55 protein-coding genes (2 of these 55 cut by a window edge) are annotated in these 55458 nt (G+C 62.8%); 18 read left to right on the top strand and 37 right to left on the bottom strand.

All coding sequences use genetic code 11. The features are described 5' to 3' along the window. From glgA to clpB, 4 genes are all read right to left on the bottom strand, one after another. Positions 1 to 733, bottom strand: partial view of a glycogen synthase GlgA gene (gene glgA, locus D6Z24_RS14365; protein WP_129127287.1) — the 5' end (the start) only. 830 nt of this gene lie to the left of the window's left edge; the window shows 733 of its 1563 coding nt (coding positions 1-733); the start codon lies at positions 731 to 733; its stop codon lies off the left edge, out of view. 88 nt (positions 734 to 821) lie between these two features. Continuing rightward, positions 822 to 2081, bottom strand: coding sequence for a M48 family metallopeptidase (locus tag D6Z24_RS14360; RefSeq protein WP_129127286.1), 1260 nt, complete (start codon positions 2079 to 2081; stop codon positions 822 to 824). Between the two features lie 101 nt (positions 2082 to 2182). Continuing rightward, positions 2183 to 3028 (bottom strand): DNA-binding protein, encoded by an 846-nt coding sequence (locus tag D6Z24_RS14355; protein ID WP_129127285.1) that lies wholly within the window; start codon positions 3026 to 3028, stop codon positions 2183 to 2185. Between the two features lie 117 nt (positions 3029 to 3145). Beyond that, the gene (gene clpB / locus D6Z24_RS14350) at positions 3146 to 5737 is read right to left on the bottom strand and encodes an ATP-dependent chaperone ClpB (protein WP_129127284.1); all 2592 of its coding nucleotides are present in this window, start codon (positions 5735 to 5737) and stop codon (positions 3146 to 3148) included. Between the two features lie 239 nt (positions 5738 to 5976). Here clpB and D6Z24_RS14345 point away from each other — a divergent pair, with 239 nt between their 5' ends. Beyond that, positions 5977 to 6543 carry a hypothetical protein gene (locus D6Z24_RS14345; protein WP_129127283.1) on the top strand — a complete coding sequence of 189 codons (567 nt, stop codon included), beginning with the start codon at positions 5977 to 5979 and terminating at the stop codon, positions 6541 to 6543. Between the two features lie 189 nt (positions 6544 to 6732). Here D6Z24_RS14345 and D6Z24_RS14340 read toward each other — a convergent pair whose 3' ends face one another. Continuing rightward, the gene (locus D6Z24_RS14340; protein ID WP_129127282.1) at positions 6733 to 7806 is read right to left on the bottom strand and encodes a branched-chain amino acid aminotransferase; all 1074 of its coding nucleotides are present in this window, start codon (positions 7804 to 7806) and stop codon (positions 6733 to 6735) included. A gap of 215 nt (positions 7807 to 8021) precedes the next feature. Between D6Z24_RS14340 and rpoH the strand changes: the two genes are divergently transcribed. Beyond that, complete coding sequence (gene rpoH, locus D6Z24_RS14335) at positions 8022 to 8876, top strand: RNA polymerase sigma factor RpoH (RefSeq protein WP_129127281.1); 855 nt, start codon at positions 8022 to 8024, stop codon at positions 8874 to 8876. Positions 8877 to 8927: 51 nt separating this feature from the next. Here the strand turns inward: rpoH and D6Z24_RS14330 are convergent, their stop codons facing one another. From D6Z24_RS14330 to D6Z24_RS14310, 5 genes are all read right to left on the bottom strand, one after another. After that, positions 8928 to 9947 (bottom strand): peptidylprolyl isomerase, encoded by a 1020-nt coding sequence (locus D6Z24_RS14330; RefSeq protein WP_129127280.1) that lies wholly within the window; start codon positions 9945 to 9947, stop codon positions 8928 to 8930. A 236-nt stretch (positions 9948 to 10183) separates the two neighbouring features. Continuing rightward, positions 10184 to 10801 carry a glycerol-3-phosphate 1-O-acyltransferase PlsY gene (plsY, locus tag D6Z24_RS14325; RefSeq protein ID WP_198419559.1) on the bottom strand — a complete coding sequence of 206 codons (618 nt, stop codon included), beginning with the start codon at positions 10799 to 10801 and terminating at the stop codon, positions 10184 to 10186. Between the two features lie 55 nt (positions 10802 to 10856). Next, positions 10857 to 11285 (bottom strand): MauE/DoxX family redox-associated membrane protein, encoded by a 429-nt coding sequence (locus D6Z24_RS14320; protein ID WP_129127278.1) that lies wholly within the window; start codon positions 11283 to 11285, stop codon positions 10857 to 10859. Continuing rightward, positions 11282 to 11785, bottom strand: a complete 504-nt coding sequence (locus tag D6Z24_RS14315; RefSeq protein ID WP_246014676.1) for a rhodanese-like domain-containing protein — start codon at positions 11783 to 11785, stop codon at positions 11282 to 11284. Before D6Z24_RS14315 ends, D6Z24_RS14320 begins: the two co-directional genes overlap by 4 nt. Before the next feature lie 75 nt (positions 11786 to 11860). Beyond that, positions 11861 to 12295 carry a UPF0158 family protein gene (locus D6Z24_RS14310; RefSeq protein WP_129127277.1) on the bottom strand — a complete coding sequence of 145 codons (435 nt, stop codon included), beginning with the start codon at positions 12293 to 12295 and terminating at the stop codon, positions 11861 to 11863. Between the two features lie 48 nt (positions 12296 to 12343). Between D6Z24_RS14310 and D6Z24_RS14305 the strand changes: the two genes are divergently transcribed. Then, positions 12344 to 13057, top strand: a complete 714-nt coding sequence (locus D6Z24_RS14305) for a UDP-2,3-diacylglucosamine diphosphatase (protein ID WP_129127276.1) — start codon at positions 12344 to 12346, stop codon at positions 13055 to 13057. On the opposite strand, the gene D6Z24_RS14300 is transcribed toward D6Z24_RS14305, so the two are convergent. The 20 genes from D6Z24_RS14300 to D6Z24_RS14205 all read right to left on the bottom strand — a co-directional run bounded on the left by D6Z24_RS14300 (position 13054) and on the right by D6Z24_RS14205 (position 31402). Then, the gene (locus D6Z24_RS14300; RefSeq protein WP_129127275.1) at positions 13054 to 13290 is read right to left on the bottom strand and encodes a YkgJ family cysteine cluster protein; all 237 of its coding nucleotides are present in this window, start codon (positions 13288 to 13290) and stop codon (positions 13054 to 13056) included. The two genes, D6Z24_RS14305 and D6Z24_RS14300, sit on opposite strands and share 4 nt — an antisense overlap. Positions 13291 to 13298: 8 nt before the next feature. Next, positions 13299 to 14630 carry a penicillin-binding transpeptidase domain-containing protein gene (locus D6Z24_RS14295; RefSeq protein WP_129127274.1) on the bottom strand — a complete coding sequence of 444 codons (1332 nt, stop codon included), beginning with the start codon at positions 14628 to 14630 and terminating at the stop codon, positions 13299 to 13301. A 33-nt stretch (positions 14631 to 14663) separates the two neighbouring features. Then, positions 14664 to 16001 (bottom strand): YhjD/YihY/BrkB family envelope integrity protein, encoded by a 1338-nt coding sequence (locus tag D6Z24_RS14290; RefSeq protein ID WP_129127273.1) that lies wholly within the window; start codon positions 15999 to 16001, stop codon positions 14664 to 14666. Between the two features lie 89 nt (positions 16002 to 16090). Next, the gene (locus D6Z24_RS14285) at positions 16091 to 16408 is read right to left on the bottom strand and encodes a YtxH domain-containing protein (protein WP_129127272.1); all 318 of its coding nucleotides are present in this window, start codon (positions 16406 to 16408) and stop codon (positions 16091 to 16093) included. A gap of 4 nt (positions 16409 to 16412) precedes the next feature. Next, complete coding sequence (locus tag D6Z24_RS14280) at positions 16413 to 16808, bottom strand: DUF948 domain-containing protein (protein WP_129127271.1); 396 nt, start codon at positions 16806 to 16808, stop codon at positions 16413 to 16415. Positions 16809 to 16919: 111 nt separating this feature from the next. After that, the gene (locus D6Z24_RS14275) at positions 16920 to 17795 is read right to left on the bottom strand and encodes a cytochrome C (protein ID WP_129127270.1); all 876 of its coding nucleotides are present in this window, start codon (positions 17793 to 17795) and stop codon (positions 16920 to 16922) included. A gap of 439 nt (positions 17796 to 18234) precedes the next feature. Continuing rightward, a complete protein-coding gene (locus tag D6Z24_RS14270; RefSeq protein WP_129127269.1) occupies positions 18235 to 19050 on the bottom strand; it encodes an ABC transporter substrate-binding protein in 816 nt (271 codons plus the stop codon). 244 nt (positions 19051 to 19294) lie between these two features. Further along, positions 19295 to 20029 carry an amino acid ABC transporter ATP-binding protein gene (locus D6Z24_RS14265; protein WP_129127268.1) on the bottom strand — a complete coding sequence of 245 codons (735 nt, stop codon included), beginning with the start codon at positions 20027 to 20029 and terminating at the stop codon, positions 19295 to 19297. Positions 20030 to 20138: 109 nt separating this feature from the next. Then, positions 20139 to 20975: a type II secretion system protein GspN gene (gspN, locus tag D6Z24_RS14260; RefSeq protein ID WP_129127267.1), complete on the bottom strand. Its 837-nt coding sequence runs from the start codon at positions 20973 to 20975 to the stop codon at positions 20139 to 20141. Next, complete coding sequence (locus tag D6Z24_RS14255) at positions 20976 to 21518, bottom strand: general secretion pathway protein GspM (RefSeq protein WP_129127266.1); 543 nt, start codon at positions 21516 to 21518, stop codon at positions 20976 to 20978. It lies immediately after the preceding gene. Continuing rightward, positions 21515 to 22804, bottom strand: a complete 1290-nt coding sequence (gene gspL, locus D6Z24_RS14250) for a type II secretion system protein GspL (protein ID WP_129127265.1) — start codon at positions 22802 to 22804, stop codon at positions 21515 to 21517. Before gspL ends, D6Z24_RS14255 begins: the two co-directional genes overlap by 4 nt. Then, positions 22804 to 23736, bottom strand: coding sequence for a type II secretion system minor pseudopilin GspK (gene gspK / locus D6Z24_RS14245; RefSeq protein ID WP_129127264.1), 933 nt, complete (start codon positions 23734 to 23736; stop codon positions 22804 to 22806). The genes gspL and gspK overlap by 1 nt, the downstream gene beginning before the upstream one ends. Then, entirely contained in the window at positions 23733 to 24365 is a 633-nt protein-coding gene (locus tag D6Z24_RS14240) for a type II secretion system protein GspJ (RefSeq protein WP_129127263.1), read from the bottom strand. The genes gspK and D6Z24_RS14240 overlap by 4 nt, the downstream gene beginning before the upstream one ends. Continuing rightward, a complete protein-coding gene (locus D6Z24_RS14235) occupies positions 24355 to 24699 on the bottom strand; it encodes a type IV pilus modification PilV family protein (RefSeq protein ID WP_129127262.1) in 345 nt (114 codons plus the stop codon). The genes D6Z24_RS14240 and D6Z24_RS14235 overlap by 11 nt, the downstream gene beginning before the upstream one ends. Continuing rightward, on the bottom strand, positions 24696 to 25226 hold the full coding sequence (locus tag D6Z24_RS14230) for a pilus assembly FimT family protein (RefSeq protein ID WP_246014675.1): 531 nt from the start codon (positions 25224 to 25226) through the stop codon (positions 24696 to 24698). Before D6Z24_RS14230 ends, D6Z24_RS14235 begins: the two co-directional genes overlap by 4 nt. A gap of 83 nt (positions 25227 to 25309) precedes the next feature. Continuing rightward, a complete protein-coding gene (gspG, locus tag D6Z24_RS14225; RefSeq protein WP_129127261.1) occupies positions 25310 to 25753 on the bottom strand; it encodes a type II secretion system major pseudopilin GspG in 444 nt (147 codons plus the stop codon). 37 nt (positions 25754 to 25790) lie between these two features. Next, entirely contained in the window at positions 25791 to 26993 is a 1203-nt protein-coding gene (gspF, locus tag D6Z24_RS14220; RefSeq protein WP_129127260.1) for a type II secretion system inner membrane protein GspF, read from the bottom strand. Next, a complete protein-coding gene (gene gspE / locus D6Z24_RS14215) occupies positions 26974 to 28536 on the bottom strand; it encodes a type II secretion system ATPase GspE (RefSeq protein ID WP_129127259.1) in 1563 nt (520 codons plus the stop codon). Before gspE ends, gspF begins: the two co-directional genes overlap by 20 nt. Before the next feature lie 16 nt (positions 28537 to 28552). Next, positions 28553 to 30454: a type II secretion system secretin GspD gene (gspD, locus tag D6Z24_RS14210; protein WP_129127423.1), complete on the bottom strand. Its 1902-nt coding sequence runs from the start codon at positions 30452 to 30454 to the stop codon at positions 28553 to 28555. 54 nt (positions 30455 to 30508) lie between these two features. Then, positions 30509 to 31402: a type II secretion system protein N gene (locus D6Z24_RS14205; RefSeq protein ID WP_129127258.1), complete on the bottom strand. Its 894-nt coding sequence runs from the start codon at positions 31400 to 31402 to the stop codon at positions 30509 to 30511. Between the two features lie 487 nt (positions 31403 to 31889). Between D6Z24_RS14205 and mqnB the strand changes: the two genes are divergently transcribed. The 4 genes from mqnB to D6Z24_RS14185 all read left to right on the top strand — a co-directional run bounded on the left by mqnB (position 31890) and on the right by D6Z24_RS14185 (position 36533). After that, entirely contained in the window at positions 31890 to 32627 is a 738-nt protein-coding gene (gene mqnB / locus D6Z24_RS14200; RefSeq protein ID WP_129127257.1) for a futalosine hydrolase, read from the top strand. 192 nt (positions 32628 to 32819) lie between these two features. Next, positions 32820 to 33680, top strand: coding sequence for a 1,4-dihydroxy-6-naphthoate synthase (locus D6Z24_RS14195; RefSeq protein WP_129127256.1), 861 nt, complete (start codon positions 32820 to 32822; stop codon positions 33678 to 33680). 76 nt (positions 33681 to 33756) lie between these two features. Continuing rightward, positions 33757 to 35961: a PAS domain S-box protein gene (locus D6Z24_RS14190; RefSeq protein WP_129127255.1), complete on the top strand. Its 2205-nt coding sequence runs from the start codon at positions 33757 to 33759 to the stop codon at positions 35959 to 35961. A 107-nt stretch (positions 35962 to 36068) separates the two neighbouring features. Continuing rightward, positions 36069 to 36533, top strand: coding sequence for a septal ring lytic transglycosylase RlpA family protein (locus D6Z24_RS14185; protein WP_129127254.1), 465 nt, complete (start codon positions 36069 to 36071; stop codon positions 36531 to 36533). Between the two features lie 140 nt (positions 36534 to 36673). Here the strand turns inward: D6Z24_RS14185 and D6Z24_RS14180 are convergent, their stop codons facing one another. After that, a complete protein-coding gene (locus D6Z24_RS14180) occupies positions 36674 to 38605 on the bottom strand; it encodes a tetratricopeptide repeat protein (RefSeq protein ID WP_129127253.1) in 1932 nt (643 codons plus the stop codon). Positions 38606 to 38934: 329 nt separating this feature from the next. Here D6Z24_RS14180 and D6Z24_RS14175 point away from each other — a divergent pair, with 329 nt between their 5' ends. Genes D6Z24_RS14175 through thiL form a run of 3 tightly spaced genes read left to right on the top strand, consistent with a single transcriptional unit; the run spans position 38935 to position 42792 of the window. Beyond that, entirely contained in the window at positions 38935 to 39375 is a 441-nt protein-coding gene (locus tag D6Z24_RS14175; RefSeq protein ID WP_129127252.1) for an Hsp20/alpha crystallin family protein, read from the top strand. Between the two features lie 10 nt (positions 39376 to 39385). Further along, complete coding sequence (gene lon, locus D6Z24_RS14170; RefSeq protein ID WP_129127251.1) at positions 39386 to 41821, top strand: endopeptidase La; 2436 nt, start codon at positions 39386 to 39388, stop codon at positions 41819 to 41821. After that, on the top strand, positions 41818 to 42792 hold the full coding sequence (gene thiL, locus D6Z24_RS14165) for a thiamine-phosphate kinase (protein ID WP_129127250.1): 975 nt from the start codon (positions 41818 to 41820) through the stop codon (positions 42790 to 42792). The genes lon and thiL overlap by 4 nt, the downstream gene beginning before the upstream one ends. Here the strand turns inward: thiL and D6Z24_RS14160 are convergent. Both D6Z24_RS14160 and D6Z24_RS14155 read right to left on the bottom strand, forming a co-directional pair. Next, positions 42789 to 43187, bottom strand: a complete 399-nt coding sequence (locus D6Z24_RS14160) for a secondary thiamine-phosphate synthase enzyme YjbQ (protein WP_129127249.1) — start codon at positions 43185 to 43187, stop codon at positions 42789 to 42791. The two genes, thiL and D6Z24_RS14160, sit on opposite strands and share 4 nt — an antisense overlap. 452 nt (positions 43188 to 43639) lie before the next feature. Beyond that, positions 43640 to 44098: a tetratricopeptide repeat protein gene (locus D6Z24_RS14155; protein ID WP_246014674.1), complete on the bottom strand. Its 459-nt coding sequence runs from the start codon at positions 44096 to 44098 to the stop codon at positions 43640 to 43642. A 150-nt stretch (positions 44099 to 44248) separates the two neighbouring features. On the opposite strand from D6Z24_RS14155, the gene folK reads away from it, so the two are divergent. From folK to fsa, 3 genes are read left to right on the top strand one after another with little or no spacing between them, the layout of a single operon-like run. Next, positions 44249 to 44737 (top strand): 2-amino-4-hydroxy-6-hydroxymethyldihydropteridine diphosphokinase, encoded by a 489-nt coding sequence (folK, locus tag D6Z24_RS14150; protein WP_129127248.1) that lies wholly within the window; start codon positions 44249 to 44251, stop codon positions 44735 to 44737. An 8-nt stretch (positions 44738 to 44745) separates the two neighbouring features. After that, entirely contained in the window at positions 44746 to 44982 is a 237-nt protein-coding gene (locus D6Z24_RS14145; RefSeq protein WP_198419558.1) for a YHS domain-containing protein, read from the top strand. Between the two features lie 19 nt (positions 44983 to 45001). Further along, complete coding sequence (fsa, locus tag D6Z24_RS14140) at positions 45002 to 45646, top strand: fructose-6-phosphate aldolase (protein ID WP_129127247.1); 645 nt, start codon at positions 45002 to 45004, stop codon at positions 45644 to 45646. A gap of 99 nt (positions 45647 to 45745) precedes the next feature. Here the strand turns inward: fsa and D6Z24_RS14135 are convergent, their stop codons facing one another. After that, positions 45746 to 46357: a DedA family protein gene (locus tag D6Z24_RS14135; RefSeq protein ID WP_129127246.1), complete on the bottom strand. Its 612-nt coding sequence runs from the start codon at positions 46355 to 46357 to the stop codon at positions 45746 to 45748. A gap of 120 nt (positions 46358 to 46477) precedes the next feature. Between D6Z24_RS14135 and D6Z24_RS14130 the strand changes: the two genes are divergently transcribed. The 5 genes from D6Z24_RS14130 to D6Z24_RS14110 all read left to right on the top strand — a co-directional run bounded on the left by D6Z24_RS14130 (position 46478) and on the right by D6Z24_RS14110 (position 52958). Then, positions 46478 to 48127 (top strand): putative manganese-dependent inorganic diphosphatase, encoded by a 1650-nt coding sequence (locus D6Z24_RS14130; protein ID WP_129127245.1) that lies wholly within the window; start codon positions 46478 to 46480, stop codon positions 48125 to 48127. After that, a complete protein-coding gene (locus tag D6Z24_RS14125) occupies positions 48124 to 50097 on the top strand; it encodes a bifunctional homocysteine S-methyltransferase/methylenetetrahydrofolate reductase (RefSeq protein ID WP_129127244.1) in 1974 nt (657 codons plus the stop codon). Before D6Z24_RS14130 ends, D6Z24_RS14125 begins: the two co-directional genes overlap by 4 nt. Positions 50098 to 50299: 202 nt before the next feature. After that, positions 50300 to 50968 carry a nitrite/sulfite reductase domain-containing protein gene (locus tag D6Z24_RS14120; protein WP_129127420.1) on the top strand — a complete coding sequence of 223 codons (669 nt, stop codon included), beginning with the start codon at positions 50300 to 50302 and terminating at the stop codon, positions 50966 to 50968. A gap of 50 nt (positions 50969 to 51018) precedes the next feature. Continuing rightward, positions 51019 to 51786 (top strand): tRNA 2-thiocytidine(32) synthetase TtcA, encoded by a 768-nt coding sequence (gene ttcA / locus D6Z24_RS14115; RefSeq protein ID WP_129127243.1) that lies wholly within the window; start codon positions 51019 to 51021, stop codon positions 51784 to 51786. A 179-nt stretch (positions 51787 to 51965) separates the two neighbouring features. Then, positions 51966 to 52958 carry a 4Fe-4S binding protein gene (locus D6Z24_RS14110; RefSeq protein WP_129127242.1) on the top strand — a complete coding sequence of 331 codons (993 nt, stop codon included), beginning with the start codon at positions 51966 to 51968 and terminating at the stop codon, positions 52956 to 52958. Between the two features lie 216 nt (positions 52959 to 53174). On the opposite strand, the gene D6Z24_RS14105 is transcribed toward D6Z24_RS14110, so the two are convergent. From D6Z24_RS14105 to D6Z24_RS14095, 3 genes are all read right to left on the bottom strand, one after another. Next, on the bottom strand, positions 53175 to 53594 hold the full coding sequence (locus D6Z24_RS14105) for a TraR/DksA family transcriptional regulator (protein ID WP_129127241.1): 420 nt from the start codon (positions 53592 to 53594) through the stop codon (positions 53175 to 53177). Between the two features lie 85 nt (positions 53595 to 53679). Further along, a complete protein-coding gene (gene rimO / locus D6Z24_RS14100) occupies positions 53680 to 55026 on the bottom strand; it encodes a 30S ribosomal protein S12 methylthiotransferase RimO (protein ID WP_129127240.1) in 1347 nt (448 codons plus the stop codon). 19 nt (positions 55027 to 55045) lie between these two features. Further along, positions 55046 to 55458, bottom strand: the 3' portion of a protein-coding gene (locus tag D6Z24_RS14095; protein ID WP_129127239.1) for a YajQ family cyclic di-GMP-binding protein. 73 nt of this gene lie beyond the right edge of the window; the window shows 413 of its 486 coding nt (coding positions 74-486); its start codon lies beyond the right edge, outside the window — the gene reads right to left on this strand; the stop codon is at positions 55046 to 55048.

Raw genomic sequence — 55458 nt, 5'->3', positions numbered from 1 at the left:
GTACCACCCCCTCCAGCCCCCAGCCGTACGCCTCGGTCTGGATCTCCCGTGCGTATCCCTCGCTCACCGTGTTAAGCAGCGTCGCGTGGTAAATCCCTCCTTTAAGGAGGTTCACCTGGTTCTCCTTCTCCAGCTCGAGGAAGTTGAAGTGCTCCCAGCCGATGCCGAGGACGTCCATGGCCCCCTCGTAGAAGCTCCCCTGGTGCTGCATGTTGTGGATGGTGAGAAGGGACGCGGCCCGGCCGAGGTGATGGTCGTGGCGGTACCAGGTGTTCATGAGTACCGGGACGGCTGCGGTGTGCCAGTCGTGGGCGTGCACGACATCCGGGGTGAACTGGATCATCTTGCAGATTTCCAGGCCTGCCTTGGAGAGGAAGATGAAGCGGTTGTCGTTGTCCAGGTACCCCTGGTTGTCCGTTTCGTACAAAGAGTCGCGCCCGTAGAAGCTTTCATGCTCCAGGAAGTAGATGGGCACGTCGGAGCCGGGCATCCTCCCCTCGTACACGCCGCAGTACATGTTGCCGATGATCCCCATGGGGACCGTGAGGGTCCCCGGAAGCAGGCGCAGCCCGTAACGCTCCCGGTCCACCTTGTAGTAGCGCGGCATGACCACGCGCACGTCGTGTCCGCGCGCCGCCAGGTAACGGGGGAGGGCGCCGACCACGTCGGCTAAGCCCCCTTCCTTCGCGAAGGGGACGGCTTCTGAGGCGGTGATGAGGATGTTCAGGCGCATGGCATCGGCTCCGGGTGCTGGTATCGTGTCGGCTTGAGCCTTCCAAAAATACCAGAACGCGGAGGCCGGCGCAATGAAGTAGTGTTAATTATTCCGACGCCGTTTCTCGTTCGGCCGCACGCAGTGCCGCCACTCGAGCCGCTGCCGGCGGATGGCTGTAGTAGAACCATGCGTAGAAGGGATGCGGATGCAGGTTGGAGAGGTTTTCCTTGGAGAGCTTGACGAGGGCGGAGGCGAGCGCACCGGGCGTGCCTGAGAGCGCGGCGGCGAAACGGTCCGCCTCCCACTCGTTGCGGCGCGAAAGCCATGCCCCGAGCGGAGTGAGCGGGAAGGAGACGAGTGAGAACAAAAAGCTCACCATGAGGATCTGCGCCATGAAGGACGCCTCCCCCAGCTCGAAGAGCGTGGGAAGCCCGCCCCATGCAAGCAACTGGTGCACCAGGAAAAAGAGCGCGAGCGCCCCCGCCTCCATGAGCACCAGCCGTTTCCAGATGTGTCCCTTTTTCCAGTGTCCGGCCTCGTGCGCGAGGATGGCGAGCACCTCGGGGCGGTCCATCTGCTCGAGAAGCGTGTCGTACAGCACGATCCTTTTCACCCTGCCGATGCCGGTGAAGTAGGCGTTGGAGTGGAGGCTGCGGCGCGAGGCGTCCATCTGCTGTACGTCCTTCACGTGCAGGCCGGCTCTCTCGAGCATCCCCCGGATCTCCCCGGCAAGTTCCTCGTCCTTCAAAGGCTCGAACTTCGAGAAGAGCGGCTCGATGAGGTACGGCGAGATGTAGATCATCGTGATGGAAAAGAGAGCGAAGAAGGCCCAGACCCAGAGCCACCAAAGATCGGGGGAGTGTTCGACGAGAAGAAGGGCCGCCGAGATGACGATGCCGGTAATGACCGAAGAGATCAGGGTAGACTTGAAAAAGTCGGAGAGCCAGATGCGGGCCGTTGTGGTGTTGAAACCGAAGCTTCTCTCCAGCCGGAAGGTGCGGTAAAGCGAGAAGGGGATCTCGAGGACCTCCTGCACCAGGGTGAGCACCAGCATGAAGAGAACACCGCGCAAAAGGAAGGAGCCGGTCAACGACCCGATCCAGGCATCGTATAGCGGCAGCAGCGGGGTGAACATGAAGAGCAGTAAAAATGCGCTGTCGAAGATGGACTCGATGAGCGCGAGCCTGCTCTGCGCGAAGGTGTAGCGGGACGATTTCGCCAGGGCGTCCGCGTCGATCGCACCCTCGAACCCCTCCGGGACCGTGGCGCCGTAGCGCTTCAGGTGGCTCAGGTTCATAAAGCGCAGCAGGCATACGGCGGCGAAGCGGCAGAAGTAGAGTGCTATCAGTAGCGATGTGGTCGACATGGTCTGTATCCCTGTCCCTGGTCCCGGAAAGATTTTGTCCACGATCAAAAAAGGCCCTCCGCGAAACGGAGGGCCTTTGCCGGTGCATGTGGCGAGAGACGTTACTTCATCACGATACCCTTCTCGATGATCGCGTTGTAGCGGTAGCCGCCGCCGAAGTCCTTGTCCTTGGCGAGGGTGCCGGTGACGGTGATGATATCCCCTTCTTCGGCGTTGTCGTTGGTGGTCACCACGAGGTCGTTGGTTTTTTTGCTGTCGCTGCCGGTGCCGTCCTGCAGATGCACCCAGTTCCTGTTCATGATGGAGGCTGCGACCTTGACGACCTGGCCGCGCACCACCACCTGCTTGCCGTCCAGGGCGGCGCGCTTGGAGAAGATCTCCTCGACGGTGTAGGCGTTGGCGCCGTTTGCTTTTTCAACCTTGATCTTGTCGCCGGGGGCGGCCTTCTTCGCCTCCTTCTGGGTGGGCTTGGCTGCGGCTGCGGCAACGTCCGGTGCGCTGCAGAACAGGATGGTGTCGAACTTGCGGTTCAGCGTCTTGCTCTGGAAGTTGGTCATCGGCATGCAGTTGTGGAAAGAGAGGTTCTCGCCCACGCGGGTCTCGAGGACCGGATAGGCAACCCAGGTCTTGGTGCCGTCGGATTCGAGGTTGGCGTAGGTATACCCGCCGGAGTTCATGGTTTCGACGACCTTGCCGGCCGCGTTCGGGTTCGCTTCCGGGGTGCCCGGAGCAGGGGTCCCCGCCATCATCATGCTGTGCCCGCTCTTCTGCACGGACTTGGTGATGGCCTCGACTTTCTGCGCCTTTGCATCGGATGCGGCGGGGGCGGTGGCCGCTTCGACTTTGGTATCCGCCTTTTCAGGCGCCTTGGGTGCGTCTGCACAGGTCCCAGCGACGGGCAGTGCCAGGGTTACGAGGACCGACATAATAGTTGAATAACGCTTCATTGAAAGACTCCCCGATCGAGATGCCGCGCAAGCGGCGCAAAACTGCAGCTTTGCGCCGCGTACCATAGCAGCTTCACCGTAAAATAGCAATTCGTTAGTTTTCGCTTAATGTATTCACTATTGCCTGGTGATCACGAGGCTGTCCCCGCCGGGAGCCAGATCGACCCGGACCACGTCGCCGGGGCCGAATTTTCCTTCCAGCAGCATGAGGGCCAGCGGGTCCTGGATCTTGCGCTGCAGCGCACGCTTCAGCGGACGGGCGCCGTAGGCGGGATCGTACCCTTCGCGCGCCAGGAATTCCTTGGCCTGATCGGTGACGTCGAGAACGATGCTCCTTTCCTCGAGACGCCGGACGAGGGCGTTCAACTGGATCGAGACGATTTCCTTGATCCGCTCGAGCGGCAGGGCGTGGTAGATGACGATCTCGTCCACCCGGTTCAGGAATTCCGGCTTGAATGCCTCCCTGAGCGTCTCCATCACCTCGCTTTGCATCCTCGCATAGTCGGTGGCGCCGTACTGCTGGATCCACTGCGAACCCAGGTTGCTGGTCATGATGATCACCGAGTTTTTGAAATCGACCGTCCTCCCCTGGCCGTCGGTGAGCCGCCCGTCGTCGAGGATCTGCAGGAAGACGTTGAACACCTCCGGGTGGGCCTTCTCGATCTCGTCGAAGAGCACGATGCAGTAGGGGCGACGCCGTACCGCCTCGGTCAGCTGTCCACCCTCTTCGTACCCGACGTATCCCGGCGGAGCGCCGATGAGACGGGCGACGGTGTGCTTCTCCTGGTATTCGCTCATGTCGATGCGCACGATGGCCTGGTCGTCGTCGAACAGAAACGATGCGAGCGCCCGCGCCGTCTCGGTCTTGCCGACGCCGGTGGGACCCAGGAATATGAAGGAGCCGATCGGGCGGTTCGGGTCGGAGAGACCGCTTCGCGCGCGGCGCACCGCGTTGGCTACGAGGGTGAGCGCCTCGTCCTGGCCTACGACCCGGCTTTTCAGGCGCTCTTCCATGCGCACGAGTTTCTCGCTTTCCGTCTCCAGCATGCGGTTCACCGGGATGCCGGTCCACTTGGCGACCACCTCGGCCACCATCTCGGCGTCGACCTCCTCGGGGAGCATCTTCCCTTCCTTCTGGATCGCCTCGAGGGTGAGCCGCTTGTCCTCCATCTCCTTCTCGAGAGCCGGGATCTCGCCGTAGCGGATCTCCGCGGTGCGTGCGAGAAGCCCGTCGCGCTCGGCGCGTTTCGCCTCCTCCACCTTCTCTTCCCTGCGCTCCTTGAGATCGCCCAACTCCTTCAGAATGCTGGTTTCCCGCTGCCAGTGGTCATGCAGTTCGGCGGATTGTTCTTTGAGAGCGGTGAGCTCCTCTTCCAGCTTTTTCAGACGGTCCAGCGCCTTCGCGTCCTTCTCGCGCAGCATGGCCTGGCGCTCGATCTCCAGCTGGATGACGCGCCGGTCGATCTCGTCTATTTCCGTAGGTTTCGAATCGATCTCGATCCTGAGCCGGGACGCCGCCTCGTCGATGAGGTCGATCGCCTTGTCCGGGAGGAAACGGTCCGTGATGTAGCGATCCGAGAGGGTCGCCGCGGCGATGATCGCCGAGTCCTTGATGCGGATCTTGTGGTAGTTCTCGTACTTCTCCTTGAGGCCGCGCAGGATGGAGATGGTTTCCTCGACGCTCGGCTCCCCGGCGTAGACCTGCTGGAAGCGCCGCTCCAGTGCCGCGTCCTTTTCGATGTGCTTTCGGTACTCGTTCAGCGTCGTGGCGCCGATGCAGTGCAGCTCGCCGCGGGCAAGGGCGGGCTTCAGCATGTTGGAGGCGTCCATGGCGCCTTCGGCCGCTCCCGCACCGACTAAAGTGTGCATCTCGTCGATGAATAGTATGATCCTCCCCTCCGAGCGGGCCACCTCCTTGATGACCGCCTTCAGCCGCTCCTCGAACTCGCCGCGGTACTTGGCCCCCGCGATGAGCGCCCCCATGTCCAGCGCCATGATGACCTTGTCCTTCAGCGTCTCGGGGACGTCGCCCGAGACGATGCGCTGGGCGAGCCCTTCGGCGATGGCGGTCTTGCCGACGCCCGGCTCGCCGATCAGGACCGGGTTGTTCTTGGTCCGGCGCGACAGCACCTGGAGCACGCGGCGGATCTCGTCGTCGCGGCCGATCACCGGGTCGAGTTTCCCCTGGCGGGCAAGCTCGGTGAGGTCGCGGCAGTATTTGGCGAGCGCCTGGTATTTCTGTTCCGGGTCCTGCTCGTTGACCGCCTCGCCGCCGCGCAGTTCCTTGAGCGCGGTGAGGATGCCGTCGCGGGTCACCCCGTTCTGGCTCAAGAGCCTTCCGCTCGGGGTGTCCTTGGACGCGACGAGCGCCAGCAAAAGGTGCTCGGTCGAGACGAAGGCGTCGTGCATGCCGTCCGCTTCCTTCTGGGCCTGATCGAGGATGCGGTTCAAAGCCGCGGAGAGCCCGACCTGCGCGCCGCCGGTCACCTTGGGGAGGCGTTTGAGCGCTTCGTCCACGCTTTCACGCAGGCGCGGCAGCGGAGCGCCGATCTTCTTGATGAGGTCGGGGACGAAGCCCCCTTCCTGGTCGATCAGGGCGAGCAGAAGGTGCTCGGCTTCTATGCCGGGAGCGGACATGGCGAGGGCGTTTTCGTGCGCCGTGGCGATCGCTTCCTGGGTCTTTACGGTCATTTTTTCGGGTCTAATCATGGGGTTGCCTCCTAAGTCTTTAAAGAAGATAGGGAGGCGAGTGTAGTGTGTCAAGGCGGGGCGCCGCTTTTAACTGCCGTCGCCGGCGGGCGGGCCGTGTAGTTCTCCCCGCGCCAAGGCTTGTAGTGCGCGGCGAGATATGGCATTATCGCGGCGGCGATTGCAGCGTTTCTGCGGCTCACGGTTGGCGCGAAATGGTTGGCACGACTAACGACGCTGTGGCTTGCAGGGGAGAAACATTGGCAAAGTTCACGAGCAAAGATACGGGCTGTGAGGTCGAGGACGATCCCGAGACCGAGGCGGAGCTGCATGCAGGCGCCGAGGATGATCTCGATGACGACCTGGACTGGGCTGCAGATGAGAATCTGTTTTACGGTGAGGACCCCGACGCATCTTTCGACGAGGAACCGGACGATGCCGAGGAGTTGGTGTGGGATGCGGAGGAATTAGCCAAGCCGGTCGTAGCCACTCCAGGTTGTGCGGTCAGCTTCTTTACGGACAACAAGCGTCACCACGGCATCTGTCTTGCGGTTATCGGTGACGAGGTGCTCCTGGAGCATAAAGACGCGACGCGCTGTTTCCTCTTCATCGCAAGAATAAAGGAGATCGTGCCGCGTATTCGTCGGGGCGTGGTTTCCGCCACCATAACCGTCGACTCGCTCAAACGGTGCCGTTACCGTTCGGTCCCGAAAAAATGGCTTCAGGAAATGCTCCGGACCGGCCAGTCGTGGAAGGGGCTCGAGGGGGCAGGCAAGACCGCGCCGCCTCCCGGCGAGCTGCTGCACGGGCAGATGGACCTCTTTTAACCACTCCCCTCTCCCCTCGGAGAGGGTGCCCAACGGGCGGGTGAGGGGATTGCCACGAAGTGAGGAGGTTGCAGCTGCCGACGCCCTCACCCTGCCCTCTCCCGGAGGGAGAGGGGAAGAGGACTGAATTAAAAAAGGGGACAGGCTCCGGAAGGTGCCTGTCCCCTTTTTATCCATATGAGCTCGGCTCTACTTGACCTTGATCATCCAGCCGAACTTGTCTTCTATCTTGCCGGTCTGGATGCCGGTCAAGGTGTCGTACAGCTTCTGGGTGTGTTTGCCGACGCCGCCGTTGCCGACCTGGACCGTCTCGCCCGCATAGCAAAGGGTCCCTACCGGGGTGACCACGGCGGCGGTGCCGCTGCCGAAGGCCTCGGTGACCTTGCCGCTCTTCAGGTCCTGCATGAGTTCGTTCACGTCGATCTTGCGCTCCTCGACCTTGAGCCCCATGGATTTGGCCAGGGTGATCACGGAGTCGCGGGTGATGCCGCGCAGGATGCTACCCTCGAGCGGCGCGGTGACGATGGTGTCGCCGTAGGCGAAGAACATGTTCATCGAGCCGACTTCCTCGATGTAGCGCTTGTGCACGCCGTCCAGCCAGAGCACCTGGTCGTAACCCTTTTTCTTCGCCTCGAGCCCCGCCTTGAGGGAGCTCGCGTAGTTGCCGCCGGTCTTCGCCTCGCCGGTGCCGCCGGGGGTGGCGCGGACGTATTTGTCCTCGACCATGATCTTGACCGGGTTGAAGCCTGCTGCGTAGTAGGCGCCCACCGGGGAAAGGATGACGTAGAAGTAGTAGTGGTCCGAAGGCTTGATGCCGACGTGAGGTTCGACGGCGATCATGGCGGGACGGATATAGAGCGAAGTACCCTCCGAGCCGGGAACCCAGGCGCTCTCGAGGGCGACCAACTGCTCGATCCCTTTCACGAAGAGCTCTTCCGGGACCTCAGGCATGCAGAGCCTTTCGGCGGAATGGTTGAAGCGGCGTGCGTTCATCTCCGGGCGGAAGAGGGCGATGGTGCCGTCCTCCCACTTGTAGGCCTTGAGCCCCTCGAAGATCTCCTGCGCGTAGTGTAAAACGAGCGCCGCCGGGTCAATCTGGAACGGCTCGTATTTCTTGATGCGCCCGTCGACCCATCCCTGACCCTCTTTCCACTCGACCAACAGCATGTAATCGGTAAAGATCCTGCCGAAGCCGAGCTGCGACTCGTCGGTATACTTGGCCTTCTTCTCCCCCTCGCTAATCGGTACTATCCTGATCTCCATGTGGCAAAACCTCCGGTTTTTCGGCGCCAGGCGTCGCTTATTCGATCTTTTCGTTTACCACATTAGCGGCGGACCGTGCAAGCAATTTAACCCCCCGCAAATCGCCGGGCATCCCCTTGATTTTTTACCTACCCCTTGTTATATTGTTAGCGCTCACGAGTGGAGAGTGCTAACACGACGCACGAAATAAGCAGCTCACAAGGGAGAGATGAACGATGACACACACCATGCCGGTACCTGTAGACAGCCTTACCCTGTACCTCGCGGAGATCAACCGCTTTCCGCTTCTGTCGGCGGACGAGGAGATGGATCTGGCCTGCCGGTTCCGCAACGAAGGCGACCTGGAGGCGGCCCACAGGCTGATCACCGCCAACCTGCGCTTCGTCGTGAAGATAGCCGGGGAGTACCGCTCCTACGGGATGAAGATGCTGGACCTGATCCAGGAAGGGAACATCGGCCTCATGATGGCCGTGCGCAAGTTCGATCCCTCCAAGGGGGTCCGCCTCATCTCCTACGCCGTGTGGTGGATCAGGGCCTATATCCAGAACCACATCATTTCCGCCTGGAGCCTGTTGAAGATCGGGACCACCCAGGCGCAGCGCAAACTATTTTTCAAGCTGAACCAGGCGAAGCAGGCCATCGCCCAGATGACCGGCGAAGGTGACCTGCACGCGGCCGCCCTGTCCCTCGACGTGAAGGATTCCGAGGCGCAGGAGATGGAGCAGCGTTTGAGAGGGGAGCTCTCGCTCGACGTCGAGATGTTCGAAGGGGAGGGGGGAACCTTCCTGGAGAGCCTGCCTGACCAGCGCCAGAACCAGGAAGAGATGCTGGCCGAGCGCCAGGAGGCCACCATGCTGGAGCAGACGGTGGCAAGCGCCCTCGAGCACTTGAACGAGAAGGAGCGTTTCGTGATCGAGCAGCGCGTCGCCGCGGAAACCCCGCTGACCCTCCAGGAGATCGCGGACCACTTCTCCATCTCCAGGGAGCGGGTGCGCCAGATCGAGGAGGGGGCGCTCAAGAAGATGAAGCGTTTCCTGACCCCGCTGGTCGTGGAAGCGCAGGCGGCCTGAGCCGCTGCACACGTCGTTTCGTCGAAGGGCGTCCCGCAAGGGACGCCTTTTTTATTGCCGGTTCACCCGCTCCACCCTCGCCCTGGCGCGCAGTTGCGCAACGTGCTCCGCCGCCAGTTTCATGGTCTTCTCCCGTTTCAACAGCTGGAAGATCTCTTCCCGCGCCTCGTCGTAGGTCTCGAGCCTTGGCGGGCGCTTCTCGGTCAGCTTCAGGATGTGGTAGCCGTACGGCGTCTGGATGATGTTGCTGATCTCCCCGGGTTTGAGGGCGAAGGCCACCTGCTCGATGCGCGGGTTCGCGTCGCCGCGGCTGAAAAAACCGAGATCCCCCCCTCTGACCTTGCTGGCGCAGTCGGACTGCATCTGCGCGATGATCCCGAAGTTCTCACCTTGACGCACCCGCTGCAGCAGCCGTTCCGCCTTCTCCTGCGCCTGTTTCCTGTCGCGTTCGCCGCACGGCTCCTTGACGGCGACGAGGATCTGGCTTGCCCTGACGGAGCTTCCTGTCTTGAACTTCTCCCGGTTTTCCTCGTAGAAACTGAGCGCCTCGTCCTCGCTGACGCTGACTTTCTGTCCGAACCTGGTGTCGACGAAATCGCTCACCACCAGTTCTTTTCTTACCTCCTGCTGCAAGAGCGGGAGGCTAAGCCCTGCCTCGTCGAGGCTTCTGGCAAAGGCGTCGTCGCTTGGGAGCCTGTTGCGGTACTGCTCTATGCGCTGCGCGACGAGTTCGTCCAGGTTCTTCACCGGGCTCTTTCCGGCCTCCTGGTAGAGCAGTTCCGCCGCTATAAGTTGTTCCAGCGCCTCGCGTCTCAGCAGGCGAATCTCTTCAGGGCCGGTCCGCTGCACGGGGCCTCTGCGGTCCAGGAGCAACTGCAGGCGGCGCTGCACCGCGCCCCGGGTGATCACCGAGCCGTTCACCTTCTGAACCGGCTCGTTCGGCGCACCTTCAGGCGCAAGCAGCGAGGCCGCCTCTCCGTGCTCTTCGCGGGAGACGTCGCACGCAGCAAGGGCGAGCGAAAATAACGGCACGATGATCGCGGCGAGCATCGCCCTGTTGCTGAAAAACATCACTCCTCCACGGCGGATCTTTTCTTGACCTGTCGTGAAGAGCAAGACGCGTACCGCGGGATGCGGTGTGACGGGAATAGACGTGATTACGGCGGGTTAAGGCGGCGGAGCCGCCGGGGATGTCTGCGCAGGTGCGGTGAAAGACGCTTTTTAGGCGAAATGACCCATTTGGTGTGCAATGGGGGTGTTGGGTTTTCCCGTGATGAGTGCGGGAATCTGCATGGGGAAGCGGACGATCAGGCTTTGAACTTGTTTTCCGTGCCGGCCCGCAGCCTTGCGATGTTCTCGTGGTGCTTGAGGATCACGATGACCGCGATGACGAATGCCATGCCGGTCACTTCCCGGGTGGCGCAGGTCGCCCAGGCGAGGACGGGGATGACGGCCGCGGCGCTGATGGAGGCGAGCGACACGTAGCGCCATTTGTAAAGGACTGCGGCGAAAACGAGGATGCCTAAGAGGACGGCGAGGGGCGCGGTGCCGAGCAGGACGCCGAGTGCCGTCGCCACGCCTTTCCCACCCTTGAAGCGGAGAAAGACGGTGTAGACGTGTCCGAGAAAGGCGGCAAGGCCAACGCCGGCGACCCAGACGGGAGGAAGCCCCAGCGCCTTGGCGGCCAATACGGGGATGAGCCCCTTGAGGCAGTCGCCCAAGAGGGTCATGATGCCGAGTTTCTTGCCTGCGGTGCGGTAGACGTTGGTCGCCCCGATGTTGCCGCTGCCGCATTCCCTTATGTTGATGCCCATGCTCCGGGCCAGGAGCAGACCGGTCGGTACCGATCCGAGCAGGTACGCGCCGATGAGGAGCACTATCTCGTTCAAAACTATCTCCTGAAGCTTAATGAAACAACGCGGCATCCTACAGGATTTCCGGGAAAACTGCAAGCGGCGGGGGAAGGGCTTTCGCGAGAAATTAAAAGCGCTGCGCGGCGCGGATCCGCTCGTAGCGCAGTACGGCGGCGGTCATGGCGAGGAAGACGGCATCCCGGGCGAGGGCAATCCATGGCGTGGTCTTTTCGCCCCCTTGGCGGAAACAGCCGCAGTCGATGTCCAGGCCGCGCACGATGGCGGAGGCGAGGGCGACCATGAAGACGAGGTTCAGCGCGCCGATGATCAGGGCGCCGGTCCTGACCCGGATGCCCAGCACCAGGAGGACTCCGCAGATCAGTTCGAGAAAGGGGAGCACCGCCGCGGCGACGTAGTTCCAGAAGTAGGGGAGGATGCGGTAGGCTGCCACGCTCCCGGCGAAGGCGACCGGATCGACGATCTTCGGGATCGCCGCGTAGATGAAGACGCCCCCCAGGGCGATGCGGAGCACCATCACGAAGTCGATGCGTTTCATGATGCCCCTCCGGCGGTCGGGTAGCCCGCGTCGCGCCACTCGGGAAGGCCACCCTCGAAGACGAAGACCTGGCGGTAACCGGCCTTGATCAGGAGTTTTCCGAGCTCCATGCTGTCGTGGCAGGAAAAGCCGTTGCAGTAGGCGATGATGATCGTGTCGGGGGTGACGCTCTTCGGCAGGGGGGGCTTTTTCCCGCTGGCTGCGGCAAGGGGAAGGGAGAGGGCCCCGGCGATGTGTTCCTTGGTGAAACTGTCGGCGCTGCGCGCGTCGACGAGCACGGCCTGCCCGGAGTCGTGCAACTCCTTCGCCTGGGCAAGCCCCACCGGCATGGGGACCGCCTCGGCGGCCTGGGCGGCTTGTGCGACGACGGCGGCTTGGGATGTCCCGCCGCGCCAGGCGTCGGTGAGCAGGGTTTTATTCCAGGCGACGCCGAGCAGGGTGGCGAGGAAAACCACGAGGGCGATTTCGGACAGGGGATGGATTGAGCGCATTCTCGTCATGGCCTATTGCATCCGTGTGGCGTTAAATACCTGAGAGATGTTACGCAAAAGGGGGATGTTGGTCAACGGTAACGGTTACAGGCGCTCCGGCGGATAGATGTCGTGCTCTTCGAGCCAGTTCGCTGCCCGCTCGGTGAGGAAACTTTCCCTGATGGCCTGGAAGCGCTCCTGTTCCTCCGGGTAGAAGGAGAGGATCTCGTTCAGCCTGCCGTGGGACTGCTTCCCGGTGAAGGCGCGCACCAGCATCCCTTTGAGCCCCTCGTTTTCGATCCCCTGGATGAAGGCGTGCACCAGTTGGCGCTCCTGGCCGTAGTCGAAGGGGGGAATCTCGAGGAAGCGCTCCTGCTGGGCGTCCACCTCCTGCCAGAACGCCTCGTCGTCGTACTCGGTAGGGACCGAGAAGACCTCGCCGGTCTCGCGGTCCAGGAAATATATCATGTCGGAGTCCGCGTTCTCGAAGGCCTCCATCAGGTCCTCCCAGACGATCTCCAGGTTGCGCAGTGCGTGCATCGTACCTCGTCCCTTTACCAACCCGCTATTTTTGTATATATTGCGCCAATGCGCAAGATCTTCATCGCCGACGCCCACCTGAGAGCCCCGGAAGACGAGAACTACCGGGCCCTGGTCCGCTTTCTGGACACGCTCCCCGCCGACACGGACGCCCTTTACCTGCTGGGGGACATCTTCGAGTTCTGGATCGGGAACCCGCAGCCGGTCTACGGCCACTACCGGGACATCATCGACTGCCTGAAGAGGGTGAGGGCGCGCGGCGTGCGCATCGTCTACTTCGAAGGGAACCACGATTTCCATCTGGGGGGCTTCTTCACCGAGCAGTTGCAGGCGGAGGTGCACGCAGGCGGTGCCGAGTTCACCATCGAGGGGCTCAGGGTCTGCCTGTGCCACGGCGATGAGATCAACCGCGCCGACTACCGCTACCGTGTCTTCCGGTCCGTGCTGCACAGCCCCCTGGTTCGTGCCCTTGTTCCCGTGTTCTCGCGCCGCTTGGCCGACCGGACCGCGGCGGCCCTGTCGCGCCGCTCAAGCAGCCGGCACGCCGCGCGCAAGGTACGCTGGGACTACCGTGCCATCCTGGAAGACTTCGCCCGCGGGCGGTTCGCCGCCGGGTGCGACGTCGTCATCACCGGTCACTTCCACCTCCCCATGGTCAAAGAGGAGGGAGGGCGCCGGTTCGTGGCGCTCGGGGACTGGATCACCCATTACTCGTACGCGCAGCTCTTGGACGGCAAGGTGACGCTGGAGCGCTTCCGCTAGGAACGCTCCAGGCCGAAAAGCTCCAGGTAGCGTGCCACCCGCTCCTCCAGGGTCGGCGCCGCCACCCTTTGGCAGATCTCGTCGGGGCGATAGCCGCGGCATACCGCGGGACGCTCGGCGTAGATGCCGCAGCGCTCACCCTCTCCCAGGTGCGGGCACCGCTCGCCGACCTTCTTCCCCAGGGCGCTGATGTCAGGAGCGACACAGCAGGTCCCGCATCCCGAACATTCCATCATCTCACCTACCGGAAAAACGCCTCGAGCGCCTGTTCGCCCACCGTGGTCGCCTTGATGCGCCACTTGTTCTCGTTGATCACGAGCGCCGCGAGCGCGATCTGGGGATCTTCCATCGGAGCATAGGCGGCGAACCAGCTGTAGTGTCCCGCGGGATCGGTGCCGTCGATGGAGCCGGTCTTGGCGGCGATTCTAACCGAGGCGAGCATCCTTCTTCCCCTGCGGTCGTGGAAGGCGCGGCGCGAGGTGCCGCTTTCCACGGTGGTGGCGAGCATCTGCGCGAGCGACTGCGCCGTCTGCGGGGTCATCACGGTGCGCAACGGCTGGGGCTTCTGGGTGAAGACGACGCTCCCTTTCGCGTCGCGGATCTCGCTCGCAAGCGAAGGGGCCATCATCACGCCGCCGTTGGCCACCGATGCCATGATGGCGGCGGCGTGGAACGGGGAGATCTTCACCTCGCGGTTGAGCCCCGCCCCCATCCGCATCAGCTCGTCGATGGTGCCAGGCGCCGGGGCCGTGCTCGCCGCGATCGGGCTGCTCGGGAACATGGGCTGGTTGAAGCCGTACCTCCCCGCGTACAAAAGCAGCGGGTCGCGTCCCACCACCTCTCCGGCCAGGCGGCCGTACACCGGGTTCACCGATTTTCCCATGGCGAGGGAGAGCGGCATGGTCTGGTTGCCGCGCCCCGGTTTCACCCTCCAGTACTTCGGGCTTTCCGAGGTGAGCTTGCCGTTGAACGCGAAGGGGGTCTGAGGCCCGACCTTCTTCTCTTCCAGGGCGGCCGTCGCGGTCACGATCTTGAAGAGAGAGGCCATCGGATAGAGGTGGTAGTTGGCGTCCTTCTCCCAGCCGGGGCGGGAGGCGGAGTGGGATACCGCGGCGAGGATGCGTCCCGTCTTGGGGTCCATGGCGACGAAGAGCCCGTAGGGGACCTTGTAGTCGGCGAAGAGCTTCGCGACCTTTTGCTGCACCTCGGCGTCGATGCTGTAGATCACCTCTCCCCCCTGCGGCAGGGGCGCCGACAGCTTGCCGTTTTGCACGCGGGCGCTGGAATAGGCCCCGGCGGCGAGCTTGAAGGCGCTTCCCTGATCCAGTTTGGAGAGGGATACCGCGGCGGGCTTCGCAGCGGTCGGCGCGCTCTTGGCGCGCGGGGAACCGAAGAGGGAGATGATGGGGTAGCCGGCAAGCAGGAGTGCGATGGCAGGAAGGATGTACTTGAGCCGTTTCTTCTGCGGCTTGGTCTCCTTGATCTGCCTGAAGGTGTTGCGCCCGTCCTGTTCCTTCGCCCTGAGGAATCTTCTTTTGCTTTTCTCTTTGTCTATATCTTTGAAATCTTGCATGTCCCGCTTCTGGCCGTCAGTTTAATCGGGCCACTATATGTCAACTGCTCCCCCTTTGTCAACGACGTCAGGGCGCTTTTCCGGCAGCGCGAGATCCTTCAGGGAAAGCCCCTCCAGGGCGGCGCAAAGGGCGCGTTCGGAGCTTGCGAGAATCGCATCCGCCTGCTCCTCGCCGACGATGGCGGCCGAGGCGCCGCGCCGCCTGAGGGAGAGGAGCACGTCTGCGATGGAGACCTGGTCGAGGTCGCGGGCGGGATAGAAGCTGCCGCGTCCCTCGCCCGCCTGCACGATGAACCCCTGTTCGCGCAGATGCTCCAGGGTGTCGCGCACGATGCGCAGCGGGATGCCGAGTTTGACGGCCAAGTGGTGCTCTCCCCAGGCGGGCTCGCCGCGGTAGAAGGAGTCGGCGATGTGCCGAAGTGCCGCTAGTGCGACCAGCTCCTGCAGGGCGTGGCTGATCTCGCGCCCGCGGATGTCGCGACGGAAGGTGCTCCGGTTCTGGTGCGCCGCGACGACCTCCATCCCGAAGAGGACGATGATCCAGCTGACGTAGAGCCAGACCATGAGGATCGGGAGGGCGGCCAGGGTGCCGTAGATGGCGTTGTAGTTGCCGGCGCCCACCTGGAAGTGGATGTAGGCCCACTGGGCGAACTGCCAGAGCGTCCCGGCGAGTACCGCGCCCACGGCGGCTGAATCGAAGCGTACCCGGGTGTTGGGGATGAAGACGTACAAAAGGAAGATGGCGGTCCAGACCACGAGGTAGGGGGTGAGCCCCAGGGTGAACAGGAACAGGTCCCCGAGGTAGGTCTTCTCGATGATCCAGCTGGTGAGCCACTTGCTCTGCAGCGTGGTGGTGATACTGGTCGCGGCGAGCAGCAGAAGCGGCGCGCTGATGAGGACGCTCAGGTAGTCGCTGAACTTGCGGTAAAAGGAGCGGGTCTCCGGTACGCCCCAGATGGCGTTGAAGGCCTCCTCGATGCTTCCCAGCATGCTGATCGCGGTGAAGAGGAGCGCGGCAAGGCCTATGGCCCCTACCGAACCCATGTTGGTGTTGCCTATGTAGGAGATGACCCGGTCCACCACCTCCTCGTTGCCTGCGGTCACCTGCTTGAGGATAAGCGGCACCAGGCGGTTCTGGGCGCCGAGTCCTTTCAGCACCGAGAAGGCGAGGGCCAGAAGCGGCACCAGCGAAAGGAGCGAGGTGAAAGAGAGGGCCGTCGCGCGCAGGAGCGCGTTGTTGGCCATGAAGTTGGCGAAGACGAAGTCCAGAAACTGCAAAAGCCTCAGTCCCTTCCCCTTCCAGCCGCTTAACTGTGTCGGGTCGTGGCGCCAGATCATGCCGGGGAGCTTGTTCTTGTTGTTGTCATTCATACTTGGATGCACCGTCTGCTCCCCTAAGGGGCGTCTGCTTGAACGAAAAAAAGCCCACCGGGGTGGGCTTTTCGGCGGGGGAGCTCCCCTTATACCTGTTGGGACTTCTGCTTTTCCTTTTCCCGCTCCATCGCCTCTTTGCCCGCCTCGATGGCGGAGGCGATGATGTTCTTCTTTTCCAGCACCAGATCCTTGCCGTCCTCGTAGCTGGTCCTGATCTTTTCCTGTGCCTCGTTCGCGTATTCCTTGATCTTGTCCACCGCGTCGTCGGCCATGTCCTTGATCCTGCCGCGCAGCTCCTCGCCGGTCTTAGGCGCGAACAAAAGTGCGGCGCCGATGCCTACCGCGGCGCCGGCAAGGAAGGAAAGCAGCATGGTTCCGGTCCCGATATCTTTATCTTTTGACATGGTGTTACCCCCTAATTTTGGATTTCACTATTCTATCAACAATATATCTTGCCGCAACCTTGAGGCCGGTCGCATAGACCGAAGAGTTCGTCACGATGTCTGAGGCGATCCCCAGCACCTTGTTGATCATGCGTATGTTGTGTCCGGCGTGGCCGAGCTCGCACAAAAGCATGTTCACTCCGTCGGCGTTGGCAGCAGCGGCGCTCGTCACTGTCTGTACGTCGGAGACCGTGTCGCGCAACTCCTGCACCAGCGGGGTGATTTCCTTTTGCAAAAGGTCGGCGGCACTCTGCATTGAGACAGCCGCCTTCTTTAGTTCCGCGAGAACCGGTATCATGCACATTGCCAGGATCACGAGTGTTACCGCCGTCACTGCCGAGGTTATCTGTAGAAAGAGCATGCGATCCTCCTGGTGTTACGGGAACTGAATTTTTAAAGGCTTTTGGATTACGTGGGAGGGGTAAAAAGGTCGGGGAGGCCGCGTGGCCTCCCCGATGTGCTGCAGGAGTCGTTACTTCTTGGCCGGTTTGGCCGGCTTGGCAGCAGGCTTGACCGGGGCAGCCGGCTTGGCAGCCGGAGCCGGGGCCGCCGCGTCACCCCAACGGTTCAGGTCGTGGGCGATGCTGTGGCACTCGCCGCATTTCGGGAACTTCGCCATGATGGCGGCCGGGTGCGGCTTCACGTGGCACTGGGTGCACTGCGGCACCATCTTGTGCTTGTTCTGGTGGCAGTAGACGCAGGCAAGCTTGCTGTGCTTCGCGGTGCTGGAGGTGAGCAGGCTGAACGCCTTGCCGTGGCAGGCGGCGCACATCTTGGACTGGGTGTCGGACTTGTAGGTCACGTCAGCCGGCTTGTGTGCCTGGTGGCAGACCTTGCAGTCTTTGGCGCCCATGTCGCTGGAGTGCGGCTTGTGGCACTGGGTGCACTCCGGAATCCGGCCGTGGACGTTGTGGCAGAACGAGCAGTTGAGGGCGGTGTGCTTGCTCTTGAAGGTGCGCAGCTGCTCGATCTGGCCGCTGTGGCAGGTGAGGCACGGATCGGTCACGTTGTTGCCGAACTTTATGTTCTTCGGAGTATGGGGGTTGGAGTGGCAGCCGAGGCAGCCCTGGAGCTTGTAGTGCGGCTTGCCGTCGTGGCACTGGCTGCACTGCGGGATCGGTTTCTTAACCTTGGGCGGGTGGCCGACGTGACAGTCCTGGCAGGTCACCTCGGTCTTGTGCTTGCCACCGGCAGCGGCGATATCCTTGGGCGGCTGCTCATGGCACTTCACACAGTCCGTATTGCTCAGTACTGCCGCAGGTTGTGCGGGATCGGCAGCGGCTGCGGTTCCCACAAAAGCGAACAGCGCAAGGGCCGCTACAAGGTTGAAAAACTTTGCTACTCTCATTGCCCCCTCCTTGGTATTAAAACAGAGTTAATTTTAAGCATGGATTTATATAACGTCTTGAGGTGAATTGTCAAGGGTTTAGGCACTGAAATGGGGGCGTTGATCCAGCATTGAAGCAATCAAAGCAGCAGTTAATCTTGTGCCGTACTGGAAACGATCTGTCTGAGGCAAAGATGACCAAGATCGAGGGGCGGGAAAAAGGGAATTCAGCCGGAGAAATGGCAGAGCGGGGCAGAAGTTGTTCCGGTCAGGATGTTGCGGTAACGATGTAATCCCCCCTCCCCTTGCGGGAGGGGGTTAGGGGGTGGGGGAGGGTGCCACCTTTGCGGCAATGGCAGATTCACCCACCCCCCTGCCCCCTCCCGTCAAGGGAGGGGGAGAGCTGGGGACGGTTCGACGTGCAAGCAACTGCTTTTGTGGAACCGGTTAGCAAGAGATGCTACTTGTCGGCGGTGATCTTGAAGGTGCGCTTGAGCGGGGTGGCGGTTTTCGGGCCGAACCACTTCTCGAAGATCTTCTTCGCTTCGCCGTTTTTCTCCATCTCGAGCAGGGTCTTGTTCACGAAGGCGACGAAGTTCTTGTCGTCCTTGCGCATGCCGAGGCCGTACGGCTCTTCGGAGATCTGCAGGTTCGGGATCTCGAACTTGCTGCGGTTGGGCGCCTTGCCGAGGATGCCGGCGAGGATCGACTCGTCGGTGGTGACGGCGGCAACCTTGCCCTGCTGCAGCGCGAGGAACGCCTGCGGGTAATCGTCGAAGGAGAGGATGGTGGCAGTGGGGATCGCCTTGGAGACGTTCTGCTCGGACGTGGACCCTTTGGCGGTGCCGATCTTCTTGCCCTGCAGGTCCTTGAGGCTCTTCACCTGTCCCTTCTTGGTGATGAACTTCTGCCCGGTGAGGAAGTAGGTGTAGCTGAAGTCGATCTGCTTCGCGCGCTCCGGGTTCTTGGTCATGGTGGCGGCGATGATGTCGATGTTCCCTTCCATGAGCTGCGGCATGCGGGAAGCCGAGGTGACCGGCTTCAGTTCGACCTTCACGCCGAGTTTCTTGGCGATGTACTTGACGAAGTCGATGTCGTAGCCGACGATCTCGCGGCTCTTCTCATCGATGTAGCCGAAGGGGGGGAGCGAGTCCTTCACGCCCGCGACGAGCACCCCTTTCTTCTTCACCTCGGCCAGGGTGTCGGCGGCGAGAGCCACCTGAGCCATGAGTACCGTAAGAGCCATTGCAGCAAAAAGCGTCACCAGTTTTTTCATCAAACATTCCTCCTTTGTGGGATAAAAAACGTTCTACGTTCTAGGTTGAAACAAGGCGTACGGGATTATACCAGAGCGATTTCCTAGTGCATCTTCGGAAGGCAAAAAAGTGAAGTCGTTTCGTTTTTTGTTTACTGGTGGAGCAAGTCACGGTGCGCGAGTCACAAAGCCCGATAGGTTTTGCCGTCAACGTAGAACGTAGAACGTAGAACCTAGAACCTAGAACCTAGAACGGCCGTTGGGTTTAATGCATCGGTGAGAGCAGCTGTTTCAGGAACTGCTTCGCTCTGTCGTGCTGCGGGTTCTTGAAGAACTCTTCGGGTGAGGCCTTCTCCAGTATGGTCCCCTGGTCCATGAAGACGACATGTTTTGATACCTCGCGGGCGAACCCCATCTCGTGGGTGACCACCACCATGGTCATGCCGCTTTGCGCGAGCTTCTGCATGACGTCGAGCACCTCGCCGATCATCTCCGGGTCAAGCGCGGAGGTGGGTTCGTCGAAGAGCATGATGCGCGGCTTCATGGCGAGCGCGCGGGCGATGGCGACGCGCTGCTGCTGCCCGCCGGAGAGCTGCGCAGGGTAGGCGTCGCGCTTCTCGGCAAGCCCCACCCGCTCGAGAAGCGCCATGGCCTGCTCTTGCGCTTCCGCCTTGGGTGTCTTTCTGATCTTGATCGGGGCGAGGGTGATGTTCGAAAGTACGGTGAGGTGGGGGTACAGGTTGAACTGCTGGAAGACGAAACCGACCTCGGCGCGCAGGGCGTTGAGGTTGAGTTTCCTGTCGCTCAAGTCCTTGCCGTCGACGATCAGGGTCCCCTGGTCGATCGGCTCCAACTGGTTCACCGTCCTGATCAGGGTCGACTTGCCGCTGCCCGAGGGACCGCAGACGACGACAACCTCGCCGGGCTTCACGTGCAGGTTGATGTCGTTCAGCACATGGAGCTTCTTGAACCACTTGTGGACGCCGCGGAACTCGATCATGGGTTGGTCCTCTCGTTAAGACGAGCGCTGCACCTCGCTCATTACGGTAATGTTAAGTAAGAGAGGAGGCAAATGCAACCCAAAATCTGAAACCGTGTTTTGTTTGAGGCTACATGGACGGATGGGCGAGGGTGCCGCGGATCGGCACGCTGAAGGCGCCGGGGGAGCTCTGGTACTTGGTCAGCAGTAAAAACACGAACTTCTGCCGCTCGAGGAAGGAGGGCTTCGGCATCATCTCCATGGTCAGGTTGAGCGGGGATGCGCCGAGCGGAGTCCCTAAGACGGTGTCCCCGGAAAGGCGGACGTAGATGCCGTCGCCGTTGAGGGTGAAGCTTTTTAAAACGGCACGCCCTTTTTCGACTTTCAACACGCCGCGTATTTCCCGGTAAGCGGCATCGGGAAGCGGCATGGCGCCGATCTTGACCCCGGCGACCTCGGCGGAGCGGACCTCCAGTTGCAGGTCGCCCGCGTTGCCACCCTTGCCACCCTCCATTTTGCCGTTCACCCTCAGTTCCCCCCTGACCTTGGCCTCGGCCACGGTACTGAAGAAGGGGATATCTTCCAGTCGAACCCCGCGGCACTGCAGGCTCCAACCCTTGCCCTTGCCGAGCTCCAGCTCCCCGTTCGCCTCACCGGTGCCGATGGTGCAACGGTAGGCGAGGCGGGCCTTACCGGTGAGAAGGGGGAGCATCTCGAGGCGCAACTTCACCTCCGAGAGCTTCAACACGGTCCCTTTGGCCGTGCCGAGCTCCACCTTGTCGGCGTGCAGGGCGAGCGGAAAACCCTTGCCCAGGCCGGCGCACTCGAGCGTGTAACCGGCATTCTCCGCGGCCCGCACCAGCACACCCTTTATGGCGTAGTTCGGGGTGAACAAAAGCGTAAGCAGCAAAAACAGCAGGATCGCCGAGGGGATGCCCAGGGCAAGGTATAGGGCACGTCTGTTCATCTATTTCCCCGCCGGTGCAGGCTTGATCAGCGCGATGGTGAGTGCGACGTCGAGCTTCGAGGGATCGTCGAACCTCTGCTTTATGAGGGCCTTCTTCACCGTCACCGGGCGCGTACCCTTCTCGAGGCGGTAGATGAGGTTGACGGCCTCGTTGGCGGAAAGCCCCTCCATCCTCACCTCGGCGGCGTCCTCGACGTAGCCCGGGATGTCGTCACCCTTGACCGGCTTGATCTGGCTGCCGCGCCCCTTGATGCCGGTCTCCTCGATGATCTTCGCGGGCGAGTCGTCCGGCCGGGTGGCCATGAGCCGGTTCGCCATGCGCTGGGCGCCGGCGTTCGCCTCCTGGAAGCGCAGCTTCAGGCGCATCATCTCGCCGATGTCCGCCTCGCGGGCGGCCCGCTTGTGCTCGAGCGTGGTGATGCGGCTGTTGATCGCCGAGAGCGCGACCACGATGGCGAGGAGGACGGCGAGTGCTATGCCGATGCGCTGGCGGATCGTGCTGTCCATCCCCTGCAGCATGCTGATCATCTCCTGGCGGCTCATTGGTTCACCCCCTTGATCTTTCCGCTCAGCGTGAAGGTGATGCTGCCGTCGGCGCGGGACTTCGTCTCGCTGACCTCGGCTCCCTCGAGGAGGAGGGCGGCGCGTCCCTTGAAATCGCTCGCGGCCTGGATGCTCTTCGCGTCACCCTTGAGGCGCACGTCGTTGCCGGTCACCTCGGTCTCGTAGATCCCCCCCACATCCTCCCCCTTCAGTTCGGAGAGGTCCTTCAGGAATTTGAGCACGTTGCTGGATGTCTTGGCCCCTTCCAGGCGCTTGATCTCGGAGCGCAGTTCCGCCACCTCGTCCACTGCCTTTTTGCGGGTCGGGAAGACCTCCTTGTAGATGCCGGTGATGGTGCGGTCGAGCGAGGTGAGGTCGCGTTTCACGAGGTAGTAGCGCACGCCGCTCTCGGCGAAGATGAGAAGGACGAGGGCCGCGGCGAGTATGAGGCTCACCTTGAGACGCTGGTAGAGCTTTTCCGTTGCGGCGGTGTAGGCAAGCGGCCCGCGGCGCAAGTTGACGGCGGAGCCGTCAGCGACTGCGGCGGCGAGCGCATAGGCGCCGGCAAGATCGTGCGAGGCGCGCGGGTCGTCGCCGAAGGCTTCGTAGAGATCCTTGCCCGACGGCGACTCCGCGTCCCCCTCCAATTTCCCGGGGGCGTGCGAGACGATCCGGTCCACACGCAGCTCGCGGGAGAGTTCCAGCGCGGCGATGGTGCGCGTAAGCTCCGCCTCGCCGGCACCCGGGGGGAGGGCACGGAAGTAGATGGGGGCGCCGTCACGGTACGCCGCCAGCGCCTCGCCGTCGCTCACGGCCACGGTCCCGGCGGCGGGGGCGAGCTTTTCCCAGTGGAACAGGGACGCGGTGACTACTTCGGGTTCGAGCCCCGCTTCTTTCAGGAGCGCGATCTTCTCGGAGAGGTCCTGGACCTTGCCCCAGACCGCGAGCACCTTGCCGCCGGCAAGCGGCAGGGCGTCGAAGGCTAGCTGGTCGGTGTCGAGCGCGGTCTCCCCCTTCAGCTCGAGCGGGAGGAGTTCGCGGACCTTGGCGCGGTCCGTGATGGGGAGTTCCAGCTCCCTCATGAACAGCGAGGACGGCGGGAGGGCGAGGACCACGCGATGCTCTCCCGCGGCGATGTCGCTCCCCGCGATGATGCGGGAGAGTTCCCCCTCCTCGCCGGCAAGCGGGTGCCGCTCGGCGGAGAGGAAGGTCGCCCCCCCCTTCTTCGCCTTGAAGGAGGCGAGCACCAGCTCGGACCTTTTCAGTTGTACGATCAGCATGTCCATCAATATTCTCTCCAGTAAAGGATCCTGGGCGTTGTTCCCTCAACGTCGGTCACCACGGCCTCGGCGACACTGACGCTTTCTCCCACCTTCCCCTCGGAACGGATGCGGTAAATGAACCCCTTGCATCCCACCTTCAAGGACAGGGTGTTGGTGAGCGGCGAACTGCCGAACACGTCGGCAAGGGTCTTGATCACCTTGGTCTTGCGGTACTCGAGGATCTGGGCCACCTGGTCCCCGGTCATGAGGCTGTCGTCCAGCGACATGAGGACCTCCTTCGGGGCGGTGTTGATGTTGATCTTCGCCGCGGCGATGCCGTTCGTCATCCCGTACACCGTGACCATGCCGCGCAGCTTGGCCAGCACCTCGGGTGGGTACCCCTTGACGAGGCCTAGCTCCTCAATGGTCTCCAGCTTGTCGTTGTGCACCTGCAGCGGCGGCTTCAGTGCTCCGTAGTAGTTCTTCTCGGCGCCGCTCGGGCGCGGCGTGTCGTCGTTGTCCACCCAGTCGGCCAGGGAGTCGTATAGGTCGCGCGACAGCTTAAGGTTGTCGAAAAGCCTCAACAGGGCGTTCTTGTAAAAATCGTCCGGCACCCCGGTCTGCGAGGTCGCCGAGTTCAGGTCGATCTTGCCGCTCTCCTCCTCGATGGTGACGGTCACCGTGCCGTTGTCCGCATCGAGTGACTGGGGCTGTGCCCACGGCTCGAGAAGGGAGCTGTACTGCTCGCCAAGCCTGAGCGAGCTGGAAACCTGCAGGAGCTTGATCCCCCCCGCCACCCCCGATTCCGCGAGCATCCCGGCCTGCTGCGCCGCCACGAAGTTGTGGCTGTGCGAGGCGTCGACGTAGACCTCGTTGACGAACTCGGCCAGAAGCGCCACGAGGAGCGTGGTCACGATGAGCGCTATGACGAGGGCGAACCCTTTCTCCCCCCTCATATCCCTTTCCTCGGCGTGGCTACGGTGCTGAAGGTCTCTCCCCCCTTGACGGTGATGGTGATCCTGACCTTCTGCGGCATCTGGTTGTTGAGCGCGGTGTCCCAGGTCTTCACCCACTTGGCTCCGTCCCAGCACTCGACCAGGAACCCCTCCAGCCGGTCCATGACCGGGTAGGGGACCGACGCGACACTCGTGTCGAGGTAGAGATCACGCGCCTCGCGCACCAGGGTGAGGACCTGGTCTCCCTCCTTTTCCTGCACCGAGTAGCGCACCACCATGAGGTCGGAGGCGGGCGAGGGATCGATGCGGGGCGGGGTGACCGCGGTGAACTGCAAAAGCGAGGCGGGCTTGCCGAAGCTGTCCCGGTCCTCCACCACGAAGTGGTACCGCTGCGTACTTGTCGTCGTGCCGGTGCCTGTCACGAGTTTCGTGAAGAAGGCCGAAGAGAGTTCGTCGTGCAGTCTCCCGAGCGTCGTGGAGAGCTCGCGGCGCTCCTCCATCCGGACGCCCCCCTTTTCGCGCGCACCGACCACGGAAAAATAGGTCCCGTAAAGCGCACCGGCGAGGATGACCAACAGCGCCAGGGCGATCAGGAGCTCTATGAGGGTGAAACCCTTGTTACTGGGCATTTTGCGGCACGTATTGCACAAGGGAGAGCCTTTTGCTGTCGTTGCCCCAGATCACGGTGAAGCGGATCATGTTCAGGCCCGGGATGTCGGTCTTCGTGATCTCGCGCTCCCACTTGTGATCGGGATGATCGGGGGCGAAGTTCCCCTTGGTATCGGTCTTCTTGGCGAACTCCGGGTCCTCGAGCTTCGCGCGTCCCAGAAGGACCGCGGTGGTCTCCTCCGAGTCCTCGGCGATTCTGGAGAGGTGGTAGTTGACCGATGAGATGACGGTCAAAAGGACGCCGGCGGTGATGGCGAGGGCGATCATCACCTCGAGCAGGGTGAAGCCTCTCACGAAGTAACCTCCTGGTATCCTTCCTGGACGGTGACCTTACCCCCGGATGGGTAGGCGATGACGGTGAAATGCACCTTCCCCGCCTTCAGGTGGATGGTGACGCCGTCGCCAAGGCCCGCCGGTCCGAAAGGGATCACCACCTCCCCCTCGTTCACGACACCCTTGCTTCCGACGCTCACGTCCTCGATGTCGATACCCTCTTCGACGAGCCGCCTCCCCATGAACTGGTCCTGCGGCTGCATCTCCTCGCCGGTGGGTGAGAGCTCGGTGATGCGGGTGGTGTTCTCCCCGAGCACCAGGTGCAGGCGGTAGACCTTCTTGGTGATGATGGCCTGGTCGTTCAGGAACCTGATGCCGCTAGCCAGGTTGCGCGCCGAGCTCTTCAGGCGGGTCCCCTCCGGCTCCGGGAGACGCGGGAGGACGATTCCCGCCGCCATGGCGATGATGAAGATCACCACCATGAGCTCCAGGAGGGTGAAGCCCGCCTCGCGGCGGCTCACCTTTTTGCCAAAGGCTTTTGTGGTCAAGAAGTTCTCTCTCCGGCGCTGTTCGGTGGCCATGCCTGCCATGCCCGTCTGACTGGTCCGACTGGTGGGCGCGCCACTGCTACCTACTTCATGCTCCAGCTTTCGATGTCGGCGTTCTTCCCTTCGCCGCCGCGGGCGCCGTCCGCGCCGTAGGAGGAGAGGTCGTAGTCGCCGTGCTCGCCGGGGGAGAGGTAGACGTAGTCGTTGCCCCAGGGGTCCTTCGGGATGTTCTTGTTCTCCAGGTAACCTTCGGCCCGGTAGTTGTTGGGGACCTTGCCGGTGGTCGGCTTGGTCACCAGGGCCTGCAGCCCCTGCTCGGTGGTCGGGAAAACGCCGCTGTCGAGCTTGTAGAGCTTCAGGGCGGTCTCGAAGTTGCGGATCTGCACCTTGGCGTCGGCGACCTTAGCGTCGTCGCTGCGGCCGATGATCTTCGGCCCGACCAGGACGGCCAGAAGGCTCAGGATGACGATGACCACCATCAGTTCGATCAGGGTGAAGCCGCGGCTGTCTTTCAGTTGTTTCAGCATGGGTAGACCTCGCAAAGAATTTTATGGAGTCAGTCGACTACTTGACCAGCTGGTTCAGTTGCATGATGGGGAGCAGGACGGCGATGACCATGAAGCCTATGGTGAGCCCCATGCCGAGGATCAGCATCGGCTCGAGAAGCGCCATGGAACGGGTCACCTGGGCGTTGAACTCCTTCTGGAAGGCGTCGCCCGCCTTGATGAGCATGGCGTCGAGCTCGCCGCTCTTTTCGCCTACTGCGGTCATGTGGGTCAACAGCGGCGGGAAGAGCGGGCTCGTCTTCAGGGCCCCGGAGAGGCTCCCACCCTGGATCAGGGTCTCCCGCGCCTGGGCGAGAAAGCTTTTGTACTCGCGGTTCACGACCGCCTCGCCGGTGATCTCCATCGCCTTGATGATCGGGACGCCGCTTTGCAGCAAAAGGCCCAGCACCTTGGCGAAACGCGACAGCACCAGGCGGCGCCAGAGCTGCCCCGCCATCGGAAGGCGCAGGATGAAGCGGTCGCGCTTGATGAGAAGCTCTTCGTTCGCCTTCAACCGCTTCCAGGCGGCGACCGCCAGGATCGCCAGCGCCCCCATGGCCCACCACCCCTTCCTGACCAGGGTGCTCGCCTTGATGAGGAGCACGGTGACGAGCGGCAGGGTCGCCTTGTTGCTCTCGAAGACCGCGGAGATCTTCGGGACGACGAAACCGAGCAGCACCATCATGACGCCTACGCCGACCACCACCATGATGGCGGGGTAGATGAGGGCGGTGATCACGCGGCTTCTCACCTCGGCCTGGTCCTCCTGGAACTCGGCCAGGCGCTCCAGCACCACGTCGAGCGCGCCGCTCGCCTCGCCGGCGGAAACCATCCCTATGTAGCTCTCGGAAAAGACCTGCGGTTCGGCGGCAAGCGCCTGGGCAAGCCCCTGGCCCTCGGCGAGCCGGTCCCGCACCCGCCCGAGCACGCGCTTCAGTTCGCCGGGCGCCTCCTGCTCCCACAGCGTCGCGACCGCCTCGTAGACCGGGACGGCGCTCCCCAAAAGGGTGGCAAGGCGCCTCGTGGCGAGGGAGAGATCGGGGACGCTGACGCCTGAGCCGAACGACCAGCGCGAGCCCGCCTCGGTAGCCGGGGCGATCTCTTTGGCGAAGAGGCCCTTTCCCTTCAGCTGCAGGCGCGCCTCGGCTTCGCTCGCCGCGTCCATGGTGCCGGTGACCTCGGCCCCCTTCTGGTTGAATGCGCTATAGCGAAAGGTCGGCATAGTCGTCCTGGGTCACCCTCAGGACCTCCTCGATGGTGGTGATCCCCTGGGCCGCCTTCAAAAGACCGTCCTCGCGCAGGGTACGCATCCCCTTCGATACGGCGTACTCCTTGATGGCGCCGGAGGAGGCCTGCCGGATGATCATGGAGCAGAGTTCCGCGTCGATGGGGAGGAGCTCGTAGATGCCGACCCGGCCGATGGTCCCCAGGTTGAAGCACTTCTCGCAGCCGCGGCCGCGGTACAAAAGCGGCGGGAGCTCGACCCCCGGGTAGCTGCGGTCCGGGACGTAGGACTCCTTGCAGTGCGGGCAGATCACGCGCACGAGACGCTGGGCGAGCACCGCGGAGAGCGACGAGGCGACCATGAACGGCTCGATCCCCATGTCGATCAAGCGCGTCACCGCGGTCGCTGCGTCGTTGGTGTGCAGGGTGGAGAGGACCAGGTGGCCGGTGAGCGAGGCCTGCATGGCGATCTCGGCGGTCTCGGCGTCGCGGATCTCGCCGATCATGACGATGTCCGGGTCCTGCCTGAGGATGGAGCGCAGGCCGTTCGCGAAGGTGAGGTCGATCTTCGGGTTCACCTGGATCTGGCCTACCCCCTTCAGCTGGTACTCGATCGGGTCCTCGACCGTGATGATGTTTTTCTCCGGCGAGTTGATCTGGGAGAGCGCCGCGTAGAGCGTCGTGGTCTTGCCGCTGCCGGTAGGCCCGGTGACCAGGATGATGCCGCTCGTCCTGGACAAAAGCCGCTCCATGAGGAGGTCGTTCTTGTCCGAGAGGCCGATCTCCTTGAGCGAAAGCACGCCGCGCTGCTTGTCCAGAAGCCTCAAGACCACGCGCTCCCCGAAGAAGGTCGGGATGAGCGAGACGCGGATGTCGACGTCGCGCCCGGCGACCTTCACCCGGATGCGGCCGTCCTGCGGCAGCCTCTTCTCGGCGATGTTAAGGCCGGACATGATCTTCACGCGGGAGGTGAGCGCCTCCTGGATCACCTTCGGGGGGGAGAGCATCTTGTAGAGCAGGCCGTCGATCCTGAAGCGGACCTCGAGCTCCCGCTCGAACGGCTCGATGTGGATGTCGCTTGCGCGCTCCTTGACCGCCTGGAAGAGGATCGAGTTTAAAAGCCGGATCACCGGCGCCTCGTCGGTCAGCTCCATCAGGTCGCGCGGTTCGTTGAACGAGGTGGCGAGGGTGGAAAGCTCCTCCCCTTCGAGCTCCTCGACCACCTCCTGGGCGGAGCCGGAGAGGCGCGAGTAGAGACGGTTCACCGCGTCGATGAGGACCGGCTGCGGGACCACGACGGTGCGCACCGGGAGCTGGAAGAGCCCCGCCATCTCGTCGAGGGCCAAGAGGTTCGCCGGGTCGGCGCTCGCCGCCACCACCGTGCCCTCCTCCTCGCGCAGCGGCAACAGGAGGTTGTTTCTCGCGAAGTTCAGGGGCACCCGGTTCACCAGGGCGCCGTCCACCTTCGTGTCGTCGATCTCGGCCTGGAAAGGAAGGCCGAGGCGTTCCGCTATGCTTTCTATATCGAGGGTTTCTGCCATGGGAGTCTGTCCGCCGTTACTGGTTGCGAATTTCGGGCTTGTCCGCGGTCACCGACTTCGGCTTTTCCTCCAGGGCGCGCTCCAGGTTGAAGGGGGCGTTGTTCTTCACCGCATCGGAGAAGTTGTTCCGCTGGGTCGCCGAAACCTCGGCCAGGTCGCGCGCGTCCTTGATGATGCGCGGGGTGAGCATGATGAGGAGGTTCGTCTTGTCCCGCTTGTTGGTCCTGGTCTTGAAGAGCCAGCCAAGCCCCGGGATGTCGCCCAAAAGGGGGATCTTGCTCTCGACCACCTGGTCGGTGTCCTGGATCAGGCCGCCGATCAGCACGGTGTCGGTGTTCTTCACCACCACCGAGGTCTTGGCGGACCGCTTGGTGCTGCCGAGGTTCGGGCTGGTCGCGGTGCCGAAGTCCTTCACCGCGGAGATCTCCTGGTAGATGTCGAGCTTCACGTACTCGCCCTCGCTGATCTGCGGCTTGATCTTCAGGATGATACCGGTGTCCTTCCGCTCGATGGACTGCTGCGAGAGGCCGGTCGAAGTGAGGTTCGTGCCGGAGAGGAAGGGGACGTTCTCGCCGACGAAGATCTCGGCTTCCTTGTTGTCGCTGGTCATGATGTTCGGGGTGGAGAGGACGTTCAGGGCGCCGTTGGTCTGCAGCGCCTGCAGGACGACCGGGACGTTGATCTTGCCGAGGGTCACGTCCATGCCGAGGGTCTTGGCCGCAGCGGCGGTGGTGGAGAGCCCGGCCACGGTGCCGAAGGGGTCGAAGGTGCCGATGGTGGCCACGGTGCCGTTGGAGGCGGCGCCGATCACGCCGATCTGCACCCCGAGGTCCTTCGCCTTGTTGACGGAAACTTCGGCGATCATCGCCTGCACGAACACCTGGCGGCTTCTTCTGTCGAGCTTCTGGATCACCTGCAGGAGGTTCTGGTAGTCGGTCGGGGAGGCCATGATGACCAGCGAGTTGGTCGCCTTGTCCGGGGTGATGGTGATCTTGCCCCCTTCGAAGACGGCCTGCTGCGGTGCGGCCGCGGTGCCGCCCGGTGTTGCGGCCGCAGGTGTTGTGGAGGTTCCCTTCACGAGGCCGTCCAGCACCTTGGCGACCTCGGTCGCCTCGGCGTTTTCCAGGTAGTAGACGTTCACCTTGCTGCTCGTGGTCGGCGGCACAACGTCGACCAGCTCGATCAGCTTCTTGACGTCGGCCTTGTCCTTGTCCGAGCCAAAGATGATGAGGGCGTTCAGTCTGGTGTCGGCGACGACGGGAGCCGCGCCGGTAGTTGCGGTAGGCGCGCCGGGCTTAGCGCTCTGCTTGCCGGAGAGCCAGTCCTTCACCATGGTGGCCACGCTGTCGGCGGCGGCGTTTTTGAGGAAGACCAGTTCAGCCCCCTCGCGCACCTGGTCCGTATCGATGTGTTTCAGGATCCCGAGGATCTTCTGGATGTTGTATGCGGAGTCGATGACGAGGATCAGGTTTGCGGCGCCGAAGGCCGAGATCTGACCGTCCTTGGAGACCAGGGGCTGCAGGAAGGTCACCGCGTCCTGCGGCGCCACGTGCTCCAGCTGGATCACGCGCGCCTGGTAGCTGTCGTTCACCGTCCCCTTCTCGCCGTCGTAAAGCACCTTCACCCCGGCCTGTTTGGCCGCCGCGGTCGGTACCACCTTCATCACCTTGCCCGCCGGCACCACGGTGAAGCCCTTCAGCTCGAGCACCGAGGTGAAGACGTTGTACGCCTCCTCGTTGGAGAGCTTGGCCGGGGAGAAGACGGATATCTTCCCCTTGACCCGGTCGTCCATGATGAAGTTCTTGCCGGTGAGGTCGCTGATGAATTTCACCATGGTGGCGATGTCCACGTCGGTGAAGTTCAGCACCACACCCTTGGCCGAGGCGAGCGCCGGTGCGGTGAGCAGGAATATGAGCATCGCTACGATGCGTGCAGCTTTGGTTCTCAAAACAACCTCCCGTGAGGGTAGTGGTTACCTTATGTCGTAAGTGAAAGTGGTGGGCTGGCCGTCGCGGATCAGGTCGAGCTTGATACGGCTCTGCCCCTTGAGCGAGGCGAAGGACTGGATCGCCTTCTCCGGGGAGTCGATCGGGAAATCGTTCATCCTCAAGAGGACGTCGCCGTTTCTGATGCCGACGGTGCCGAAGATCCCCTGGGGCTTCACCTCGGTGGCGCGGAACCCTTCGACCTTGCCGTCCTTCATGCTCGGCAGCAGGCGCGCGTCGGTCATGGCCTGGCCGATGTTGTCCAGGGCCGCGTTGAGGGCGCGCTGGTCGACGATGTAGTTTCCGGCACCGGCGGAGGCGGCGAGACCGCCGCCCGAAGCGGGTGCCGCAGGGGCCGCCGCTGCCGTAGCCGCAGCTTCCGCCGCCGCGGTCGGAGTCAGGATCTTCACCCCTTTCCCACCCACCAGGATCTCGGCCACGTCCTTCTTGACGGAGACGAGCGGTCCCGCCGAGAACACCGTGTCGCCGAGGCGGAAGACCCGCTCCTCGTGGGTCGAACTCTTCAGCACGAGCGCGAAGGTTTCGCGGAACGAGCCGACCGCGGTCCCCAAAAGGATCAGGTCGTTCACCGCAGCCGGGGGGGGCGCGGCCTGGCCCGCGGCGGTCGAAGCGGTCTGCACGATCGGGGTCAGTTTCCCCTGGGTCGCCTTGCCGAACAGGCCGCGCTCGAGGATGGGACCGAAGGTGAGGAGGTCCTGGCTCGCCGCCGGTGCGGTCGCGCTCTGCGAGGCCGGTTTCTGCGCGTTGCGTGGGTAAAGTCCGGAGATCTTGAAGCTCAGCAGGTCCGCTGCGATGAGCGCCGCCACCGCGATGATGGCGATGCCCAGGGTTATGTTCAGGGGGAGAATCCAGCGCGGCATGAAAGACCCTTCTCTGCGAGTAGTCGAAACGGTGCGAATATATTAGATGGCCTTGAGTTATGCAACAAAAAAGGGGGTACGAGTGCTGCTCCGGAGGCCACCGGGACGCTCGTTCTTCCCCCTCTGCATCGTAGTCGTTTCGCCGTTTCGTTCCTGGCGGCGGACCGCTGCAGCATCAGCTCATGGAGGAGAAGGATAATGAGAGCTTGCGCTGCCCGTGCCTTAACCAAACGCCACAGTATTAGCAAAACTTGTGCCGCCGCTCCTGGAGCCGACTCGCAGGCATCATTGTAACAAAACCTTCCCGTATTGCCACACTTTTTCCAATGAAGACGCTGGGGCTTGTCGGCGCTACCTGCAGACGGGCGCCAAGGATGCCCAAGGTAGGCACGCGACTTTTTGACTTCCGACGGCTTTTTGACAGCGCTGTTGAACTGCCGCCGACTGCTGTGCTAGACTCGCGCAACCACGCATTTTGGAGCCACACATGAGACGAGTCGTCGTCACCGCATCAACCAGGATGGAACTCTCGGAGCTGATACAGGCCGCTTCCGCACTCCCCTTCTCCGGCGTGGGGCACCTTCCCGTCTGGCGCGGCGAGCTCGCGGGACAGGAGCTCTTCATCGCTCTGACCGGCATGGGCAAGGCGAACGCCGCCTGCGCGGCGACCGTTCTTTGCGAGCGCCTGACCCCTGATCTTCTCATCAATACCGGCTGCGGCGGCGCCTTCCCCGGTTGCGGGATCGGCGTCGGGGACATAGCGGTGGCCGACGCCGAGTGTTTCGCGGACGAGGGGGTGCTGACCCCCGATGGGTGGCGCGGGCTCGACCTCATCGGCATCCCGCTCTACGAGGGTAGGGGGGAGCGCGTCTTCAACCGCGTCCCGCTGCCGCTCGAGCCGGCCCGACGCGCGCTCGAGCACGCCGCCGCCGAAGGCTTTGCCGCCGCCCTCGGAAGCTTTCTCACCGTTTCCACCTGCTCCGGGACCTCCCGTCGCGGGGAGGAGATGCTGCGCCGCTTCCCCGGCATCTGCGAGAACATGGAGGGGGCGGCACTCGCCCACGTCGCGCTCATCTACGGCGTTCCCTGTCTCGAGGTGCGCGGCATCAGCAACATGGTGGAGGACCGGGACATGTCGCGCTGGGACTTGAAACGTGCCGTGGGCGAGGTGCAGCGCTTTCTCTTAACCCTTCTTGAGTGCCCCGATGCGCTCTTCGGGAGCTGACCCGCGCCGTTTTCTCTTCGTTTGCTTCCTTCCGTTTGCAGTGCCGCTCTTATATATATCGCGCGCTCGTTAAGCTTTTCTTGCACAACCTTCCCTCAAGTAGTATATTGGTGAGTCTTAAAAACTTTGCAAGGGGCGGATCTGTGAGAGATCCGGGTCTCTTTGACTGATTTATCGGAGCTGGTACAAGAAATGGATTGCGTACTGTCAGAAAACGGGGAGCGCCCGGTGCTCACCCTGGGCTTTTCCCCCTGTCCCAACGACACCTTCATCTTCGATGCCCTGATCCACGGGCGGGTCGACTGCGGTTTTTCCTTTCGCGAGCAGCTAGAGGACGTGGAGACCCTGAACCGGATGGCGCTTTCAGCGACGCTAGACGTCTCGAAGGTCTCCTACCACCTCATGGGGCACATCCTGAAGGACTACCTCCTGCTGAGAAGCGGGGGGGCGCTCGGGCGCGGCTGCGGCCCCCTGGTCGTCGCGCGCGACGACATCGACCCGGAAAAGCTCGCCGGCAAGAGGATCGCCCTTCCCGGGCGGTACACTACCGCGGCGCTTCTTTTGAGGCTTTTCAACCCGTCGCTTGCCGACTTCGTCTACCTTCCGTTCCACGAGATCATGGGCGCGGTCGCCGACGGTTCGGTCGCGGCCGGGGTAATCATCCACGAGTCGCGCTTCACCTACCAGGGGTACGGCCTCAAAAAGGTGCTCGACCTGGGCGAGTGGTGGGAGCGGGAGACGGGGCACCCCATACCGCTTGGCGGCATCGCGGCGAAACGCTCGCTCGGGCGGGAGGCGCTCTTGTCCCTGGAACGGGGGCTTGCGCGGAGCGTGGAGTACGCCTTCGCCCACCCCGGCGAGGCGCGTCCCTACATACGAGCCCACTCGCAGGAGATGAGCGACGAGGTGTGCGACGCCCATATCTCCCTTTACGTGAACGACTTCTCCCGCGGGCTAGGCCGGCAGGGGGAGGATGCCGTGCGCCTTTTGCTCAACCGGGCGGCCGAAGCGGGGATCATACCCCCCTGGCAGGAGCCCTTGCTGATCCCGTGACCGGGATACCTCTCAAGTTATCTGCCTTGCTGCCGAAACGGGGATGAGCCGTACGCAGCATCGTGGAGGAATGCGCATGACCAAGCCCTTCAACTGGAAGCGGCACATAGCGGTGGCCTTCTGTTTCATCCTGCTCTTCTGGGTGGGGGACGCGCTCATCGACGCCCTGATTCTGCGGCGCGCGCCGTTTCTGGATCAACTCACCGCGCCGAACGGGTACGAGCTCTGGATGCGCACCTTCTACGCGAGCCTGCTCGGCGTGTTCTTCGCTTCCCTCTCGGTGCTCTGCGAGCGCAGCCGCAGGGTGGAGACGGCGCTGCGCCATTCCGACGACCTCTCCAGCATGTTCCTTGCCTCCTCGCGCGACGCGATCTGCGTGGTGCGGACCGACGACTACACCATCGCCAACTGCAACGGCGTCTTCCTCGCCAAATATGCCCTGGCCGAAGCGGAGGCCGTCGGGCGCAGCTTTCCCGAGCTGATCACCCGCTACGGGCTCTCCGAGCAGGTGATGAGCCAGCTCTCCCAGTGCGTCTGCACCGCCAGTCCGGTAAGCAGCGAGGTGAGCTACCGCACCGAGGACGGCGGCAGCCGCTACGAAGAGATTTCCATCCATCCCATCGGCGACCTGCAACAAGGCATCCGGACCGTCCTTTACGCGGCGCGCGACATCACCTCGCGTCGCAGTTCCCAGGAGCAGTTGGAGGAGTCCGAGGCCCGCTACCGCGCCATATTCGAGAACACCGGGACCGCCATGGCCATCGTGCTCCCTGACGGCACGCTCCAGACGGTGAACCGCGGCTTCGAGGCCGCCACGGGGCTTTCGCGCGGGGAGCTCGAAGGGAAAAAACTCTGGACCGAGTTCGTCGGCAGCTGCGATTCCGACGGGATCGCGGCCGCACCGGTCGTCGAGGAGCCGGCCACGCCAAGGAGCAGCTTCGAGGTCCAGCTGATGGACAGAAACGGCGCGCTGCGCACCATGGTCGGCAACTGGGCCCCCATCGAAGGGACCGAGCAGGCGGTGCTCTCCCTGGTCGACATAAGCGCCCACAAGGAGGTCGAGGAGGCGCTCAGGGAAAGCCGCGCCACCCTCGCTGTCGCGCAGCGCATAGCACGTCTCGGCAACTGGGACTGGGATCTCGCCTCCGACACGCTCGCCTGGTCCGACGAGATGTTCCGCATCTACGACGTGGACCCTGCCGCCTTCACCCCTTCCCACGAGCTCGTCCTGCAGGCGGTGCACCCGGATGACCGGGAGATGGTGATCCGCTGCGTGAACGACGCCATCTACAACCGCAAGAGTTACCAGATGGACTACCGCATCGTGCTGGCAAGCGGGGCGGTCCGCACCCTGTCGGCGCGGGGCGAGGTGACCTACGACGCGCAGGGAAAACCGCTGCACATGTTGGGCACCGCCCAGGACATCACCTGGCGCATCGAGGCGGAACAGGCGCTAAGAAACTCCGAAGAGAAGTTCTCCAAGGCCTTCCATGCGAGCCCCGACTCCATCGTCATCACCCGCGCCGAGGACGGCACCTACATCGACGTCAACGAGGCGTTCCAGGAGATCACCGGCTACCGCAGGGAGGAGGTCATCGGCAGGACCTCGACCGACCTGCAGCTTTGGGCGGACTCCGACGCCAGGATGGTGATGCTGAAGCTTCTGAACGAGCACGGCCATGTGCGCAACCTGGACGTCCGCTTCCGGGTGAAGTCCGGCGAGATCCGCGAGCTTTTATGGTCCGCCGACGTCATCGAGTACCAGGGGGAAGCCTGCCTGATCGCCATCTCGCGCGACGTCACCGACCAGCGCCAGATGGAGCGGGAACTCCTCGAGAGCGACGCACGCCTTTACATGAAGCACGAGGAGCTGAAGAACGTCTTCCACCAGATGGAGGGGATCCGGCGCGAGTGGGAGGAGATCATGGACTGCATCTCCGACATGTTCATCCTCTCCGACCAGTACGGCAAGATCCGCCGCTTCAACCGTGCCGTGGAGACCTTCACCGGCAAGGCGCACCGTGACATCGTCGGGCGCGACTGCATCTCGTTCCTCGAGGAGCAGGGACTCAAGGAGCACCTGGCCGCTCCGGGGATCGAGCTTTTGCACAAGGAAACCGGGAAGTGGTTCGTCCTCAAAAGGCACGCGTTCCCGACCGCCGAGGTGGACGGCACCACGCGCGAGGTGGTCATCATTAACGACACGACCAACATCGGTCGGCGCCCCGAGGAGGTTGGGGGGCACGAAGCCGCGCCGGTACAGGCGTCCGCCGTCAGGTAGAAAAAACTACGCAGGATTAAAGGGTTGGCCGCCTGCGGGCTCATTGGAACTTGACTTCGCCGCGGGGGTATGTTATACGGATGCCTCGCCCAACAAAGGAGGTGCGCATGGCATCACCCGAGCGGAGTCTCAGGCTGGTGCGTATAGTCGCCCTGGCCCTGATGCTCCTCCCGATCCACACGCTTCCCCTGCTGGCTTCAGAACAAGTAGTAAAACCGGTAGCAGAATCCTCTGTTGAAAAAGTAGAACCGCAGCAAAAATCGGTGGTGAAAAAGCTGATCGGCATAGCGACCTACTATGCCAGGAAGTTCCACGGCAGGGCGACCACCTCCGGAGAGCGTTACCATCCGGAGAAGTTGACCGCCGCCCACCAGAGCCTGCCGTTGGGGACCAAGGTTCTCGTCAGAAACCTCGCCAACGACAAGGAAGTCACGGTTGTTATCAACGACCGTTGCCGCAAGAAGAGTTTCCCGTTCATCGATCTTTCACGGGCTGCGGCAAGGAAGCTGGGTTTCTTCGGAGAAGGGAAGGCCAAAGTGGCCATCATCCCGCTCACCGAAGGCGAATCCTAGAAACATCAAAATACAATCTGGGCGAACAGAGGAAAAGGCCGGGGGCAACCCCGGCCTTTTTTCTTTGGTGTGCCAAGCGGCGCCGACAAAAAAAGCAGCCCTTTCGGGCTGCTTCGTGTTCGGTTCCTGCCGCAGCGGCTTTAATCGTTCTTTTGCTTCTTCTTGGAACTCTTTTTCTTCTTCGAGGATTTCTTGGACGGCTTGTCGTCGCTGTCCTTGGACTTCTTCCCCTTCTTCCCTTTCTTCCCCTTCGTCGCCTTGGAAGACTTCGAGGACTTGTGCTTGCGGTAGCTTCTAGGCTCCGGGTTGAACTCGTCCTTGATGTTGCTCAAAAGGACCTGGGCCTCCTCGAGTTCCGGGTCGGCCTTGCGGGCCGCCTCCAGCGACTCCTTCGCCTCGGCGATGTGGCCGTCCTTCATCTGGACCCTTCCCATCGCGTTCAGCGCCTTCGCGTGGTCGGCCTTCAGCTTCACCGCCTCCTTGTACTCGTCGGTCGCGGCGGCGTAGTTCTTCTGGAACTCGTAGACGAGCCCCAGCTTGTAGTGGGCGTTGGCGTCGGTGGGTGAAAGCTCGACCCCTTCCTTCAGGAGCTTCGCGAGGGCGTCGTAGTTCTTGTTCTTTACGTAGATCGCGGTGAGCGCGGTGCGGGCGTCCTGGTCGTCCTTTTTCAGGCGCAGCACCTCCTGGTACTCGCCGGCCGCCTGGTCCATCTCGTTACGTTTGCGCAAAAGCCCGGCGAGCTCGCGGTGGGCATCGAGGGACTCGCTGTCCAGTTTGATCGCAGTCTGGTACGCGGTGATCGCCGAGTCGAGGTTCTTCGCGTTCACGTAGGCCCTTGCGAGCTTCAACTGGGCTCCCGCGTCGGCAGGTGTCAGCTTGACCAGCTCCTGGTACTGCTCGAGCGCCTGGGGGAAGCTCCCCCTCAGGGTGTAGATGTCGGCGAGGCGCTGTCTCGCCTGGACGTTGTCCGGCGTGCTCGCGAGCACCTGGCGGTATTCGACGACCGCCTCGTCGAGGAGCGCTTTCCTCTCGTAGATCCCGGCGAGGTTCAGGTGCAACTGCGGGTTCTCCGCCTTGTTCCTGATCGCGTCGCGGTAGTAGTTCATCGCCTCGTCTTCGCGTCCCGCTGCGACCAGGGCATCCCCCAGGCGCTGCTGCGCCACCGCGTCGTTGGGCTCCTCGGCAAGCCTCAGGCGGTACTCGCTGATCGCCATGTCGAGGTCCTTGGCGGTCCGGTGCTGCTCGGCAAGCGCCATGTGGTCGACCTTGGGGGCGTCCTTCTCGACCGGGGTCGTTCCGGCGAGCATGCGCTCGTAGTCGGCGCTCTTCTGGTCACCCTTCTTCGCGTACCCCTCGGCGAGGAGGCGGTGCGCTTCCTTGTTCTTCGGGTCGGCGATGGCCGCCTGCTTCAGCTCGTTGACACCCTTGTCGGTCTCGCCGCGGGCGAGCAGGAGCGCACCGAGGCCCAGGCGTGCCCGTGCGTTGCCGGGCTGGATGGCGAGCGCCTTGCGGTACTCGTCCTCAGCTTTTTGCTGCTGCCCGAGGGCCTGGTAGGAGACGGCGAGGTCGCCGTGCAGGGAGGCGTCCTCCGGGAAGGCGGCGAGCGCCTCGGTGTAGTGGAAGACGGCGAGTTGGTGCAGCTCTTTTTGGGCGAGGATACGGGCCAGCCCGCCGTGGTAGCGCGGGTCGCCGGCCTTTAGTCCCTGGGAGAGCTCGACCGCGGCCTCTTCGCTTGCCCCTTTTTGCTGGTGCAAAAGACCGAGGTTTCCGCTAGCCGGGTAGAACTCCGGGTCTAGCGCGAGCGTCTCGCGGTACTCCTGGATGGCTGCGTCGATGTTGCCGCTGCGCTCGAAGGCGAGCGCCTTCAGGTAACGCCCCGGGGCGCCGGTGGGGCAGAGCTCGGCCACGCGCTTCTCGGCGTCGTTTCGTTTCTGCTCGCTCGCCTGCGGCGGGAGCTCCATGATGATCTTCTTCGCCTGCAGGCAGCTGTTCGTCGCCGGGAAAGGCCAGCTGAAGCCGGTGCCGAACAGGGTCACCGCAAAAAGCGATGAAAGTGCTACGTATCGTTTCATGTAAGGCCCTTTTGAAATTTAATGAGGACATGGAAGGCGCCGTGGGCGCCGGCGGCTCGGTCCTGGAGACCGTGCGAGGATGGCGGATTATACACATCGGGGGTTCTAAATTCAATTCCAAAACGCCAATCATTAACGATACCGCTCCTTTGCGGCCGGGAAGCCTTGCCTGGCGCGGGGGCTCCAAGGTTAAGGCGGATTACCTTGACTTTCATGATAAAGATGGTTAAATCATCTGCACCGGTCCGGGTGGGCACCACGGGGCCGGTTTTTCTTTAGCGGTCACGGCCCCGGCGGCCGGGAAGAGGGCGTCGGGCGAGAGGGACGAGATGGCGGTGATTCCGAAGGAGCCGTTGGAGTGGTTGAACCTGTTCCGCCAGCAGATGGACGAGATCTTTCGTTATCTCACCACGCTGGAGGGGCGGGAGGGAGTCGCCGAAAAGGAGCATGCCCCGCTTTTGGACATCTACGAGACCGGCAACTCGTTCGTCGTCGAGGTCGAACTGCCCGGTTGCAACCGCGAAGACATCACCCTCAGCCTTTGCTGTTCCACCCTGGTGATCGAGGGGAACATCCGCGAGGAGACCGATCCCGGCGCCACCTATATCTGCCTCGAGCGCCCCGCCGGGCGCTTCTGCCGGGCCGTCGAGGTCCCACCCGGCGCCGACTTTGAGGGGGCGAGAGCTACCTGCCGCAACGGTCTGCTTACGGTGGCGTTCCCCTGGCGCAAGAACGACAAACCGCACATCCGGGAGATCCCGATTGAGTAAGGAGAAGTACATGGAAAACAGGCAGGAGACCGAAGAACTGAACATACCGGATGTTCTGCCGCTGCTCCCGGTTCGGGACGTGGTCGTCTATCCCTACATGATTCTGCCGCTTTTCGTGGGGCGGGAGATATCGATCGCCGCCGTCGATCACGCACTCTCCAAGGACCGCATGATCTTCCTTGCGACGCAGCGGGACGTGGGTGACGAGGATCCGGCACCCGAGGCGATCTACGAGGTCGGCACGGTCGCCATGATCATGCGCATGCTGAAGCTCCCCGACGGCAGGGTGAAGATCCTGGTGCAGGGACTCACCAAGGCGCGCATCACGGAATACCTGGCCGACAAGCCCTTCTACTCGGTGCGCATCGACCGCATCCTGGAGCCCGCCGCCGCTGAGAACACCCTCGAGGCCGAAGCGCTCATCCGTACCGTCAAGGAGGAACTCGCGAAGATCGTGGCGCTCGGCAAGGCCGTCTCCCCCGAGGTCATGGTCATCGTCGAGAACATGCAGGAGCCGGGCGCCCTGGCCGACCTGGTCGCCAGCAACATAGGGCTCAAGGTCGAGGAGGCGCAGGGGCTTTTGGAGGTGGTCGATCCGCTGGAGCGCCTGAAGCGCGTGAACGACCTCTTGAACAAGGAGAGCGAGCTCCTCAACATGCAGGCGCGCATCCAGTCCGCCGCCAAGGAGGAGATGGGGAAGAGCCAGCGCGAGTACTACCTGCGCGAGCAGTTGCGCGCCATCCAGCAGGAGTTGGGCGAGACCGACGCGCGCAGCGAGGAGATGGCGGAACTTAGAAAGTCCATCGAGAACGCCAAGATGCCGCAAAACGTCGAGAAGGAGGCCCTGAAGCAGCTGGGGCGCCTGGAGCAGATGCATCCGGATGCCGCCGAGGCGGGGATGCTGAGGACCTTCCTCGACTGGATGGTGGACATCCCGTGGGGGAAGGCGACCAAGGACTCCCTCGAGATCAACCGCGCCTCCGAGATCCTCAACGAGGACCACTACTTCCTGGAGAAGGTGAAGGAGCGCATCCTCGAGTTCCTTGCGGTCAGGAAACTCAAGAAGAAGATGAAGGGCCCGATCCTCTGCTTCGTCGGCCCCCCGGGGGTCGGCAAGACGAGCCTCGGCAAGTCCATCGCCCGTGCCATGGGGAGGAAGTTCGTGCGCATCTCGCTTGGCGGCGTGCGCGACGAGGCCGAGATCCGCGGACACCGGCGCACCTACGTCGGCGCGCTTCCCGGCCGCATCATCCAGGGGCTCAAGCAGGCGGGCTCGAACAACCCGGTCTTCATGCTCGACGAGCTCGACAAACTTGGGAGCGACTTCAGGGGAGATCCCTCCTCGGCGCTTCTCGAGGTGCTCGATCCGGAGCAGAACAACAGCTTCTCGGACCACTACATAAACCTCCCCTTCAACCTCTCCAACGTGATGTTCATCGCGACGGCGAACCAGATGGACACCATCCCGGGCCCCTTGCGGGACAGGATGGAGGTGATCAACCTCGCGGGTTACACCGAGGAGGAGAAGCTCGGCATCGCCAAGCGCTACCTCGTGCCGCGCCAGGTGAAGGAAAACGGCATCACCGAAGAGATCGCCGTCTTCTCCGAGGAGGCGTTGCGCGCCATCATCGCCAAGTACACCCGCGAGGCGGGGCTTAGGAACCTCGAGCGCGAGATCGGCAGCGTCTGCCGCAAGGTGGCGAGAAAGTACGCCGAAGGGAAGGGTGAGAAGTTCGTCATCACCGCGGGCACCGTGGCGAAATACCTCGGACCTCCGAAGTTCCTGCGCGAGGAGGAGATGGACAAGAACGAGGTCGGCGTGGTAACCGGCCTTGCCTGGACTCCGGTCGGGGGCGAGGTGCTCTTCGTCGAAGCGACCGTGATGAAAGGGAAGGGGGGGCTGACCCTCACCGGCCAGCTTGGCGACGTGATGAAGGAGTCGGTCCAGGCGGCGCTCTCCTACATCCGCTCCCGGACCGGCGAGTTGCACATCTCCGAGGACTTCAGCTCCTCGATCGACATCCACGTGCACGTCCCGGCCGGCGCCATCCCGAAGGACGGTCCCTCGGCGGGTGTCACCATGGCGACCGCCCTGGTCTCGGCGCTCACCAGGATCCCGGTGAGAAAAGAAGTCGCCATGACCGGCGAGATCACCCTGCGCGGCAAGGTACTCCCGATCGGCGGCCTTAAGGAGAAGATCCTCGCCGCGGCGCGCCTCGGCGTCACCACGGTGATCATCCCGGTTCAAAACAAGAAGGACCTTGAGGACGTCCCGAAGACCATCCTCAAGAAGCTGAAGATCGTCGCCGCCTCGAACATCGACGAGGTGCTGGCGGTCGCCCTCGAGAAGTATCCCCCTCCGGCGCCCAAGCCGGCAAAGCCCGAGCCCCCGAAGACCAAGGTGAGGACCCGCGTCCCCGTCTCCACGGTGAGGGGCAAGGCTTGAAACTAGCTGAACTGGGGGAATTCGGCCTCATCGACAGGATAAAGGCGCACGTCGCCGCGTCACCCTCGGTGCTTTTGGGCATCGGGGACGACGCGGCGGCGCTCGTTTCCACCCAGGGCTTCGTCACCCTCATCACCTCCGATATGCTCCTGGAGGGGGTCCACTTCGACCTCGCCTTCTGCGATGCGCACACCCTCGGCAGAAAATCGCTTTCCGTAAACCTCTCCGATGTCGCAGCCATGGGGGCGCGCCCGCGCCACTTCCTGCTCGGCGTAGCCCTCCCGAAGGATTTACCGCTGGAATTCATGGACGGCTTCATGGCCGGGATGCTGGAGCAGGCGGAGCGCTTCGGCGCGACCCTGGTCGGCGGCGACACCTGCGCCTCTAAGGGGGGACTTGCCATCTCGGTAACCGCCCTTGGCGAGCAGCGCCCCGAGCTGGTCTTGAAGCGAAGCGGCGCACGGCCGGGGGATCTGGTCTGCGTGACCGGGACGGTCGGTGATGCGGCGGCGGGGCTGGACCTCCTCATGCGCGGGGAGCGGGAGGGATTCCTGGTCTCACGGCAGCTCGACCCGACCCCGAGGGTGGAGGCGGGGATCGCACTCGCCGAGGCGGGGTGCGTCACCGCCATGATCGACGTAAGCGACGGGGTGCTGCAGGATCTGGGGCACATCTGCGCGATGTCGGGGGTAGGGGCGCGCCTGGAGCTCTCGAAGCTGCCGCTTTCGCCGGAGTACCTGGCCGAGTGCGCCGAGGACCCATTCGCCCTGGCGCTTTCGGGTGGGGAGGACTACGAGCTGCTGTTCTGTATTCAGCCGGAGAGGGAGGCCGAGGCGAAGGCCGCCTGCGCCCGGGCCGGAGTTCCCGTTGCCGTAATAGGGACGGTTACCGCCGGCTCCGAAATCGAGCTGACCGCTCCCGACGGGACACCCTACCGCGCGCCGAGGCGCGGCTTCGATCATTTCGCCTAATCCCCGCTGATCCTCACCGCCACGCGCCGCTCCCGCGGCCCGTCGAACTCGCAGAAGTAGAGCGCCTGCCAGGTCCCCAGCAAAAGCTTGCCCCGATCGATCAAGAGCCTCTGGCAAGTCCCCACCAGGGTCGATTTCACGTGCGCCGCGGAATTGCCTTCCGCGTGGGTGAAGTAGTGCGCGTCCGGCACCAACTGGTCCAGGCACTTGGCGATGTCACGTTTCACCGCGGGGTCTGCCCCTTCGTTCACGGTGACTCCGGCGGTCGTGTGCAGTACGAAGACGTCACAGGTGCCGCTACCCACCATTGCCGCCGCGACGAGATCCTGCACCCGGGCCGTGATGTCTATCAGTTCCGTCCTCTCCCTGCTTTTCAGCGTCAGGTATTGAATCATCCATCCCTCCATCCGTTATTTATATATAGAGCTCTTCCCCCCGGAGAGAGTCCCTTCCAAGAAGAGAGTTTCTACCAACAAGCGCCGCATTAGCTCTAGCGTCCCCCCCTTTGCGAAGGGTGTATAGACCGGGGACATGGGTTACAGGTGTGCGGAGACATGGGTTACACTTTTTGTATCTCCTGGCCGTCCTCAAGTCGTACATCACCGAGTTTGTGATGGCAGTAGTCACATCGTTCCTACGCTCCAGCGTGGGAACGCAAAGCCTCGGACGCTCCGGCGTCTGCTTAGGGACGCTGGAGCGTCCCTAACGTGCGTTCCCACGGTGGACCGTAGGAACGATCTCAAATGTGTCACCCATGTCCCCGGTCTATACAAAGGGGGGAGCGCGAGGTCAGCTGCCGCGCTTCGTAGGCAGAGTGCCCGACGTCCCTAAATCCCCTGATCACCTTCTACTTTCTGAAGAGGCTGCTCCTCATCTTGCCAAGGTACTTGTTGAGCGGGTTTCCCCTGGAGAGAAACGGGAGCACCGGCCGTTCCCGTTGCCCCAGCGTCTGCAAAAGTTTCGTGATTGCCGGGTTTTTCCCCACCCTGAGCCCCAGATGCAGCGCCCTGATCGCCTCTTTCTTCCTGCCGGCGGCGAGATATACGGTGCCAAGGCGCAGAAAATGGTTGGAGTTTCTCGGCTCCATCTTGATCGCTTCCTGACACCAGGCGACGGCGCTCTTGACGTTTCCGGTCGCCTGGGCGGAGGCCAGCGCGTAAAGGGAGAGGTGCTCCGGGGTGCGCAGCCTCTCAAGAGCGGCGTACAGATAGCGCTGCGCCTGAACGAAACGACGGGCTTCCAGCGCCTCCTTGCCCAGGCGCACCAGTTCGTCGGTTTCCATTTCAGCAAGTTCTGAAGCGTTCACGGGCTCTCCTGTGGGGCGCTGTCGCGCTTAATAAGAGGGATGCCTGGGGCTCAAATGAAGATTGTACACTATAGCATCTAATTTTCTCCCAAGCCGGAATCCCGCGGGCAGGGTTGAAAAAAAAAGGGATTTATGTTCTAATCTGCCGCTGTGGAACAATGCGCGTACATAGGTCTGGGGAGCAACATCGGCGACCGCGAGTTGAAGCTTCTGATGGCCATCGCCGAACTCGGGAAGCTGCCGCAAACGCGGGTCACCGCCGTATCACCCTTCTACGAGACCGAACCGGTCGGAGGGGTGCCTCAGGATGACTTCTACAACGCCGTGGTGCGCCTCGACACGGAACTTGCGCCGCTCGATCTCCTGGCCCGGCTGAAGAGGCTGGAAAAGGACGTCTTCCACCGGGCGCCGGCGCAGCGCTGGGGCGCGCGCAGCATGGACCTCGACATCCTCCTCTACGGCGAGCTGGTCATGACCGGCGACGAGCTCACCGTCCCGCATCCGCGTCTGGCCGAGCGTCGTTTCGCCCTCCAGCCGCTGGCCGACATCGCCCCCGACCTTGTGCACCCGACCCTGGGCAAGCGAATCATCGAACTGTTGACGGAGCTGACCTCTCCCGAGAAGGTAGTCAGGATCTAGGGGAAAACGTGAAATTTCTGATCTGGGCGCTTCTGGCGTACCTCGTGTACCGCATGTTCGTCGGCAAAGCGCCCCAAAAAATAGAGAAGCAGGAAAAAAGTGCCGCCGAGACCTTTCAGGACCCGGTCTGCGGCGTGTACATATCCGAGGCCGACGCGGTGGTCGGCAGGCTGGAGGGGAAGCGCTATCACTTCTGCTCCATGGAGTGCCTGAGAAAATTCGAAGAGATGCAACAGCGGCAATAAACAACCAACCGGAGGAAAGATGAAGTTTTTTATCGACACAGCGGATGTTAAGGAAATTCGGGAGGCCAACGAACTGGGCCTGGTGGACGGCGTTACCACCAACCCCTCCCTGATCGCCAAGAGTGGCCGGCGTTTTGAGGAAGTGATCAAGGAGATCACCGAGATCGTGGACGGCCCGATCTCCGCCGAGGTCATTTCCCTTGAGCACGACGGCATGATCGCCGAGGCAACCGAGCTCGCGAAGATCCACCCGAACATCGTCATCAAGCTCCCGATGACCCCGGAAGGGCTCAAGGCGACCAAGACCCTGTACAAGCAGGGGATCAAGACCAACGTAACGCTGATCTTCACCCCGATGCAGGCTCTCCTCGCCGCCAAGGCGGGCGCCACCTACGTCTCCCCGTTCGTCGGCCGCCTGGACGACATCTCCCAGGACGGCATGGGGATCATCGAAGAGATCAGGACCATCTTCGACAACTACGGCATGGATGCGCAGATCATCGTGGCCAGCATCAGGAACCCGGTGCACGTGCTGAACTCCGCCCTGATCGGCGCCGACGTCTGCACCATCCCGTACTCGGTCATGCTGCAGCTTGCCAAGCACCCGCTCACCGACGCGGGGATCAAGAAGTTCCTGGAAGACTGGGAGAAGGTTCCCAAGTAAGGCGGGAGTTTCGAGGCGTGACGCGGGGGCTCCCCCCGCGACGGGTAACAAAGGCGTTATCTGAGGGCGGGTCATGGACCCGCCCTTCATTTATCCGGACTATTCCGGCGAGCTGGCGCCGTTTCTGCGCTGCAGCTTGACGTAGACGGTGATGATCACGGCACTCACGATGATGACGCCGATGAGCGCCTGGTGCGAGTACTTCATGATCAGTTCCTGGTTGCTCCCGATGAAGTAGCCGATGAAAGTGAGCACGGTGACCCAGATCCCGGCACCCAGAAGCGTATAGAGCGAGAACTTCACGTGGTTCATCCCGGCAAGCCCGGCCGGAAGCGAGATCAGGTGCCTGACCACCGGCAAAAGCCTGCCGATGAAGGTGGAGATTTCACCGTGATCCTTGAAGAAGCGCTCGACCTTGGCGAATTTCTCCTCGGTGATGAAGACGTATTTGCCGTACTTCAGGATCAGTGGACGGCCGAGGTAGTGGGCCGCGTAGTAGTTGGCGTAGGCGCCGATGAGGCTCCCCAAGGTGCCGCAGACTATCGCCGCGAGCATGTTCATCTGCCCCTGCTGTGCCAGGTAGCCGGCGGGGGGCATCACGAGTTCGCTGGGGATCGGGAACACGGAACTCTCCATGGCCATCAGGAGGAAGATCCCGGGATATCCCATCGCGCCTATCGTTTCTACCAGCCACTGTACCGCTGCGTGCATGCCTGACTCTCCTTTTGACTTTTTGTGCGGCGGCCATTCTATACGGGTCGCAGCAAAAAAACGACCAATTTAATATTTATCTCCGCCTGCCGGAACTGCGGCGGGCGGATGAAGGGAAACATGGAAAAACAGATCTTCGTAATCGGCCACAGGAACCCGGACACCGACTCGGTCGCCTCGGCCATCGCCTACGCCCATTTGAAACGCGAGCTCGGCAACGAGCGCGTCACCGCGGCGATGGCGGGCAGCCTGAACCCGCAGACCACCTGGCTCCTCCCCCGTCTGGGGATCGAAGCGCCGCTCTACCTGGCCGACGTACACCCGAAGGTGCGCGACGTGATCCAGCGCTCGCCGGTCACCGTGCCGGCCGGGGCGCCGCTGTTGAACGCGCTGGAAGAGTTCCACCACAACTCCATCAGGATCCTCCCGGTGGTCGACGATTCAGGCGTTCCGAAGGGGGTGATTCCGCTCAGAAAGATCGCCGAGCGCTTCCTCGTCACCGGGCCGGACTCCCTGCGCCTCGTTTCCGCCTCGCTTGCTTCGCTCGCCGACTGTCTCGGTGGCAGTTTCCTAGCCGGCGCTCCGGACACGGCCGTGGAGCACCTGCACCTGTTTGTAGGCGCGATGGGGGAGGAATCCTTCCTCGACAGGATCGCAGCCTTCGACCCCGCCACACTCATCGTGGTGACCGGGGACCGGGCTTCCATCCAGCTCGCCTCGATCGAGCGCGGCGTGCGCCTGCTCATCGTGACCGGCGGCCTTGCCGTCTCCGATGAAACCGTACGTGCCGCTGCCTCCCGCGGCGTGGCCCTCTTGACGACGCCGCTCGATACCGCGGCAACCGTTTCCCGCGCCCGCCTAGCGACTCCGGTCCTCGAGCTTGCGGTTCCGAGCTTTGAGAGCGTCTCCGTGGACGAGCCGCTCGGGCGCCTGCGCGACAAGCTCCTGCATTCCGGGGAGACCGCGGTTCTGGCCCTCGAGGAGGACGGGACCCTTGCCGGGGTCGCCACCAAGTCTTCGCTCTTCGCGCCGCTTCCATACGCCCTGATCCTCGTGGACCACAACGAGCTTGCCCAGGCGGTACCGGGCGCCGAGGACGTGGAGATCCTGGAAGTGGTGGACCACCACAAGCTCGGGAACGCCCCGACGAGTCATCCGATCCCGTTCATCACCGCGCCGGTCGGGAGCACCTGCACCATCGTCGCGTCGCTCTACGACGAACACCGCATGCTCCCCCCCGCCGAGATCGCTGCACTCCTGCTCGCCGGGATACTTTCGGACACGGTGATCCTCAAGTCGCCGACCACCACCCAGCGCGACCGCGCCGCCGTGGAGCGGCTCGCGGGCATCGCCGGGCTCGACTGGGAGTCCTTCGGCGCCGAGATCTTCGCCGCCTCCGGAGCCCTTTCCGGGTATGGCAGCCCAGAGCGGGTCGTCGGCTCCGACTTCAAGCTCTTCAGCCAGGGGGAGGTGACCTTCGGCGTCGGGCAGGTCGAGGTGTTCGGCTTCGACGAGTTCAACGAGATGAAAGCGGAATTGCGCAAGGCGCTCGCGGCGCGGCGTGAGAAGGAGGGGCTGGAGCTTGCCGGCCTCATGGTCACCGACATCTCGAGCGAAAGCACCATGTTCGTGATGGAGGGGGGGCAGGCCTTCGTTCGCTTCATGGGGTACCCTCAGCCTGAGCCGCACGTCTTCGAGATGAAGGGTGTCATGTCGCGCAAGAAACAGCTGGTGCCGCACCTGATGAAGGTACTCGGGGGCGCCCGATGAGGGAAAGCTTCCTGGATCGGATCGCGGCGTGTGTCCTTGTCGGCGACGGCGCCATAGGCACCATGCTCTACGCCAAGGGGGTGGCGCCGGAGGCGAACTTCGAACACCTGAACCTGGTGCGTCCGGAGCTCGTGCTGGAGCTGCACCGCGAGTACCTGGATGCCGGGGCGCAGGTCATCGAGACCAACACCTTCGGCGCCAACTGCGCCAAGCTCTCCGCCATAGGCCTCGGCGCCAAGGTGGCCGAGATCAACCGCAAGGGGGCGCAGCTCGCCAGGAGCGCCGCGGCCGGGCGTGACGTATTCGTGGCCGGCTCCATCGGTCCGCTCGGGCGCGGCAAGGCGGAACTCTCCGAGGAGCAGATCGCGGAGTGCTTCCGGGTCCAGTCGTCGGCGCTCGCCGAAGGAGGCGTTGATCTGCTGATCCTCGAGACCTTCTCCGAACTCGACGAGCTTCTCACCGCACTGGCGGCCGCGAAAGAGACCGGGCTCCCCGTGGTCGCGAACCTCGCCTTCGGTGAAGGGGGGCGTCTCCCCGGCGGAACCCGTGCCGAGGATGCCGCGCAACGTCTTGCCGCAGCCGGGGCCGACCTGGTCGGTGCCAACTGCGGCGCAGGACCGCTCGAGCTCCTCGCAACGGTGAAGCGGATCGCCGCCGCCTGTTCCCTCCCGATCGCCGCATATCCCAACAGCGGTTTCCCCGAATACCTGGAGGGGCGCTACATCTACCGCACCACGCCGGAGTACTTCGCCGATCGCGCCGAGGAACTGGTGGCCGTGGGTGCGTCACTCGTTGGTGGGTGCTGCGGGACGACTCCAGAGCACATACGCGTCATGGCCCAGAGGCTTCAGGGAAGAAGAGCCGGAGCAATGCCCTCACCCCCGGCCCCTCTCCCGGAGGGCGAGGGGGGCACGGCCGCTGCTCAACCTGGCGAGGAGTCCCTCTCCCCCCGGGAGAGGGTGCCCGAAGGGCGGGTGAGGGCGGTGCCACGAAGTGAGGACGCTGCCGTGGGCGAGGCCCTCACCCCCATCCCCTCTCCCGCAGGTAGAGGGGAGCCATCGGGGAGCTTCCTCGACGCGTGGGGCGTGGAGCCGGTGATCACCGTTGAGCTCGATCCCCCGAAGGGGCTCGACTGCGCTAAGGTGTTGGCCGGGAGCCGTGCCTTAAAGGAAGCCGGGGCGCACGCCATCAACCTTGCCGAGAACCCGCTCGCGCGCGTGCGCATGGGTAACCTGGCCCTTGCCGCGACCATCCGGCGCGAGGTCGGCATCGAGGTGATCGCCCACGTCACCTGCCGCGACCGCAACCTGATCGGGATGCAGTCCGACCTGATGGGGGCGAGCCTTCTGGGGGTCACCTCCATCCTCGCCGTCACCGGCGACCCGGCGAGCCTTGGTGACGAGGCCGGCGCCTCTTCGGTCTTCGATCTCAACTCGTTCACGCTCCTGAAGCTTCTGAGCGACCTGAACCGCGGGGTGAACGCGCTCGGAAACCCAATCGGTGCCGGTACCGGCTTCACCCTGGGGGCCGCCTTCAATCCGAACACGCAACGGATGGACGTGCAGGTGGGGCGGCTGGAGAAGAAGGTCGCCAATGGCGCCCGCTTCGTCCAGACCCAGCCGATCTACGATATCGCGCGTTTCGAGGAGATGATGGAGCGTACCGCCGGTCTGGGCATCCCGATCCTCCCCGGCGTGCTGCCGCTGGTCTCGGGGCGCAATGCCGAGTTTCTGCATAACGAGGTCCCCGGCATCGTCATCCCCGAGGAGATCAGGAGACGTATGGCCGGCAAGACCGGCGAGGAAGGGGTCGCCGAGGGGCTCGCCATTGCAAAGGAGTTCATCGATGCGGCCGGTATCAAGGCGGGCGGGTTCTACATCATGCCCCCCTTCGGGAAGTACGAGATCGCGGTGGAGCTGGTGAAGTACATCAAGGACAAAACCTGGAAAGCAGAGCACAGAGGACACTGAGGATCGCGGAGGGCACAGAGGTAAAAGCGCCGCCCTCACCCCGACCCTCTCCCGGAGGGCGAGGGGGGAAGACTGGGGCGCCTCTCTGTGTTTTCCTCCGTGTCCCCTGTGCACCTCCGTGACCTCTGTGTTCCGGGTTGCTTTTCACTTATTTTGACCTGCATCAATTTCAAATGAGACCAAGGAGCAGATGATGACCGAGATGAAGAAAGACATCCTGGAAAAAGGCGCCATCCTGCAGCGCGACCGTGAGACCTACGCCATCGCACCGCACATCCCCGGGGGCTTCACCGACACCGCCACGCTGAGAAAGATCTGTGACGTGGCCGACAAGTACGGGCTCACGCTGAAGATCACCTCGGCACAGCGCATCGCCATGTTCGGCGTGAAGGAAGCTGATCTCGACGCCGTCTGGACCGACCTCGCCGAGGAACCGGGCGCCGCCATCGGCCTCTGTGTCAGGAGCATCAGGATCTGCCCCGGCACCCAGCAGTGCAAGCGCGCGGTGCTCGACTCCGCCTCGCTCGGCCTCAAGCTGGACAAGATCTACCACGCCATGGAGCTCCCCAACAAGATGAAGATGGGTGTCTCCGGCTGCCTGCTCGCCTGCGCCGAATCCGGCGTGAAGGACATCGGAATCGTCGGCCACAACAAGGGGTGGCGCATCTTCGTCGGGGGGAATGCCGGTCCCCGTCCGCGCCTGGGTGAGATGCTCGTGGACAACATCCAGACCGAGGACGAAGTGCTCGCAGTGGTCGCGAAGGTGGTCGAGGTCTACAAGAACGATCCGCAGCAGGGACGGCTGGGGAGGCTGATCGAGGAGATCGGCATCGAGGCCTTCCGCGCCCGCGTCTTCGGCACGCAGCAGTAGGATGAGAGCGGCAACGATGACAGGAAAAGATCTACGCGCGGGAGGGACACGTGGCGCTTATTGAGGACGCGCTCTTCACGCGCATCAAGAACAGGGTCGGCAAGGCGATTTCCGAGTTCGACCTGATCTCGGAAGGGGACCGCGTCGCGGTCGCGGTTTCGGGGGGGAAAGACTCCTACGCGATGCTGCACGTGCTGGAGACCCTGCGCAGGCGTGCTCCGGTGCGCTACGAGCTGGTCGCCATCAACATCGATTCCGGCTACCGGGGCTACCGCGCCGACATCATAGAGGAACACCTGAAGGAACACGGCTTCACCTATCACATGGAGAAGACCGAGCACTACGACATCATCTCCGAGAAGCGGCGCCCGAACTCCTCCTACTGCTCGATCTGCGCGAGGCTCAAGCGGGGCACCCTGTACACGCTCGCGCAGCAGATGGGTTGCAACAAGCTGGCGCTCGGGCACCACATGGATGATTTCGTCGAGACGCTGCTTTTAAACCAGTTCTTCGTCGGCTCGCTGAAGGCGATGGCCCCCAGCATGCTGGCGGACAACGGCGTAACCACGGTCATCAGGCCGCTCGTTTACGTTCCGGAGAAGGATATTATCCCGTTCTCGCGCAACAACCGTTTCCCGGTGGTCTGCTGTTGTTGTCCCGTTTGCGGGACCGCGGACCTGCAGCGCAAGAGGATGAAGGAACTCCTCTCCACCTTGGAGCGGGACAACCCCTTCGTGAAGAACAGCCTCCTGAAGGCCTTGTCCAACGTCCACCCGCGCCACTTGCTGGACAAGGGGTTGACGAGAAAGCCCTCCTGACGCAGGTCGGTGATGATGTCCTTCACGGTGATGTGCCCGCAGTAGATGACGATTCCCACGGCTCCTATGACCATCGGTTCCATGTGCTACCTCCGCTTCGTGTGATGATACGACGGTAGCAGGTGGTAGCGACAAAAAAAGTCGCAACTATATAAGCAAGGCAAAGCAAGGTGAGGTTCATGGCAGATAAAAACGTGCAAAAGGTTCGCTTGGCCGTACAGTGGGGCTTCCTTCTCTTCTCCCTCTTCCTGGGGGTAACCTTCTACCGCTTCGTGCTGCACTTCCAAAGCGGCGGCGCCACGCCGTTCGTGGAGCGTCCGAACGGCGTCGAGGCCTTTCTCCCCATCTCCGCTCTGGTGAGCCTCAAGGGGTGGATCGTTTCCGGCACCATCAACGACGTACACCCCGCGGCGCTCGTGGTCTTTCTGAGCGTGATCGCGATGTCGCTCTTTTTGAAGCGCTCCTTCTGCTCGTGGGTCTGCCCGGTCTCCACCATCACTGAAGTCTGCTGGAAGGCGGGGCACAAGATTTTCGGGAAAAACTTCAAGATCTGGCTCTGGCTCGACTGGCTGCTGCGCCCCATCAAGTACCTGCTGCTCGCCTTTTTCGTGGTCTCCATCCTGGTGTTCATGGCGCCGGACAGCGTGAGCGACTTCATCGCGGGCGACTACAACAAGATGGCCGACATCAAGATGCTGGATTTCTTCATGCACCTCTCGGGCACCCCGCTCGTGGTGATCGGCATCCTGCTCGCCCTGTCGTTTTTCTTCAAGAACCCGTTCTGCCGTTTCCTCTGCCCTTACGGCGCGCTTTTGGGGCTCGTCTCCCGTCTGTCGCCGGTCAAGGTGCAGCGTAACGAGAGCGCCTGCATCTCCTGCGGCGGCTGCACCAAAGCCTGCCCCTCTTACATCGACGTTATGCACAAGGAACGGGTCTGCTCCGAGGAGTGCGTCGGCTGCCTGCGCTGCGTGAGCGCCTGCCCGAAACCGGAGGCGCTGCAGATGAAGGCGAAGAACGGCAAGGTGATCCCGGGGATGGTGTACGCCGCCCTCGTCGTGGCGGTCTTCATCGGCGGGACCCTCATCGGCCGCGCCACCGGTCACTGGCACAGCTCCATCACCAAGAGCGACTACCAGAGGCTGATCGCCGCCCCGCCGGTGGAGCACCCCTAGTCCATGCTCCCTCCCCTGGAGGGGGAGGGTAGGGGAGGGGGAAGCATAGCAGCCCAGTGCCTTCTTTCCCCCCTCCCGACCTCCCTCCTCCGGGGGAAGGATTTTGAACGAAAAGAGGGGACGGTATCGCTACCGTCCCCTCTTGTTATTTCACGAAGCTTGAGGGTGGAAATGGATCATGCCATTTCGCCCCTTTTCCTGCCTGATTCTCTCTGCTTACCCTTCCTCTTCCTCGCCGAGCGCGATCTCGCGGTAGGCGCGGTCTTCCTCGAAGCGTTTGGTCTGTGCCTGCTGCTTCTCGAGGTCCGCTTTGCACTTCACGCAGTGGCGGGCGAAGGGGACGATGCGCAGCCTGCCGATGGGAATTTCCTCTTCACACTCTTCGCAGATGCCGTACTCGCCTTCTTCGAGGCGAAGTAACGCCTCGTCTATATTGCGCAATTTCTCGCGCTCCCGGTCCCCCAGCAAAAGGCCGAGCTCGCGGTCGCGCTCACTGGAAGCCTGGTCGTAGATGTCGCCGCTCGGTTCGTTGATCGGTGCATCGGAACCGGACTTGACAGTCTTGTTAATCTCTTTAAGCGTCTCCTCTTTCATTTTGAGGAGCATCGCTTTCATTTCTTCTGGTTTTTCTGTCATGTATAAACTATCTCCGTTGATTCTTAATACCCTCAAAAAGCGACGCAATGATACAGCAATAGAGGTTCATGTCAAGTTCAAAAGCCTAGTCGATGATCTCCCCTATCAGGTCATAGTCTGAGGAGTCAGTTATCTTCAATCTTACTATGTCGCCGACGTTGGCATTGCCTGCAGTGATGTAAACCTGGCCGTCCACATCGGGTGCCTGGCGGGAGGAACGCCCCTTCAAAAGGAGTTCGGTTTCCTCGCTGTAGCCCTCTACCAGCACGTCCTCTTCGCTGTCCACCAGGGTGCGGTTGTGCTTGAAGGAGACGCGCGCCTGGGTGCGCATCAGCTTCTTGTGGCGCTCGCGCTTCACGCGCTCGGAAACCTGGTCCGCCATCTCGGCGGCCGGGGTCCCCTCTTCGCGCGAGTAGCAGAAGACGCCGAGGCGGTCGAAGCGGGTCTCTTCCACGAACTGCAGGAGCTTCTTGAAGTCCTCGTTGGTCTCGCCCGGGAAGCCGACGATGAGCGAGGTGCGGATGGCGATGTCCGGGATCTCGCGGCGCAGCTTCTTGATCAGGGCGCGGATCTCTTCCTCGCCGCTTCTGCGCTTCATGTTCTTCAGGACCGGGTCGGCTATGTGCTGGATCGGGAGGTCCAGGTACTTGCAGACCTTGGGCTCGTTCTTGATGAGCTCGATGAGCGAGTCCCTCACCCCGTCCGGATAGGCGTACAGGAGCCTGATCCACTTGAGCCCCTCGAGTTTAGCGAGCTCCTGGATCAGAAGCTCCAGGCTCGGCTGTTCGGGGAGGTCGCGGCCGTAGGCGGTGATGTCCTGGGCGATCAGGTTCAGCTCCTTCACCCCTGCCGCAACGAGCGCCTTGGCCTCCGCCATGAGCGTCGCGAAGGGGCGCGAGCGGTGCGCGCCGCGCAGCGAGGGGATGACGCAGTAGGAGCAGTTGTTCGAGCACCCTTCCGCGATCTTCAGGTAGGCGGTGTAGTGCGGCGAGGACTGCAGGCGCGGCAGTTCGTCGTTGTAGACGAAGTTCGGATCGCCGGTGTAGCAGAGCTGGGCCTCGGTCCCCTTCTTCTCGGCGATGATCTCCGCGATGCGCGGGTAGTCGCCGGTGCCGATGAAGATGTCCACCTCGGGGAGCTCCTTGGCGAGTTCCTCCTGGTAGCGCTGCGGCAGGCAGCCGGTCACGATCAGGAGCTTGCAGCGCGCGTCGTGCTTTCGGTCCGCCAGGTCGAGGATGGTGTCGATGCTCTCCTGCTTCGCTTCCTTGATGAAGGAGCAGGTGTTCACCACGATGATGTCCGCCTGCATCTCATCGGTGGTGACTTCGTACTCGTCCTTGGAGAGGTACCCCAGCATGACCTCGGCGTCCACCAGGTTCTTCGGGCAGCCCAGGCTCACCAGGCTCACTTTTTCCTTAATCTTCTGGTTCAAAAAAATCCCCTCTTCTTGATTAGCTTCTGAAGTTGACGAACTGCAGGTCGATGTCGAGGTCCTTACCCTTGAGGGTCTTGATGACATCCTGCAGATCGTCGATGTTTTTGCCGGTGACGCGGAGCTGGTCGTCCTGGATCTGGCTCTGCACCTTGAGTTTGGTCTCCTTGATCACCTGGCCGATCTCTTTCGCCTTCTCCTTGGAGATCCCCACCTGCAGGGTGATGATCTGGCGCACCATGCCGCCGGAGGCCTGCTCGACCTTGCCGTACTGCAGCGCCTTGGGCGAGATGTTGCGCTTAACGAACTTGGTTTGCAGGATGTCGATGACCGCCTTCAGCTTGAAGTCGTCCTCGGAGAGGACCTTGATGCTCTCCTTCTCCAGGGTCACCTCGCTCTTGCTCCCCTTGAAGTCGTAGCGCTGGCTGATCT

It is taken from the genome of Geomonas oryzae (assembly GCF_004117875.1).
Classification (GTDB): Bacteria; Desulfobacterota; Desulfuromonadia; order Geobacterales; family Geobacteraceae; genus Geomonas; species Geomonas oryzae.
This window is presented reverse-complemented; position numbering and strand designations above follow the sequence as displayed.

What these genes read in the sequence shown, in the direction of transcription:
- D6Z24_RS14360 (WP_129127286.1), bottom strand. Translation starts at nt 2,081, where the DNA reads ATGTCGACCACATCGCTACTGATAGCACTCTACTTCTGCCGCTTCGCC.
- D6Z24_RS14355 (WP_129127285.1), bottom strand. Translation starts at nt 3,028, where the DNA reads ATGAAGCGTTATTCAACTATTATGTCGGTCCTCGTAACCCTGGCACTG.
- clpB (WP_129127284.1), bottom strand. Translation starts at nt 5,737, where the DNA reads ATGATTAGACCCGAAAAAATGACCGTAAAGACCCAGGAAGCGATCGCC.
- D6Z24_RS14340 (WP_129127282.1), bottom strand. Translation starts at nt 7,806, where the DNA reads ATGGAGATCAGGATAGTACCGATTAGCGAGGGGGAGAAGAAGGCCAAG.
- rpoH (WP_129127281.1), top strand. Translation starts at nt 8,022, where the DNA reads ATGACACACACCATGCCGGTACCTGTAGACAGCCTTACCCTGTACCTC.
- D6Z24_RS14330 (WP_129127280.1), bottom strand. Translation starts at nt 9,947, where the DNA reads ATGTTTTTCAGCAACAGGGCGATGCTCGCCGCGATCATCGTGCCGTTA.
- plsY (WP_198419559.1), bottom strand. Translation starts at nt 10,801, where the DNA reads ATGCCGCGTTGTTTCATTAAGCTTCAGGAGATAGTTTTGAACGAGATA.
- D6Z24_RS14320 (WP_129127278.1), bottom strand. Translation starts at nt 11,285, where the DNA reads ATGAAACGCATCGACTTCGTGATGGTGCTCCGCATCGCCCTGGGGGGC.
- D6Z24_RS14315 (WP_246014676.1), bottom strand. Translation starts at nt 11,785, where the DNA reads ATGACGAGAATGCGCTCAATCCATCCCCTGTCCGAAATCGCCCTCGTG.
- D6Z24_RS14310 (WP_129127277.1), bottom strand. Translation starts at nt 12,295, where the DNA reads ATGCACGCACTGCGCAACCTGGAGATCGTCTGGGAGGACCTGATGGAG.
- D6Z24_RS14305 (WP_129127276.1), top strand. Translation starts at nt 12,344, where the DNA reads ATGCGCAAGATCTTCATCGCCGACGCCCACCTGAGAGCCCCGGAAGAC.
- D6Z24_RS14300 (WP_129127275.1), bottom strand. Translation starts at nt 13,290, where the DNA reads ATGGAATGTTCGGGATGCGGGACCTGCTGTGTCGCTCCTGACATCAGC.
- D6Z24_RS14295 (WP_129127274.1), bottom strand. Translation starts at nt 14,630, where the DNA reads ATGCAAGATTTCAAAGATATAGACAAAGAGAAAAGCAAAAGAAGATTC.
- D6Z24_RS14290 (WP_129127273.1), bottom strand. Translation starts at nt 16,001, where the DNA reads ATGAATGACAACAACAAGAACAAGCTCCCCGGCATGATCTGGCGCCAC.
- D6Z24_RS14285 (WP_129127272.1), bottom strand. Translation starts at nt 16,408, where the DNA reads ATGTCAAAAGATAAAGATATCGGGACCGGAACCATGCTGCTTTCCTTC.
- D6Z24_RS14280 (WP_129127271.1), bottom strand. Translation starts at nt 16,808, where the DNA reads ATGCTCTTTCTACAGATAACCTCGGCAGTGACGGCGGTAACACTCGTG.
- D6Z24_RS14275 (WP_129127270.1), bottom strand. Translation starts at nt 17,795, where the DNA reads ATGAGAGTAGCAAAGTTTTTCAACCTTGTAGCGGCCCTTGCGCTGTTC.
- D6Z24_RS14270 (WP_129127269.1), bottom strand. Translation starts at nt 19,050, where the DNA reads ATGAAAAAACTGGTGACGCTTTTTGCTGCAATGGCTCTTACGGTACTC.
- D6Z24_RS14265 (WP_129127268.1), bottom strand. Translation starts at nt 20,029, where the DNA reads ATGATCGAGTTCCGCGGCGTCCACAAGTGGTTCAAGAAGCTCCATGTG.
- gspN (WP_129127267.1), bottom strand. Translation starts at nt 20,975, where the DNA reads ATGAACAGACGTGCCCTATACCTTGCCCTGGGCATCCCCTCGGCGATC.
- D6Z24_RS14255 (WP_129127266.1), bottom strand. Translation starts at nt 21,518, where the DNA reads ATGAGCCGCCAGGAGATGATCAGCATGCTGCAGGGGATGGACAGCACG.
- gspL (WP_129127265.1), bottom strand. Translation starts at nt 22,804, where the DNA reads ATGGACATGCTGATCGTACAACTGAAAAGGTCCGAGCTGGTGCTCGCC.
- gspK (WP_129127264.1), bottom strand. Translation starts at nt 23,736, where the DNA reads ATGAGGGGGGAGAAAGGGTTCGCCCTCGTCATAGCGCTCATCGTGACC.
- D6Z24_RS14240 (WP_129127263.1), bottom strand. Translation starts at nt 24,365, where the DNA reads ATGCCCAGTAACAAGGGTTTCACCCTCATAGAGCTCCTGATCGCCCTG.
- gspG (WP_129127261.1), bottom strand. Translation starts at nt 25,753, where the DNA reads ATGCTGAAACAACTGAAAGACAGCCGCGGCTTCACCCTGATCGAACTG.
- gspF (WP_129127260.1), bottom strand. Translation starts at nt 26,993, where the DNA reads ATGCCGACCTTTCGCTATAGCGCATTCAACCAGAAGGGGGCCGAGGTC.
- gspE (WP_129127259.1), bottom strand. Translation starts at nt 28,536, where the DNA reads ATGGCAGAAACCCTCGATATAGAAAGCATAGCGGAACGCCTCGGCCTT.
- gspD (WP_129127423.1), bottom strand. Translation starts at nt 30,454, where the DNA reads ATGCTCATATTCCTGCTCACCGCACCGGCGCTCGCCTCGGCCAAGGGT.
- D6Z24_RS14205 (WP_129127258.1), bottom strand. Translation starts at nt 31,402, where the DNA reads ATGCCGCGCTGGATTCTCCCCCTGAACATAACCCTGGGCATCGCCATC.
- mqnB (WP_129127257.1), top strand. Translation starts at nt 31,890, where the DNA reads ATGAGACGAGTCGTCGTCACCGCATCAACCAGGATGGAACTCTCGGAG.
- D6Z24_RS14195 (WP_129127256.1), top strand. Translation starts at nt 32,820, where the DNA reads ATGGATTGCGTACTGTCAGAAAACGGGGAGCGCCCGGTGCTCACCCTG.
- D6Z24_RS14190 (WP_129127255.1), top strand. Translation starts at nt 33,757, where the DNA reads ATGACCAAGCCCTTCAACTGGAAGCGGCACATAGCGGTGGCCTTCTGT.
- D6Z24_RS14185 (WP_129127254.1), top strand. Translation starts at nt 36,069, where the DNA reads ATGGCATCACCCGAGCGGAGTCTCAGGCTGGTGCGTATAGTCGCCCTG.
- D6Z24_RS14180 (WP_129127253.1), bottom strand. Translation starts at nt 38,605, where the DNA reads ATGAAACGATACGTAGCACTTTCATCGCTTTTTGCGGTGACCCTGTTC.
- D6Z24_RS14175 (WP_129127252.1), top strand. Translation starts at nt 38,935, where the DNA reads ATGGCGGTGATTCCGAAGGAGCCGTTGGAGTGGTTGAACCTGTTCCGC.
- lon (WP_129127251.1), top strand. Translation starts at nt 39,386, where the DNA reads ATGGAAAACAGGCAGGAGACCGAAGAACTGAACATACCGGATGTTCTG.
- D6Z24_RS14160 (WP_129127249.1), bottom strand. Translation starts at nt 43,187, where the DNA reads ATGATTCAATACCTGACGCTGAAAAGCAGGGAGAGGACGGAACTGATA.
- fsa (WP_129127247.1), top strand. Translation starts at nt 45,002, where the DNA reads ATGAAGTTTTTTATCGACACAGCGGATGTTAAGGAAATTCGGGAGGCC.
- D6Z24_RS14135 (WP_129127246.1), bottom strand. Translation starts at nt 46,357, where the DNA reads ATGCACGCAGCGGTACAGTGGCTGGTAGAAACGATAGGCGCGATGGGA.
- D6Z24_RS14130 (WP_129127245.1), top strand. Translation starts at nt 46,478, where the DNA reads ATGGAAAAACAGATCTTCGTAATCGGCCACAGGAACCCGGACACCGAC.
- D6Z24_RS14125 (WP_129127244.1), top strand. Translation starts at nt 48,124, where the DNA reads ATGAGGGAAAGCTTCCTGGATCGGATCGCGGCGTGTGTCCTTGTCGGC.
- D6Z24_RS14120 (WP_129127420.1), top strand. Translation starts at nt 50,300, where the DNA reads ATGAAGAAAGACATCCTGGAAAAAGGCGCCATCCTGCAGCGCGACCGT.
- D6Z24_RS14110 (WP_129127242.1), top strand. Translation starts at nt 51,966, where the DNA reads ATGGCAGATAAAAACGTGCAAAAGGTTCGCTTGGCCGTACAGTGGGGC.
- D6Z24_RS14105 (WP_129127241.1), bottom strand. Translation starts at nt 53,594, where the DNA reads ATGACAGAAAAACCAGAAGAAATGAAAGCGATGCTCCTCAAAATGAAA.